Annotated in this window: 38 protein-coding genes, 1 tRNA gene and 5 pseudogenes; 20 read left to right on the top strand and 24 right to left on the bottom strand. The window is 66.8% G+C overall.

What is annotated here, in order from left to right:
- Together GRX66_RS02915 and GRX66_RS02910 are read right to left on the bottom strand one after the other, a co-directional pair.
- A pseudogene (locus GRX66_RS02915) lies at positions 1 to 1,065 on the bottom strand (alanine--tRNA ligase-related protein); the annotation flags it as partial.
- 40 nt (positions 1,066 to 1,105) lie between these two features.
- Complete coding sequence (locus GRX66_RS02910) at positions 1,106 to 1,600, bottom strand: helix-turn-helix domain-containing protein (RefSeq protein WP_159525189.1); 495 nt, start codon at positions 1,598 to 1,600, stop codon at positions 1,106 to 1,108.
- A 297-nt stretch (positions 1,601 to 1,897) separates the two neighbouring features.
- On the opposite strand from GRX66_RS02910, the gene GRX66_RS19405 reads away from it, so the two are divergent.
- From GRX66_RS19405 to GRX66_RS02890, 5 genes are all read left to right on the top strand, one after another.
- Positions 1,898 to 2,062, top strand: a complete 165-nt coding sequence (locus tag GRX66_RS19405; protein WP_201292895.1) for a DUF7560 family zinc ribbon protein — start codon at positions 1,898 to 1,900, stop codon at positions 2,060 to 2,062.
- A 127-nt stretch (positions 2,063 to 2,189) separates the two neighbouring features.
- Positions 2,190 to 2,648: a pyridoxamine 5'-phosphate oxidase family protein gene (locus tag GRX66_RS02905; RefSeq protein ID WP_159525188.1), complete on the top strand. Its 459-nt coding sequence runs from the start codon at positions 2,190 to 2,192 to the stop codon at positions 2,646 to 2,648.
- Positions 2,649 to 2,849: 201 nt separating this feature from the next.
- Positions 2,850 to 3,497 (top strand): helix-turn-helix domain-containing protein, encoded by a 648-nt coding sequence (locus GRX66_RS02900; RefSeq protein ID WP_159525187.1) that lies wholly within the window; start codon positions 2,850 to 2,852, stop codon positions 3,495 to 3,497.
- 257 nt (positions 3,498 to 3,754) lie between these two features.
- Positions 3,755 to 4,180: a winged helix-turn-helix domain-containing protein gene (locus GRX66_RS02895; protein WP_159525186.1), complete on the top strand. Its 426-nt coding sequence runs from the start codon at positions 3,755 to 3,757 to the stop codon at positions 4,178 to 4,180.
- Positions 4,164 to 4,361 (top strand): hypothetical protein, encoded by a 198-nt coding sequence (locus GRX66_RS02890; protein WP_159525185.1) that lies wholly within the window; start codon positions 4,164 to 4,166, stop codon positions 4,359 to 4,361. The genes GRX66_RS02895 and GRX66_RS02890 overlap by 17 nt, the downstream gene beginning before the upstream one ends.
- A gap of 215 nt (positions 4,362 to 4,576) precedes the next feature.
- Here the strand turns inward: GRX66_RS02890 and GRX66_RS02885 are convergent.
- Positions 4,577 to 4,661 (bottom strand) — tRNA-Leu (locus tag GRX66_RS02885).
- A 199-nt stretch (positions 4,662 to 4,860) separates the two neighbouring features.
- Here GRX66_RS02885 and GRX66_RS02880 point away from each other — a divergent pair.
- Positions 4,861 to 5,544, top strand: coding sequence for a hypothetical protein (locus GRX66_RS02880; RefSeq protein WP_159525184.1), 684 nt, complete (start codon positions 4,861 to 4,863; stop codon positions 5,542 to 5,544).
- 93 nt (positions 5,545 to 5,637) lie between these two features.
- Positions 5,638 to 6,201: a DUF420 domain-containing protein gene (locus tag GRX66_RS02875; protein ID WP_159525183.1), complete on the top strand. Its 564-nt coding sequence runs from the start codon at positions 5,638 to 5,640 to the stop codon at positions 6,199 to 6,201.
- A gap of 48 nt (positions 6,202 to 6,249) precedes the next feature.
- On the opposite strand, the gene GRX66_RS02870 is transcribed toward GRX66_RS02875, so the two are convergent.
- From GRX66_RS02870 to GRX66_RS02860, 3 genes are all read right to left on the bottom strand, one after another.
- Positions 6,250 to 7,017 carry a hypothetical protein gene (locus GRX66_RS02870; protein WP_159525182.1) on the bottom strand — a complete coding sequence of 256 codons (768 nt, stop codon included), beginning with the start codon at positions 7,015 to 7,017 and terminating at the stop codon, positions 6,250 to 6,252.
- Positions 7,018 to 7,148: 131 nt separating this feature from the next.
- A complete protein-coding gene (locus GRX66_RS02865; RefSeq protein ID WP_159525181.1) occupies positions 7,149 to 9,077 on the bottom strand; it encodes a DsbA family protein in 1,929 nt (642 codons plus the stop codon).
- 208 nt (positions 9,078 to 9,285) lie between these two features.
- Positions 9,286 to 11,181 carry a glycosyltransferase family 39 protein gene (locus tag GRX66_RS02860; protein WP_159525180.1) on the bottom strand — a complete coding sequence of 632 codons (1,896 nt, stop codon included), beginning with the start codon at positions 11,179 to 11,181 and terminating at the stop codon, positions 9,286 to 9,288.
- A gap of 349 nt (positions 11,182 to 11,530) precedes the next feature.
- Between GRX66_RS02860 and GRX66_RS02855 the strand changes: the two genes are divergently transcribed.
- A complete protein-coding gene (locus GRX66_RS02855; RefSeq protein ID WP_159525179.1) occupies positions 11,531 to 13,459 on the top strand; it encodes a thioredoxin domain-containing protein in 1,929 nt (642 codons plus the stop codon).
- A 140-nt stretch (positions 13,460 to 13,599) separates the two neighbouring features.
- On the opposite strand, the gene GRX66_RS02850 is transcribed toward GRX66_RS02855, so the two are convergent.
- The 9 genes from GRX66_RS02850 to GRX66_RS02810 form a co-directional block, all read right to left on the bottom strand.
- A complete protein-coding gene (locus GRX66_RS02850; RefSeq protein ID WP_159525178.1) occupies positions 13,600 to 14,523 on the bottom strand; it encodes a glycosyltransferase in 924 nt (307 codons plus the stop codon).
- A gap of 1 nt (position 14,524) precedes the next feature.
- Positions 14,525 to 15,550 (bottom strand): DUF354 domain-containing protein, encoded by a 1,026-nt coding sequence (locus GRX66_RS02845; protein WP_201292894.1) that lies wholly within the window; start codon positions 15,548 to 15,550, stop codon positions 14,525 to 14,527.
- A 58-nt stretch (positions 15,551 to 15,608) separates the two neighbouring features.
- Positions 15,609 to 16,907, bottom strand: a complete 1,299-nt coding sequence (locus tag GRX66_RS02840; protein WP_159525177.1) for a nucleotide sugar dehydrogenase — start codon at positions 16,905 to 16,907, stop codon at positions 15,609 to 15,611.
- Positions 16,900 to 18,291 (bottom strand): nucleotide sugar dehydrogenase, encoded by a 1,392-nt coding sequence (locus GRX66_RS02835; RefSeq protein WP_159525176.1) that lies wholly within the window; start codon positions 18,289 to 18,291, stop codon positions 16,900 to 16,902. Before GRX66_RS02835 ends, GRX66_RS02840 begins: the two co-directional genes overlap by 8 nt.
- Entirely contained in the window at positions 18,288 to 18,869 is a 582-nt protein-coding gene (locus GRX66_RS02830) for an N-acetyltransferase (RefSeq protein WP_159525175.1), read from the bottom strand. Before GRX66_RS02830 ends, GRX66_RS02835 begins: the two co-directional genes overlap by 4 nt.
- Positions 18,870 to 19,070: 201 nt before the next feature.
- Positions 19,071 to 20,060, bottom strand: a complete 990-nt coding sequence (locus GRX66_RS02825) for a Gfo/Idh/MocA family protein (RefSeq protein WP_159525174.1) — start codon at positions 20,058 to 20,060, stop codon at positions 19,071 to 19,073.
- Positions 20,053 to 21,174: a DegT/DnrJ/EryC1/StrS family aminotransferase gene (locus tag GRX66_RS02820; RefSeq protein ID WP_159525173.1), complete on the bottom strand. Its 1,122-nt coding sequence runs from the start codon at positions 21,172 to 21,174 to the stop codon at positions 20,053 to 20,055. The genes GRX66_RS02825 and GRX66_RS02820 overlap by 8 nt, the downstream gene beginning before the upstream one ends.
- A 244-nt stretch (positions 21,175 to 21,418) precedes the next feature.
- A complete protein-coding gene (locus GRX66_RS02815) occupies positions 21,419 to 21,940 on the bottom strand; it encodes a DUF7344 domain-containing protein (protein WP_159525172.1) in 522 nt (173 codons plus the stop codon).
- A 102-nt stretch (positions 21,941 to 22,042) separates the two neighbouring features.
- Positions 22,043 to 22,951 (bottom strand): glycosyltransferase family 2 protein, encoded by a 909-nt coding sequence (locus GRX66_RS02810; RefSeq protein WP_233745258.1) that lies wholly within the window; start codon positions 22,949 to 22,951, stop codon positions 22,043 to 22,045.
- A gap of 235 nt (positions 22,952 to 23,186) precedes the next feature.
- Between GRX66_RS02810 and GRX66_RS02805 the strand changes: the two genes are divergently transcribed.
- The gene (locus GRX66_RS02805) at positions 23,187 to 24,092 is read left to right on the top strand and encodes a hypothetical protein (protein WP_159525170.1); all 906 of its coding nucleotides are present in this window, start codon (positions 23,187 to 23,189) and stop codon (positions 24,090 to 24,092) included.
- A 190-nt stretch (positions 24,093 to 24,282) separates the two neighbouring features.
- Here the strand turns inward: GRX66_RS02805 and GRX66_RS02800 are convergent, their stop codons facing one another.
- The 3 genes from GRX66_RS02800 to GRX66_RS02790 are packed head-to-tail and all read right to left on the bottom strand — an operon-like array spanning position 24,283 to position 26,328.
- Positions 24,283 to 24,624 (bottom strand): hypothetical protein, encoded by a 342-nt coding sequence (locus tag GRX66_RS02800; protein ID WP_159525169.1) that lies wholly within the window; start codon positions 24,622 to 24,624, stop codon positions 24,283 to 24,285.
- Complete coding sequence (locus GRX66_RS02795; RefSeq protein WP_159525168.1) at positions 24,522 to 26,012, bottom strand: asparagine synthase-related protein; 1,491 nt, start codon at positions 26,010 to 26,012, stop codon at positions 24,522 to 24,524. The genes GRX66_RS02800 and GRX66_RS02795 overlap by 103 nt, the downstream gene beginning before the upstream one ends.
- 22 nt (positions 26,013 to 26,034) lie before the next feature.
- Positions 26,035 to 26,328, bottom strand: coding sequence for a helix-turn-helix transcriptional regulator (locus tag GRX66_RS02790; RefSeq protein WP_159525167.1), 294 nt, complete (start codon positions 26,326 to 26,328; stop codon positions 26,035 to 26,037).
- 387 nt (positions 26,329 to 26,715) lie between these two features.
- Here GRX66_RS02790 and glmU point away from each other — a divergent pair, with 387 nt between their 5' ends.
- Together glmU and GRX66_RS20475 are read left to right on the top strand one after the other, a co-directional pair.
- On the top strand, positions 26,716 to 27,897 hold the full coding sequence (gene glmU / locus GRX66_RS02785; RefSeq protein WP_159525166.1) for a bifunctional sugar-1-phosphate nucleotidylyltransferase/acetyltransferase: 1,182 nt from the start codon (positions 26,716 to 26,718) through the stop codon (positions 27,895 to 27,897).
- Between the two features lie 69 nt (positions 27,898 to 27,966).
- The gene (locus tag GRX66_RS20475) at positions 27,967 to 30,072 is read left to right on the top strand and encodes a lipopolysaccharide biosynthesis protein (protein WP_159525165.1); all 2,106 of its coding nucleotides are present in this window, start codon (positions 27,967 to 27,969) and stop codon (positions 30,070 to 30,072) included.
- A 253-nt stretch (positions 30,073 to 30,325) separates the two neighbouring features.
- On the opposite strand, the gene GRX66_RS20470 is transcribed toward GRX66_RS20475, so the two are convergent.
- Positions 30,326 to 32,017, bottom strand: coding sequence for an asparagine synthase-related protein (locus GRX66_RS20470; protein WP_159525164.1), 1,692 nt, complete (start codon positions 32,015 to 32,017; stop codon positions 30,326 to 30,328).
- A gap of 16 nt (positions 32,018 to 32,033) precedes the next feature.
- Entirely contained in the window at positions 32,034 to 33,851 is a 1,818-nt protein-coding gene (gene glmS / locus GRX66_RS02770; protein WP_159525163.1) for a glutamine--fructose-6-phosphate transaminase (isomerizing), read from the bottom strand.
- 330 nt (positions 33,852 to 34,181) lie between these two features.
- On the opposite strand from glmS, the gene GRX66_RS02765 reads away from it, so the two are divergent.
- Positions 34,182 to 35,003, top strand: coding sequence for a DsbA family protein (locus GRX66_RS02765; protein ID WP_159525162.1), 822 nt, complete (start codon positions 34,182 to 34,184; stop codon positions 35,001 to 35,003).
- A gap of 169 nt (positions 35,004 to 35,172) precedes the next feature.
- On the opposite strand, the gene GRX66_RS20465 is transcribed toward GRX66_RS02765, so the two are convergent.
- The 3 genes from GRX66_RS20465 to GRX66_RS19755 form a co-directional block, all read right to left on the bottom strand.
- Positions 35,173 to 36,384 carry a helix-turn-helix transcriptional regulator gene (locus GRX66_RS20465; protein ID WP_159525161.1) on the bottom strand — a complete coding sequence of 404 codons (1,212 nt, stop codon included), beginning with the start codon at positions 36,382 to 36,384 and terminating at the stop codon, positions 35,173 to 35,175.
- A 532-nt stretch (positions 36,385 to 36,916) separates the two neighbouring features.
- Positions 36,917 to 37,102 (bottom strand): hypothetical protein, encoded by a 186-nt coding sequence (locus GRX66_RS02755; RefSeq protein WP_159525160.1) that lies wholly within the window; start codon positions 37,100 to 37,102, stop codon positions 36,917 to 36,919.
- Between the two features lie 37 nt (positions 37,103 to 37,139).
- Positions 37,140 to 37,766, bottom strand: coding sequence for a DUF7344 domain-containing protein (locus tag GRX66_RS19755; RefSeq protein ID WP_233745257.1), 627 nt, complete (start codon positions 37,764 to 37,766; stop codon positions 37,140 to 37,142).
- 275 nt (positions 37,767 to 38,041) lie between these two features.
- Here GRX66_RS19755 and GRX66_RS02745 point away from each other — a divergent pair, with 275 nt between their 5' ends.
- From GRX66_RS02745 to GRX66_RS02715, 8 genes and pseudogenes are all read left to right on the top strand, one after another.
- Positions 38,042 to 39,085 (top strand): DUF1616 domain-containing protein, encoded by a 1,044-nt coding sequence (locus GRX66_RS02745; RefSeq protein ID WP_159525159.1) that lies wholly within the window; start codon positions 38,042 to 38,044, stop codon positions 39,083 to 39,085.
- Positions 39,086 to 39,087: 2 nt separating this feature from the next.
- Positions 39,088 to 39,681 carry a metal-dependent hydrolase gene (locus GRX66_RS02740; protein ID WP_159525158.1) on the top strand — a complete coding sequence of 198 codons (594 nt, stop codon included), beginning with the start codon at positions 39,088 to 39,090 and terminating at the stop codon, positions 39,679 to 39,681.
- Between the two features lie 605 nt (positions 39,682 to 40,286).
- Positions 40,287 to 40,424: pseudogene (locus tag GRX66_RS20715) on the top strand (IS1595 family transposase); the annotation flags it as partial.
- Between the two features lie 8 nt (positions 40,425 to 40,432).
- Positions 40,433 to 40,601, top strand: a pseudogene (locus GRX66_RS20710) (IS1595 family transposase); the annotation flags it as partial.
- 246 nt (positions 40,602 to 40,847) lie between these two features.
- Positions 40,848 to 41,363: a winged helix-turn-helix domain-containing protein gene (locus GRX66_RS02730; protein ID WP_159525157.1), complete on the top strand. Its 516-nt coding sequence runs from the start codon at positions 40,848 to 40,850 to the stop codon at positions 41,361 to 41,363.
- A gap of 42 nt (positions 41,364 to 41,405) precedes the next feature.
- A pseudogene (locus tag GRX66_RS02725) lies at positions 41,406 to 41,777 on the top strand (MBL fold metallo-hydrolase RNA specificity domain-containing protein); the annotation flags it as partial.
- Between the two features lie 114 nt (positions 41,778 to 41,891).
- Positions 41,892 to 42,128 carry a DUF7521 family protein gene (locus GRX66_RS02720; RefSeq protein ID WP_159525155.1) on the top strand — a complete coding sequence of 79 codons (237 nt, stop codon included), beginning with the start codon at positions 41,892 to 41,894 and terminating at the stop codon, positions 42,126 to 42,128.
- Positions 42,125 to 42,400 (top strand): DUF7521 family protein, encoded by a 276-nt coding sequence (locus GRX66_RS02715; protein ID WP_325063923.1) that lies wholly within the window; start codon positions 42,125 to 42,127, stop codon positions 42,398 to 42,400. Before GRX66_RS02720 ends, GRX66_RS02715 begins: the two co-directional genes overlap by 4 nt.
- 2 nt (positions 42,401 to 42,402) lie before the next feature.
- Here the strand turns inward: GRX66_RS02715 and GRX66_RS02710 are convergent.
- A pseudogene (locus tag GRX66_RS02710) lies at positions 42,403 to 42,888 on the bottom strand (hypothetical protein); the annotation flags it as partial.

The following is a 42,888-nucleotide window of genomic DNA, read 5'->3' as shown; positions in this document are numbered from 1 at the left end:
GGGGCGCGTCGTCGCCGGCAGCGACCACCACGTACGTGCCACCGTCGCCGCCCGCGACAGCGACCACATCCCCGTCCGTCTCGACGGCGTCCTTCGCGGCCTCGCCGACGGCGTTCGCGTCGAAGCCGTCGACCGTTCCCACCCGCCAGGTCGCGCGTCCTTCTGGACGGCGTCGAGGCCGGCGACGCGCGAGTCTAGCACCTCGCTTTTGAGGTCCTCGAGTTCGGCTTCGAGGTCCGCGGCGTCGGCCTGCAGGCGCTGGACGGCCGCCCCGAGTTCGTCCTCCGGAACGCCGAGCGCAGCCGCGGCGTCCAGCGTCGCGCGCCGGACGTCGGCCCGGTGTTCGACCGCCGACGGCCCGACCGTGAACTCCACGCGCGTCAACCCCTCGCCGGGGTTCGACCGCGAGAGCACCGAGACGGGACCGATTTCCCTGGTGTTCCCGACGTGGGTGCCGCCGCAGGCCGCGACGTCCCAGTCCTCGACAGTGACGATGCGAACGGTATCCGCGTCCGCCATCACGCCCTCCTCGGTCTTCGTGTTGAACGCCACGTCCTCGCGTTCGCGCGCGTCCTCCGCTGGAATCTCCGTCCACGAGACGTCGTGGGAGTCCCAGACCGCGCGGTTCGTCAACCGCTCCAGTTCCACGAGCACGTCGTCGTCGATGTCGGTGCTCGTCTCGAAGTCCACGCGCACCTTCTCCTCGGAGATGTCGAACCCGCCGTACCCGAGGTCCTCGAGGACGCGCCGGCCCGCACCGTACAGCACGTGACTCGCGGTGTGTGCGCGCCGGCAGTACCGCCGGAACTGCGGGTCCACCTCCGCCCGCACCTCGTCGCCAGCCTCGACGTCCGGGGCCTCGGCGAGATGGTGGACGACGTCGCCGCCAGTGGATTCGACGTGCTCGACTGACGCGCCGCCCAGCGTGCCCCGGTCGGCCGGCTGGCCGCCGCCCTTCGGGTAGAAGTACGTCTCGTCGAGCGTCACCGCATCGCCGTCGACGCCCGTCACCGTCGCGACGAACGACGTCGTGTACGGGTCACTGGGTGCCAGTGTGTCTGCCATACGCGTCGGGAGTCGCTCCCGGTAGAAAAGCGAATCGCCGCTACTCGTCGCTGAGTTGCACGTCGAGGAAGTCCTCGAGCGCCGCGACCACCGATCCGCCGACGCTCGCCTGCGTGGCGCGGCCCTGCTCGACGGCGAGCAGGTCGGACTCGTCGACGTCGAGTTCCGTTGCGAGCTCCTCGCGCTGGAGGCCGGCGTCCTGGCGGGCGCGGACGACGCGCTCCCCGTAGTCCGAGACCAGGTACGGGAGCTGGTCGCGCTCGTAGTCCGTCCCGTTCTCCTCCCAGTGACTGGAGTCACCGGTCGCCTTGTCGAGTGCGCGGGCCGTGTTCTGCGCGGCCTGCTTCTTGCGTTCCTGGTCCGTCTCCCGCTCGGTGTCCGGGGTCTCGTCGTGGCTGCTCGCGCAGTCCGGGCAGACTGTGAGTTCCGCGCCCGCGACGTTCGCCGACTGCAGCGAGTCCGACGCCGACCCGCAGAGCTCGCAGGTCTGGCCGCCGCCGCCACTGCCGGCGCCACCGGTCGAATACTTCGGCATACGCTGCTGTATGGAGGCGCCGACATTTTAATACCCCGCTTGTCGGCCGGATACGCCAGGTCGACCCCGACTCGCGACGCACGAACCCGGGAAGCCACCGACCGCGTGCCGTTCGCTGGTCCTGCACCGGGTGGTTCGCGGTCGCCTGGTCGCTGTCCGGCCGCTGCGAGTCTCGGGTCTCCGCGCTCACGGGCGAACTCGGGTGGTCACTCCCGTCGACCCGGCAGGCTGTGAGGACTTCCCAGAGATTTGGAAACAGGGGGGTTCATTTACGGGGAGCGAGCATACGCTCAGTTGATGACCGCCAGTGAGGAGTTCACCTTCGTCTGCCCGGACTGCGGTGAGTCCATGGAGGTCAATCCCGCGATGAAAGACGCGCTCCTGGAGAACGGATGCGTCGTCTGCGGGGCTGAACTCACACCCGCCGCATTTTCGACGTCCAGCCAGTCACTCGACCAGTAACGACGACACCGAGAACGCAAACGCCCTCACTGGCGCCTGTGTCTCCACTTCTCGGCCTCTCAGGGAGTCCGACGAACGCGGATGGGCAAGTATAAAGATATTCCCGAACAAGGACGGGATATCCACTATGGCCCTGGAGAAGCAGACCGAGATGTCGCAGTCCGAGACGGACGCGCTCCTCGGCCGCCACGAGACTGGCGTTCTCTCGCTCGCTCGCGACGACGACCCGTACGCGATCCCCATCTCCTACGGGTACGACGCCGACGAGCGAACGTTCTACCTTCGACTCGTCTCCACGCCCGACAGCGAGAAACGCAAGTTCCTCTCCTCGAACCCCGACGCGCGACTCGTCGTCTACGAGGAGGCCGAACCGACGTACCGAAGCGTCGTAGTCACGGGCGAACTGGTCGAGGTACCCCGGGACGCGATGACAGTCGAGCACATCGAACAGTACGGGGACGCCAAGCGCCCGCTGTTCGAGATCTGGGGCGATTCGAAACCCGAACTGGACATCAAACTGTACGAACTCCGGACGGACTCCATCAGCGGCCGACACATCGAACTCAGCGAGCCGCGCCACGATTGAACGCGATCGGATGCCGGCTTCGAGGCCGCTGACGCCGCGCTCCACAGACGACGCACCGACGGGCAACGGCGTCCTCGTCGTCCGCATTCGGCTGCTTCTCCGCGTCGTCCTGCCGACTCGGCGCTGCCGTCTGCCGGCACACACGCCAGGGGTTTGCTTGGACCCGCACGCTCAAGTGCGGACGCGGCCAACGCCGACACGATGACTGGCGGGATTCGCGTGACGGTTGCGTTCCCGGCGCCACCGGTCTGTCCGGTCGCGTCGCTCTCCGAGCGCGCGAACACCGTCATCAGCGACGTTTCCACGAGCGTCGCGGCCGCGTCGGACGCCACCTGCGTCACGGAGTTCCTCGTCGACGCCGAGGCCGTTCCCGAGGACTACGAGGACCCGGTCTTCGAGTACGCGGACCGCCACCTCCACCGCGTCGTCCACGACGCGGACGCGGACTGCCCGTGCGTCTGCCTCGGGGAGTACGACACGCCCATCGACCGGTTCTTCGCGCGCTCGGGCGACCTCGAAGTGGTCTTCCACGCGCGGGACTTCGAGCAACTCCAGGCCATCGTCGCGGAGTTCCGCGAGCGCTTCCACGAGGTCGACATCCAGCGGATGGTGCGCGCCCCGACCGGCGGCACGTCCCGAGACACGGTGTTCGTGAACCGCGGGAAGCTCACCGCCCGCCAGTACGAGGTCCTCCAGACTGCCTACGACATGGGGTACTTCGAACAGCCGCGGGGCGCGAACGCCGGCGAGGTCGCAGACGAACTCGGAATCACGGCGTCCACGCTCACCGAACACCTCACGGCGGCCCAGCGCAAACTGCTCGGCGACGTTCTCGAGGAAGACGGCTGACGCCTGCGGTGGCCGCAGCCGCGCCAGCCCGTCCCGCTCCGACAGCCCACACAGCCGCGACGGTCCGCGCCGCTGCGGCAGCGCGCGCCTGCGACAGTCCCTCCGGTCTCGGTAGTCAGTGCGCTTCTCGGCGGCACGTACGTGCCCACCGAACCCCGCTGGCGCGGCTCCAGAAACCGGGAACCGTCCGTTCGTACTTAAACCCCCCGCGATACAGGGGTCGTACACTCCTCCCCCCGGAGGGCATTCCTCGTAGTATGAGCCAGAGTCACCGGCCGGCCGCGTTCCGCTCGAAGCCCGCAGACGAACCCACGAAATTCACCGACAGCGACGCCATCCAGGGCGTGCTCGACGCGGTCGACGACGCCGACTGTCGCGACATCCTCGAAGCTACGTGCGAGGGCTCGCTGACCGTCAACGAGATCGCCGACGCCTGCGACCTCGCGCAGTCCACTGCCTACCGCAAGGTCGACATTCTCTCGGACGCCGACCTGCTCGACGAGTCGCTGCGCATCCACCAGTCGGGCAAGCACGTCAGCGAGTACGCCTGCGGCCTCGACGACCTCACACTCTCCATCGACACCGAAGACGGCATCTCCCTCTCGGTCTCGCCCGCGGACGCAGACGCAACCGCCTCCTTCGGCACCTCGTTCGCCACCCAGGGCAATGTCGCAGACGACTGAGAACAATTACGCGTCCCTGTTCGTGGACCTCACCGGACGCGACACGATCACCGAACGCCGGACTGACGGCCCCGACCGGCGCCTCCAGAACGACGACGACCGCGACGTAACCACGTACGTCGCCGACAACGCCCGCGAGCACGGCCTCGACGACGCAATCGAAGCCCCCGACACCGAGTAATCGGCTGTTTCTCCTTGTCCGCGGACGGCTCGCCGGCGACGCGTATCCTTCGACGGCAGCGCGACTAGGCAGTGTCGAGTCTCCAGTCGGGGTCCCGGTTGCACACAGCCAGCACTACTGCTACGGAGTGTGGTTCTCGGAAGGATTGTGCGTGGGTGATGTCCCGGGAGGGGAATCACCGTGCATCGCGTCTGGGGAATTACACCCCGGTGCGATGCGTGGGACCGGATTTGAACCGGCGAACCTCTACAGGACAGCGCCCTCAACGCTGCGCCTTTGGCCTAGCTTGGCTACCCACGCTCGCTACGTGCGTTCGCAATCAACCGTACCCACCGACCAATTAAAACCCCTACGATTTGGGCGCCTGCCTGCGAGTGTGGGTCACGACGCCACAAGGGGTCCTGGCGTTCACCCCGTCGAGGCTGCGTCCCCGCGCTCGGCATGACACTGCGACGAACATTTGGAAAACGTCTTGAGGCCGGGCGCTGGCGGGTGTGGTATGATAGCGGACTCGCCGCTGGTCGACACACTCTCCACCATCGAGTTCACGGACACGACCTACGACGACGTCGCACTCGCGCTACAGAACGCCGAATACGCGGACGGCGACGCGGCTGGGTTCGCCACGGACACCTTCCAGCAGGACGCCATCTCCGCGAACCTCGTCGTCTCGTCGCCGACGACGGTCGAGGCGTACGACGCGGGCACCGGCGACGTCTCCGAGCAGGAAGTCGACCGCACCGAACTCGTGCCGTTCCGCATCGACTTCGCGAACGACCTCCTGGAGGTGTTCGCGAGTCGCGCAGACGCTCGCTCGGTCCAACAGCACCTCGGAGCCCTCGACGAAATCGACGCGACGTTCGGCGACTACACTATCGACGTCCCGTCGCTGCACGGTGCTCTGCAGGCCAGCGACCTCGACGCCACGCCGACGTCCGTGCGCATCCGTAACTTCTCCCCGATGGCGCACACGGACGGCGACTGCTTCCTCCGCCTGGACGGCGACGCGGACGTCGACGGCCTGCTCGACGAGTACGGCTCGAACGTCTACTTCCTCGGGACGAAGCTGGTACACGACGGCCGGGACCTCACCCTCGGGTTCTACCAGAGCGGCGCGGTCCAGCTGTACAGCAAGACCGACGCCACCGAGGACCTGCTGGACCGCCTGAAGGACGCAATCTAGGCGTCGGCAGTGCTGCCCGTGGCGCATCCCCGTGGAGTCAGTCAACGGACCGGGTGAACAAGTCTCAAGTAGCTCTTCGCCCCAGCCACGGGTATGCCAGACGGGTTCGCTCGCCGCAACGTCACGTCGCTGACGGCCGTCCTCTCGGCCGTCTCGCTCGCGCTCGTGGTCGCCGCCGTCCGCGGGGTCGTTCCCGCGTCGCTCCTGCCGCGAGCGCCAGACGCCGTCCTCGCCGCGATTCCGACCGTCAACGCCGTCCTGAGCGCCGTCGCCATCGTCACAATTCTCGCGGGCGTGCGCGCGATCCGAAACGGGAACGTGTCCAGACACCGGGCGGCGATGGGCACGTCAGCCGTGCTGTTCGCGACGTTCCTCGCGCTGTACCTCTACCGCATCGTCGTGGAGGGGACCACGCACTTCGCCGGTCCGGACGTCGTGTACTCGTTCGTCTACCTCCCGGTGCTGGTCGTCCACATGGGGCTGGCAATCGTCTGCATCCCGCTCGTGTACTACGCGCTCTTGCTCGCGGGGACGCGGGATGTCTGCGAGATCCCCGCGACGAACCACGCTCGAGTCGGCCGCGTCGCGGCTGCGCTGTGGCTCGTGTCGTTCGCGCTCGGCATCGTCGTCTACCTGCTGTTGTACGTCGTGTACTGACCGACCGGACGGACGACGCGTGGGCCTCGAACGCACCGAGTCCTGCATTCACGGCGCCCACGACGGGGGGTCGACGTCCGTCGCGTTCGACCACGTGACGTCCATCTGTCGCCTGTACGCCGCCGTGTTCGCGTCGTCGTTCCGCGTCACCGACAGCGAGCGAATGCGGCCGCTGGACGCCACTTCCACGGTGGCGTCGAACACGCGCTTGCCGTCCTCGGTGAACTCCGTCTCCTGGGCGACGAGTGTCGTCACCGTCCGTCCGTCGCGGCGGTCCGTGTCCACGACCTGGAAGTCGTGCCCAGTCAGGGTCTGTCTGAGAACGTCGATGCGAGTCACCTGCTTGGCGACGAACTCGCTGCGGTGCTCGGCGGGGTCGGTAGTCACCGTGACGTTCTCCCCGCTGCCCGCTCGGGTCACGATGGCCGACTCGTTGGCGTACGTCGCGTGGTATCTGGTGACCACCGAGCCGTCGTCGCCGAACACCTCGTACTGCTGCTGGCGGTGGACCCTGGTCAACCCAGGCGTGCTGCGGACGGTGGACAGGGATTGGAGTGTCACGGTGCCGTTGGTATCTGGCAGCGTCACCGACTGGGTCACCTCGACGACGGCGCCCGCCTGCCGCGTCCGGTCCTGGTGGGCGGCCAGGAGTGTGTTCGTCGACACGACGGCAGACTCGTTGACGCCTGGCGGATACGGCGACGCTTCGACGGAGTCAGTCGTTTCGTCGGGGCCATCTGGGATCGGGTCGGCGCCGCTACAGCCGGCGAGGACGAGCAGGGCGGCGACAGTGACGGCGGGGAGGGCAGACCGCATACGCCTCCCTGTTCGTGGCGCGTACACAAAACGTGGCTGCCTCGACACCGAACCCGGTTCTGGCGGTCGCCGCCGCCGCAGGCTGTTCGGGGTCGCCGGCTCCTGAGAGACGACGACCGCTGCCGGTTGTACTACAGCCGCTCGCGAATCCAGGCATCGAGGTCGTCGCGCTCGTGGGGGTCGTCGCGGTCGACCCACGTCATGTCGCCGTCGAGGAGGATACACGGGATCCCCTCCGGGATGCCGTGCTCGGCGGCGACGTCTGCGGTGTCGGCCCGGGTGTCGGCGTAGTAGTTCTCGAGGGCCCGCACGGTGATTTTGCCGTAGTTACGGATGCCGAACGCCGTGAGGAAGTCACTGCCGCTCTCGTAGGAGTCGAGGTCGTAGGCGTGGTGGTTCTCGTACGCCCAGCTGAAGAAGTCCCAGAACTCGGACCACTCGTGGTCCCAGACGCCCTGGAGCAGGCCCGCGAGGAACTCGCCGCGCTCGCTCTCGAGACCGTAGGGGCGGAAGCGAACGTTCAGTTCGCCGGCCTCGACGAACTCCTGGAGGAGGTGGGGCATCGCCAACAGCGCCGCCTCTTCGTCCTCGCTGTCCTCGAACCCCATGAACACGTCAGCGGTCACCGTGTCGTCGTGTCCCATCGTCGCGTACGTCAGCCTGCTGGAGCCGCTGGGCCACGGGGCATCGGCGAGCGAGTTCGTGTCGGTGGACGTGGTCTCCATCCCGGTGACACCGCTCGGGAACGCACAGGCGTCGTCGAGTGTGAGTCCGGAGACAGAGATGTCGCCGTCGTCGTCGACGATCTCGGTGCCGGGCACGTTGATGTTCACGTTCTCTGCGCGGTTGCTCGATGCGTCCCGTTCGGCGACGACGCCGTCCCGGTAGTCGCCGGTCTGGTGGATACAGACGTCCTTGATGACGTTGTTGTCCCGGCGCAGACAGATTGCGGAGCGATACTTCGCTTCGCCCGTGATGGCGACGTTCTGGATTGTATTCGTTCCCGGGTCCGTTATCTCGGTGGGTTCGTCGACGAGGATGGCGCCGGCGCCCCGGGTCCCGTTGGAACCGACGCTGGTGTACTGTTCGCTGACGTAGATGCGGGAGTTGCTGAGGTTGAAGTTCCCGCCGGACATCGCACCGACGACGCCGCCGCCGCCCTGGCCGCTCTCCATGACGATCTCGCAGCCCTCGATGTCGACGGGGCCGTGACCGTCGGCCACCCGGATGCCGCGGGAGTTGTCGTGGTCCATGTGGTCGTCGTCCACGACGACCTTCGCGTTCTTCACGTAACTGCCGGGGCTGCCGAGGCGGATCTGTGCGATGTCGTTGTTCTTGTACACGCCCCCCTCGACCTGGACCGGGCCGTCAGAGGACGAAGCGTAGAGGCCGTTGTTGCCGAAGCCCTCGACGTGGCAGTCGCGGAACGTCACCGTGCCGGTCGTGTTGACGTAGATGCCGACTGGGTCCTGGGGGATGCTGCCGTCGGCCATCCGGAGGTTCTCGACGAGGATGTGACCGTTCTCGTCCCAGGCCGAGAACCCGAATGCCGTCGTCTCACCGTCGTGGTAGCCGCGTTTGGTGATGTCGCGGACGACGACGTTGTCGAAACCGCCGAAGGCGACCTGCGGGTCCGTGTTCTCCGCTGAGTGGTCGAGGACGAATCCCTCGAAACGGAGGTCTCTGACGAACCCGCCGCCGATCCAGAGGTCGCGGTCGTAATCGGGCCCCGGGACGAGCGTGGCGTCGCCCGTCCCGACCATCGCGAAGTTACGACGTTTGTAAAGCCCGAGTTTATTGAGTTTGTAACGCCCGTCTGGGAACTCGATGCGGGTGTCGTCCACGTTGTACTCGGCGAGCACGTCGTCGATGGGTTCCTCGCCGGTGGGGTCGGCACCCGCGTCCACGATATCGACGACCGTGTCGTACTGGGACGTCTCGGCCGAAACAGTGCCCGCGAACGTGAGTCCCGCGAGCGCCGCACCGGTAGTTTTCAGATAGCTTCTACGACTGTGAGAGTGTCCGCTAGGGGTGGTGGCGTCGAACACGCTAACCACCATTAGATGTGTCTTAATAGTTTTTTCCCTAATTACTAAGGTTGTAAAATAGTCAGCCGGTGGAGGTATGTCCGGGGGAGGATAGCGCCGTCTACCGATTGTCAGGAATCCCCACGATTTTACAAGTTATAAAGTTATATCGAAAACTTGTTCTCCGAGAAGCGACAGAACCGAATTCGGGCCGTTACGCCGACCGCTCAGAGGGGCCTCGTCACGACTCCAGTCTACAAAGCGACACGTCTCCCGTGGTGTAGAGGTGACTCCGGGTGGACGGACACACCTGTTCGCGGGAGACCTGCTCCAGTCGCGACGTCCTGTTCTCGTCTGCGACCAGCGGCGCGCCCTCCGACTGGTAAGTCCGGTACAGGACCAGCTCGTTCACCGCGCGGCCACCTCTCGGCACCTGCATCGTCGCAGTCGTGTGGGTGTCCGTCCGCTGGAAGATGGCCGTGTACGGCGCGTCCGTGTAGATGGGCGGTGTCTCGGCTGTCGTCACGTCGCCGACGGTTCCCACGGCGTCGACCTCCGACTCGGTGAACGCGTACCGCGGCTGCTTCGAATCGAAGACGGGGTTGTCGATGGTGGCAGCACCCGAGACGAGCATCGTCCCCGGGAGCACCAGCACGAACACCACGAGACCGACCGCGACGAGCCGCGGATTCAGGTGGTAGACGAGATACCGAAGCCCGAGCGCGCCGACGATCGCCATCGGCACGTACATGAACGCGTACCAGCGCCCGGGCAGGAACAGACTCACGCCGAGTATCGGGAGCGCGAGGACGACGACGGACATGACGCCGATGGTGGCGACCTGGAACAGGCGGTCGTGGGTCCGGTTGTGGGACTGGAGGACGTAGTACGCCCCAAGGCCAGCAACGAACAGGAACGCGAGGAAGCCGAAGATGTCGATGTACGCGACGACTTTCGTCAGCAGGGTCGCGCTCTCGGCGCCCGCGGTCGAGGAGACGTTCTTCGAACTCGAGACGTCCAGCATCTCGGTCGATCGGAACAGCGTGTTCCGCAGGCGGAGCAACATCACACTCGTGAACGACTCGCCGGAGTACGGCGTGATGCTCCAGTCCAGCGTGACGAAGCCGGCCGAGAACGCGAGCAAGCCGGTCACATTCACCGGTTCCCCCTCGGGTGCAATCCAGTCGCTCTGGACGAGCACTTGTGTGAGAAACGCCAGCGTCACCACCACCAGCGTGACGAACGCCGACAACTGGTGCGTGAGAGTGACCGCGACGATGGCGCCGACCAGGAGGCCGACGTCGCGCGTCCGGTACTCCTGGAGGACGCGCGCGAGGTACGTCATGAAGACGACGAAGAACGCCAGCCCGAGGCTGGTGGGGATGACGTGCAGGCCCCAGCGGATCACTTGCGCGCTGATCGCGAACAGCGCCGTGGCGAACAGCGCCCACCGGGGTTCGGTGAACCGGCGCGCGCCGTAGTAGACCAGTCCGGACGCGAGGGTCACCACGACGCCGACCGACAGGTACAGCGCCTCGCGATTCGGGAGGTCGGTGAAGTCTGCCGTCACGGCCACGAGCAGGTGGTAGAACGGGGAGGCGACGTACTTCGTGTTCATCGCGCGGAGGGAGTCCTGGACTCTGATGCCCTCCACGTAGGCGATGTGCGACCAGACGTCGATGCCGATGTAGCTCGTGTACGAGTAGAGGCCGACGAAGCGGACGGCGAACGCGAGCGCGAGCACTTCCGCGAGGACGACCCCCGGGCGCAGGTCGGTGTCCCTGACGAACAGGATCTGGAGAAACAGGAGCGAACCGACGAGGGCCGCGCCGTCGTAGAACAGAATCGTGCGCTGTCCGACGATGCCGCCGTACGCGAACAGGGCGGCGACGCCGCCGAACGCGAGTGCTTCGAGCGCCCGTGCGGTGGTCGTGGAGACAGTGGGTAGCGGGTAGTCGAGCGCGGAGTCGGTCCTGGTCGCGAGCAGGTACAGGATGGACGCGAGTCCGAGGACGAGTGGCAGCGTCGTCGCGTAGACGTGCGAGACGACGAACCGGAGCGGGAAGATGCCGAGAGCGGCGAGCAATCCGAGTACCGCTACGACGCGGTCGAGGCGTCTGCGCGCAAACCAACCCATCGCATTCGGATTCTGGCGGGGGCCGGTTTATTATATGTCGTGTAAGAGCCGGCTGTACAGTGTCTAATCCCGGTTTGCACTGGGTCCGGGGCTGGTGTAGCGGTCCGTCGTGGCGGCGGTCTGACGTGCGTCCACCGGCGCGCGTTTCGGGTCTCGAACGCACCCGCTGTTCTACGGCCGCGCCGGTACGTAATAAATTGAATATGTTCTCTTTGCATGGGGTCTTGGACTGGCTTTAACGCCGGGAACAACCAACTAGCACCAACATGTGGAACAACTGACCCATGAAAAGAATGTATCATGTAGTATTTCCGTCAGTTATATCTCTGCGTCTTCCCACGTCTCCCCTGTGCCAGACCCAATCACGCTGTCACGGCGCTCACTCCTGAAGAGCACTGGCGTCGCGGTCGGATCGCTGTCGCTCGTCGGAACGGGTGCGGCGACGCTCGCGTCGGACTACGACACAGTCGTGGACGTCGTCGAGGAGGGTGCCGACCCCACCGGCGAGGACCCCGTCGACGACGTCGTCGAAGAACACGTCGACGACGACACGCTCATCCGGTTCCCGGAGGGTCGCTACGTCGCCAACAACCTCGATTTCACGGGCGCGACGAACGTCGCCGTGGTGGGCGACAACGCGACACTCGTCCCCGGCCCCGACTACGACGTCGACGTCTGGATCGGCGGTGCGAGTCTGCGCGACTTCCGCTTCGAGGGGTTCGTCCTCGACAACACGGCCGACGAACACCACCCGACAGTCGGGTTCTCCGCCTACGACGACCTGGTCGTCCGGGACGTCCGCAAGAAGGGGTCCCACGAGGGCGAAAACACCGCCTTCGGCGTCTCCATCTGGGACGAAGACGGCGACGGCTACGTGGAGAACCTCCGGATGCCCGACGGCAGTGAACCCCAGACGGCCGTCGGCGTCTACGTCGACTCCAAGGGCACGGTGACGTTCCGCGACTGCCACGTCGAGGGCTTCGGCAACAACGGCCTCTACGCCTCGCACTCCGAAGGGCCGGTGCACGTCGAGGGGGGCGTGTACAAGAACAACGACATCGCCCAGATCCGCCTCGGCAGCCCCGGCAGCTCGGTCACCAACGCGACCGTCGCGGTCGACGAACCCCACCCCGAGCACGACAACTCCCGCGGCATCCGGGTGGCCGACGGCCCGGGCCCCGTGGAGGTTTCGGGCTGCGAGATCGTCATGGAGAGCGGCCAGGGCGGCGGCGGCGTCGTCAACGCGTACTCCGGTGGTCGCCTCCGCCTGCGGAACTCCCGCATCTACATCGGCGAAGCGTACGCGATTGTCGGCTCCGGCGGCGACTCCACGAGCTTCGCAGTGTTCGTCGACGAACCGACCGGTATCGACGACCCGGGGACGACCACCATCGAGAACGTCGCCATCACGGGCGGGGGCGCCTACCGGGGTGCGGCCTCGATCCGGCGCGACGACGTCGTGGTCGAGGACGTCTGCGTCCACCAGACTGGGACCGACCGCGACGGCCTCGTGTTCACCGACACAGCGCAGAACTGCGCCGTCGACAACGCGACCATCGACGTCCCCGGACAGGTCGTCGCCGGCGGCGGTGACGTCGACGTCAGCGGCATCGACTCCACGGGGACCTGTGCGATGCCGGACGCGATCAGCGGGGGCGACGACGAAGCCGCGGACGACGACGCGGGCGAACCGAGAACCGGGCCGCCGCTCCCCCAGGGCGTCGACGAGTACACGTACGGCGTGACGGGGACTGACCCCGGGAATCCGACTGCGACAGTCTACGGGAACTTCAAGTGCCCGTACACGCAGGAGTTCGTCCAGGGGAACTTCGAAGCCATCGGCACCGAGTTCGTGGCGACCGGCGACCTGAACGTCCGGTACCGCGACGTCGCCCACCAGCCCGACGACCCGAGTGAATCGTACGTCCTCGAGGACCCGTCGAACGACCTCGTCTCCAAGGTCGCACTCGGCGTCTGGGACGTCGAGCCCGAGAGCTACTGGGCGTTCTTCGAGTACGTGTTCGACAACCAGTCGGCGCTCGACTGGACGTCGCTGGACGCCCTGACTGACGCAATGGAAGCGGCGGGCGTCAGGAACCACGGAAAGGTCAGCGCGCGCGTCGACGACGACAGCTACGAACGTCCGGTCCGGCAGACGACCGCGGCCGCCGCAGACCTCGGCCTCTCGTTCGTGCCGCAACTCGAACTCGACGGCGACACGACCCCGCCGCACCACGAGACCGACGCGATTCTCGACTGGATCGAGGCGCGCCTGTAACCCACCGGCGTCTCGCCCACCGGTCAGCGACGATCGGTGTCTGTCTCCGCTCCGGTGGCGGACGGTTCATCCGCGGCCCTCCGCCCGAGCGGTCGTCGGTAGTATCCGCGGAGAGAACGCTTCGGAACGTCCAACGCGGGTTACGCTTCGACGACGCTCCGGTAGACGTCGTGGAGGCGTTCGCCCGTGCGTTCGCTGTCCGGAAGTTCCAGCGTCGACGTGCCGTTCGACCGCTCGCCCGCCGCCAGAACGTCGGTGAGGGCGTCCACGAAGCCCTCGTCCGCGCTGCAGACGTGGGAGTGTTCGACGCCGTCCAGCACGGCGGACGCGAATCCGACGTCCGTGGAGACGACGGGCACGTTGCAGGCGGCGGCCTCCTTGACGACCATCGGGCCGCTCTCGTGGTCGGAGGTCACGAGGACCGCGTCGCTGGCGTTCATGTACAGCGGCACTTCGTCGTGGGGGACGCCCCAGATCCAGCGCAGTTCGACCGGGTCCTCGATGCGGTCGTCGACCGCCGCGACGATACGTTCCGCACGCGGGTAGTTCTTCACCCCCCTATCGGGGTGGTACGGGAACAGGACGATCCGGGGGTCCGGCTCCCAGTCGACCTGCTGGCGGGCCGCAGCCCGCGGAATCGGCCGGAACGTCTCAGTGTCCACGGGGAACGGAATCACGCGGTGAGGGACGTCGAACGCTCGCGAAATCGGTTCCGACGGGAGCACGACGGCGTCACTGGCTCGCGCGGCCGCAGTGCTCACCGCCGTCAGTCGTCTCGACTCCCCGAGCACCTCCGAGCCCCACAGCGAGAGCACGACGGGGCGCGTCGGCTGTGCGAGCGCGAACGGTCCGACGAGCCCGTAGTTCGCGTGCACGAGGTCGTACGAACCGATTCCCTCCCGGAGCACGCGCTGGTAGAACTGCCGGTAGGCGTCGAGGGTGGCTGGCGTCCCGTCGGCGTCGGGAACCTCGACGGTGGTACAGTCGACGCCGCGGGCTTCCAGCGCCTCCACCTGCTGTTCGAAGAACGGCGACGCGGTCGTGACGATCTGGAGTACGTGCATCTCAGGCCGTGCCACAGATCTCGTTCACTGCCGCCTCGAGGGGGTCGTCGACGTCCGCGAGGAGGTCGACGCGGCGGCGCTCCCAGTCGTATTCCGCTTCGTGCTCCAGCAGTTCGACGGTGCGCTCGACGGCGCGCTCCTGGCGGCTGTCGCCGTGACAGCGGAAGAGCAGGCCGTACTCTTCGGCGAGTGCGTCCGTGAGCCCGGTCTCGAGCGTATTCACGTACACCGCAGGCGTACCCAGGACGCCGCTCTCGACGGCCATCGTCGCGCCCTCTCCGACGAACGCGTCGGCGTAGTACAACAGGTCGTGCATCTGGTGCGGACGGATGTCCACGCAGCGGTCGGCGAAGCCCAGCGGGACGTCGCCCTCCGCAGTGAGGAGGACGCGCGCGCCGGTGCTCTCGATGCGCTCGATGACCTCCGCGACGTCGTCGAACCCGCCGTTGTTGGCGTCGTGGGCGGCGGTCCACGCCACCGACCGCAACACGACGTACCGTTCGTCCGCGTCGACCGCCGCTTCGTCGAGTATCGAGGGGTTGGGTGTGAACCGGTCGGGGTGGAGGTAGACGAGTTCGTGACACCCGTCGTAGCGGTGGTGTTTCGCACCGTGGTCGTCCCGGTAGTACCGCGGCGTACAGATGCGGTCGGCCAGCGGGAACGCGAGCGCGTTCGTGAGCGTCGCGTGCTCGGTGTCGGTGAACACGACGCACCTCGCGCCGACGAGCTTTGACACGTGGGCGACGGAAACGCCGCCGACTGCGGTCATGACGTCCGGTGACAGCGGCGCGACGCGTCGGAGCAGCCGCCACTCGTAGGCGAGTTGGCCGACTGCCCGCGGCCCCGGCGAACGGCCGGGGCCCGCCAGTGCCTCGTACTCCAGGCCGTACGTGTCCAGTAACGCCCGGATGATGGGTTCGTCGCGGGCGAACACGTGGACTCGGTGGCCTCGCGACTGGAGTTCGCGAGCGACGTACCGGTAGAGGTGGACGTGTCCGGGGTGCTGGATGCTGATTACGACGTCCACGACAGGACCACCTCGTCGAGGGCCCGCGTGCGGTCTGTCCGTGTGACTGGTCTGGCGGTCATAGCTTGTCGTAGACGAATCCGTTTGCTTCGGCTCGGTGCTGGTCGACGATTCCGGGAACGTCGACGAATACCGGGTCGTCGTCGAGGTCCGCGGCCATCGCCGCGAGGTCCGGGTCCCGGAACTCGTCGTGGGCAGTCGTCAGGACGACGCCGTCGTACCCCCTGAAGTCCGCCGAGTCGTGGACGTCGACGTCGAAGGTCCGTCGAATACTCGCGTCGTCTGCGTGCGGGTCGTAGCCGCCGACCGTCACGTCGTAGGACTGCAGCGTGCTGACGACGCCGCCGACCGCGGAGTTCTCCACGTCCGCGACGTTGGGTTTGTACGCGAGTCCGAGGAGGAGCAGGCTGCTCTCTGCGAGCACGCGCCCAGTGTCGTTGAGCGCCCGCAACGCGAGCCGCGCGGCGTGCGTGGGGACGTGTTCGTTGATCTCGCGGGCCTGCAGGATTAGTTTCGGCGAGAAACCGTCGCTCTCCGAGCGGTAGACGAGGTACAGGGGGTCGATGGGGATGCAGTGCCCGCCGACGAGCCCCGGGCTGTAGGTGTCGTCGAAGTTCCACTTGGTCCCCGCCGCTTCGAGCACGTCGTGGGTGTCGAGGTCCATGTGGTCGCAGGCCATCGCGAGTTCGTTGATGAGCGCGAGGTTGATGTCCCGCTGGACGTTCTCGATGGCTTTCGCGGCCTCCGCGGTCTCGATGTCCGGCGCCGGGTGTATCTCGGCGTCGACGATTCGGCCGTACAGCGACACGAGGTCCTCGCGGACCGTCTCGCGACCGGCCCCGACGATTTTGCTCACGTCCTCGACCCCGCGTCCGTCGACGCCCGGTGAGACGCGTTCGGGGGAGTACCCGATAGCGAACTCCTGGTCGACCGCGTACCCGGAGGTGGCTTCGATGGCGGGCACCAGGACTTTCCTCGTCGCCCCAGGGTACACTGTCGACTCGAGGACGACAGTCGTCCCCGGTGTGATGTACTCGCCGATGGTGCGGCCGGACGCCTCGACGTACTCCAGATTCGGGTTCTGCATGTCGTCGACCGGCGTCGGAACGGTGACGATCACGTAGTCCGCGCGACCGATTGCCGCCGGATCGTGCGTGAACGAGGCGTTCGAGGCCGTGATCCTGCTGTCCCCGACTTCGCCGGTCGGGTCCGTGCCGTCAGTGAGTGCGGCCGTCTTCGCCTCGTCGACGTCGTACCCGACAACGTCGAGGCCGGACTCGTCGAACGCGAGCGCGAGCGGGAGCCCCACGTACCCGAGACCGACCACGCAGACCACGTCCTCGGACGTCTCAGTCATGCAACCCCACTCCGCGGTAGTCGACGTCCACCGCGTCACGCAGGTGCGTGAACTCCTGGCGGCCGTCCACTACGAGTAACTGCCCGCCGGGCCGCCGCAGCGACCTGACGTCCACGGACGCGAACGCGTCCTGGGGGGTCACCAGGACGACGGCGTCGAACGTGTGGTCTTCGAGCCGGGTCACTGACTCGACGGTCGCGCCGACGTCCTCGAACGCCGTGTAGTCGTCGAGGACGGGGTCCACGGCGGTGACGTCCGCGCCCACGTCGTTGAGGTGTTCGACGATCGGGAGCGCGGGCGTCGAACGGATTTCGGCGATTCCTGGTCGGTACGTCAACCCGAGTACCGCCACGTCAGCCTCACTCGGCGGGACGCCCGCTTCGCGGAGGCCGTTGAGCGCGAGCTCTGTCGTGTACAGCGGCATCATCTCGTTCGTCTCCCGTGCGGTTTCCATGAGGTGGCTGGGCGTCTCGAATCGCTGGATGAGGAAGTGCGGGTAGTACGGGATGCAGTGCCCGCCGACGCCCGCGCCGGGCGTGTGGATTTCGCAGAACGGCTGCGTGTTCGCGGCCTCGATGGCGTCGACGACGTCGATACCGAGTTCGTCGGCGTGCCGTCCGAGTTCGTTCGCGAGCGCGATGTTGACGTCGCGGTAGACGCCCTCGAAGACCTTCACGGCCTCCGCCGTGGTGGCGTCCGCGACGGGAATCACGTCGTTGTTCGTGAGTTCCCCGTAGATCAGTTCTGCGACGCGCGTGCTCTCGCCGTCGATGCCGCCGACGACCTTCGGGTAGGCGCCGCGGACGTCTCGGAGCGCGCGGCCGCTGGACGTCCGCTCCGGGCAGAACGCCAGGCCGAACTCCGAGCGGTCGAGCCCGCTGCGGTCCTCTAGCAGCGGGAGCAGTTCGTCCCGGCACGACCGCGGCGGGAGCGTCGACTCGAAGACGACCATATCGCCACGCTCGAGTCCGGCCGCGATGTCCGCCGCGACGCTCTTGACGACCGACAGGTCCGGCTTGTCGTCGTCGTCGACGAGCGTCGGGACGATGACGACGTGGATGCTGACGTCCTCGGCGACGCTCTCGCCGTCAGTGAATGCTTCGAGCGCCCCCTCGACGACGTTCTCCCGGACGAGGCTATCCAGACCGGGCTCCCCCTGTATTGGATTCTCGCCGCGGTTCACGGACCGCACCACCTCGGGGTCGACGTCCACGCCCGCGACGTTGCCAGTGGTTTCCGCGTACACCGCCGCGAGCGGGAGCCCCATCTTCCCGAGTCCGTACACGCCGACGGGCACCTGTCCCGAGACGAACACGGAGCGCTGGCGGTCCGCCGCGAGATCCGATTCGTAGAGCTTCACGCGTTCGTCGAGCGCGCTGGTCATCGGCCGTTCCCTCCGTCGAGGACCTCGGGTAGTTCGCGGTACTCGGCGGGCGCGCCGACTGCGAGCGTGTTCGGGGGAACGTCCCGGGTCACGACTGCGCCGGCCGCGACGAATGCGTCCGCTCCCACGGTGACGTCCGGGAGCAGCGTCGCGTTCGCGCCGACCGATGCCCCGGGTTCGATGGTGGGGCCGACGTTCTCGACCTCCTCCCGGAGCGGGTACGGGTCGTTCGTCAGGACCGCGTACGGCCCGAGGAACACGTCGTCGCCGACGACCGTGTTCCGGGGGACGTATACGCCCGATTGCATGCTCACGTTCGACCCGATAGTCGTCCGCCCGTCGACGACCACGTTCGTACCGACGAGGACGTCGTCCCCGATTGTCGTGTCCTCCCGAACGACCGCGTTGTGGCCGGTCCGGAACCGGTCGCCGACCTCGACGTCGGCGTAAATTATCGTGCCGGAGCGGACCCGCGCGTCGTCTCCGAGCTGCGCGGCTTCGGACGCGCCGTCGTACTCGTAGCCGACAGTGGCGTCGGGATCTATCGCACAGTCGGCGCCGGTCGTTGGCACCGTCATGTGTCTCGCTGCGTCTGCCGTCGTCCCTCGACGGACGCGTCCGTGGCGACAGGCCATCTCTGACGCGATTGGTGTTCGAACGTCGTACTGCCAGTCATGACGTGTCGGGGACAGGCACGTAGACGCCTTCACTATAAATCCGATAAGCGCCGCGTTACAGTACCGTTAAGCGAAACTCCGTGACTGAGCGGGGATTGACCCTCAGCTCGGCATGACTTCGGACCGATCCGACCGACGCTCGCCGTGGACGCGGTCGCTCTCGACCGCGTGGGCAATCTCCAGCACGCGGAGGCCGTCCTCGCCGGTCACGCGCGGCTCCGCACCGGCGCGGGCGGCCTCCACGAACGCTCGGAGCTCTCGCTCGAGTGGTTCCGCGTCCTGGACGGCGATCTGCTCGACGACGTCCTCGCCGCGGCAGTCGACGTCCCCGATGTCGTCGGCGAACTCGGCCGCCGAATCACGGTGAATCTCGACCGTCTGCTCGAGCAGGTCCGCTTTCACGCGGCACGTCTTCGCGGAGACGGTGAGCTGGCGGACTTCCTCCTGGGTCACCCGGCTCGCGGTCAGGTTCGACACCACGCCGGAGTCGAACTGCAGGGTGCCGACGGCGTAGCGGCCGTTCGCGGCGCCGAACGCGCCACAGGATTCGACGGATCCGTCGACGAGCGTCCGCACCAGGTCGATGTCGTGGATCATGAGGTCCATCGTCGCCGTGTCGTCGATGTCCCGGTCCGGCGGCGGACTCAGGCGCTGCGCGTGCGTCGCAATGACGTCGAGGTTCGAGACGATGCGTTCGAGGGCCTCCACGACCGGATTGAACCGCTCGACGTGACCGACCTGGATTATCGCATCGTTCCGTTCGGCGCACTCGATGAGCTCCCGGCCCTCCGCTGGCTCGGCGACGAACGGCTTCTCGACGAGCACGTCGACCCCGGCCTCCAGTGCGCGCCGCGTGATGTCGTAGTGGTACTGCGTCGGCACCGAGATGGAGACGACGTCAGTCTGCTCGAACAGCACGTCGTCTTCGACCGCGGTCGTTCCGCAGGCTGCCGCGACGGCGGCCGCCTGCGACTCGTCCGCGTCCGCGACGCCGACGAGCGAGACGCCGGACAGCGAATCGTAGACGCGTGCGTGGTTCTGCCCCATGCTGCCGACGCCGACGACGCCCGCGCGGACGGGATGTTCAGACATGGGCGACTGTCACCTCTTCGGAGAGCACCCGACTGACCCGCTCGAGGTCGCGGTCCGAGAGGCCGGGGTGGACGGGCAGGGAGAGCACCTGGTCGGCGACCGTCTCCGCGACCGGCGCGTCGCAGTCGACGTGATCGAACGCCGGCTGTTCGTGGATCGGGATCGGATAGTAGACGCCGGTGTCGATCGCGTTGGCTTCGAGGGCGGACGACACCTCGTCCCGGTTCCCACACCGTACGGTGTACTGGTGGTAGACGTGCCTGCGGCCGTTCGGCTCGGTCGGCGTCACCAGGTTCGTGTCGGCCAGCAGCTCGTCGAGCATCGCCGCGTTCCGCCGGCGCGCTTCGTTGTACTCGGGGAGCTTCTCGAGTTGCGTCCGGCCGATTGCGGCGGCGATGTCCGTCAACCGGAAGTTGTGTCCGACGTCGACGTGCTCGTAGCCGGCGCGGTCGCGGCCGTGATTGACGAAGCGCGCGGCGTTCCTCGCGATGTCCTGGTCGTCGGTCGTGATCATCCCGCCCTCGCCAGTGGTCATGTTCTTCGTCGGGTAGAACGAGAAGCACGCGACGTCCCCGTGCGTACCCACGGGATTGCCGTCGTACCGTGCCCCGTGGGCTTGCGCGGCGTCGACGACGAGCGGTACGTCGTGGTCGTCGGCGACCGCCTCGAGTGCGTCGACGTCAGCGGGGAGTCCGTAGAGGTGGACGGCCAGAATCGCGTCGACGCCGCCGGCTTCGGCGCGGATGCGTTCCACTACCTCGTCGGGGTCGAGCGTGTACGTCTCCGGATCGACGTCCGCGAACGTGGGTTCGGCGCCCGCGAGCCGGATCGCGTTCGCGCTCGCGACGAACGAGAACGGCGTCGTCACGACCGTGTCGCCGTCGCCGACGCCGACGGCTTCCAGCGCGGCGTGGAGGGCCGTCGTTCCGTTCGACGTGGCGACGGCGTGGGTAGCGCCCGATTGGTCGGCGAACTCCGACTGGAACGCTTCCACCTCGCTGCCTTCCGCGAGCTGCCCGGACTCGAGGACGTCGACGACGCGTTCGGTCTCTTCGGTGCCGATGTCGGGGGCCGCAATCGAGATGTGGTCGGGGGACTGCCTGGACTGAGTCATGCCGCGACCACCCCGGCGTCGGTGCAACCACACCAGTGCTCGGCGATGCTACGACGAGGACGGCAGTCGGCGCCGCTTCGACCACGGCAGCACTCGCTTCGGTGCCGAGTTGTGCCCGACTGCGGTCCATCGCACTGGCGTACGGGGGCCGTTCGCTTGCTTAGTACTGGCACTATGCGCTCGTCCGCGCCAGACTGGCTTTATTATGAGTTTGTTAGAATACCGGACGGCGCCCCGCGCCGTGTCACGACCCGCCCGCGTCGGGACGCCGGGCCAGCCGATAGACGGCCGCACCGACCGAGGCGACCCCGACCAGCACACCGACCAGGACGGCCGCAACCGTTTCCCCGAGAACGAGGGCAGCGAGGACGGTCGCCGAGAGCGTCACGCCCAGCGTGGCGAGCAACGGTCGCCACCGCCGTCGGTCACCCGGCTGCTCCGAGTCGGTGGGTGTCGACGCCTCGGTGCTGACCGGTGAGTCGGATTCCGCGTCGTGGTGGCCGACCAGTCCCTCCCGGCTGTTGAACTCGATGACGCCCCTGTCGTCGAGGGCCGGCAGGTCGACGTCGTGGAGTTCCGTCCTGACCTGGCGTCGGTCCGGCGACTGCGCAGTCGAGCGCTCGGCCTCCCACTCGACGACGTAGTCGGTGAGCTGGTCGATCGTCATCGGCGTCTTCTCGCGCTCCAGGACGGCGACCACGTGCTCGCGACGCCGGCGAGTCGTTCCCGGGCCGGAGTCGTCAGACCTCGAGCGGTCGACTGTCAAGCTACTCGGACAAAAGCGGCCGAACGCACTTAAATTAGGTTGACCGGGAGGATGTTGCGCGAACAGTGGCCGAATACGCTGAGAACGGTCGCCGACCGCCGGTCACGGACTGGACGGCGTAACGCCGGAGACGACAGCCTGGAGCAGTCCGGGAAACTGGCGGACGCCCGGAACCGACGCTCGTCGCGTGTGTCGGAGTGCCTCGCGGAACTGCCCGTCCTGGAAGTAGAACTTCGCGAGGAAGCGGTGGTGGACGCCTCGAACGTCGTGGCCGTCGTGCTCGAGGGCGTCGACAGTGTCCGAGAACTTCGCGAGGTACTTTCGGTCCGAGCGCTCGATGATCGATGCTGGGGGTCGCCCCGTGTCGTACCGGTGCACGAGCGTCTCGTCGACGTACGCGAGTTTCCCCTGGCGGAGCACGCGAATCAGGAACTCGGGGTCCTGGAACCGCTGGAAGGAATCGTCGAACCCGTCGATTGCGTCGACGACGTTCGCCTTCACGAGGAGCGTCGAGCCGGCGCTCGTGTGGAGTCGGTCGAGGAGCACGTCCTTCACGAGCTCGGCGCCGCCCTCCGCGCCCTCCGTTTCCGCCAGCCGGCACAGGCCGGCCGCTCTGGCGAACTCCGTGAGGACGCCGGCGTCGTCGGCGATCTCCACGCCACAGTAGACCGCGACCCACTCCGGCGGCCGGCGTTCCAGCGTTGCGACCTGGCGTTCCAGCTTCCGGGGCAGCCACTCGTCGTCGGAGTCGAGGAACGCGATGTACTCGCCGGAGGCGTGCTCGATTCCGGTGTTCCGGGCGGCACTCGCGCCCCGGTTCGTCTCGTGCCGGATGTAGGTGAGTCTGTCGTCGTCGTAGCTGTTCGTCACGTTCCTCGTGTGGTCCGTCGACCCGTCGTCGACCACGATCAACTCGAAGTCCTCGAAGGTCTGTGCGAGCACGCTCTCGACGCTCCGGTGGAGCATGCGCGCCCGGTTGTACGTCGGGACCACGACGCTGACAGTCGGCATTTGAACGGGGGAAGGTACACACCCCTCCCGTTTTACTATACGAGGGGTAAGCCGCGTTCGGCGGGGGGAGGTGTGGCGGCCACCGGTCGCTGCGTCGACGAACTGGTTTACACTGCTCGTAAGCCGGCTGCCTAACAGGCAGATAATAAACACGCTACGGGCCGGCGAACACAGCATGGCTGATAGCCAGCCGACTGTGAGACGCTACGGAATTGTCATCGGAGTGGCCGTTCTGATGGTCACTGCGGGCTGTGCCGGGTTCGGCACGTCCGGGGAACAGCCCACGCAGACAGAAACGAACGCTTCGACTACGCAACCGACCGAAGAACAGACGACCCAGTCCGACACGGGCCAGACGACGACCCAGTCCGACACGGACAACGGCACGAGCGACGGTGAGACCCGTTCGGCGGCAGCGAGCGGGCGGATGGCGGTCGTCGTCGACGACGAACGCCTCGACGTGTCTGCGGCCTCGGAGGCCAACGATACCTCGTCGTTCTGGATCGAAGACGCGGGCGCAACCGCGGAGTGGCAGCGAACAGACGAGGACGTCACGCTCGCCGAGGGGCTGTCGAAACTCGGCGTGAACGTCACAGAGAACGGTATCGAGTACGAGGGGACGACGTACCAGGACACCGAGAACGACACCAACGTCGCGGTGCGCGTGAACGGTGAATCCGTCGACGCCGACGAGTACGTCCTCCAGCAGGGCGACGAGGTCTGGGTCGTCGCGATCACGCACCCGCTCGATCAGTCCGTCCCCGGCGACCACATCGACCACGACGAACTGCACGTCCACGGCCACGTGAACATGACTGTCGACGGCGAGAACGTGAACTTCAGCAAGCCCAAATACGAGACGCCCGGCCACAACCAGCACTTCCACTTCGAGGGCGACTCTGCGCCGCTGTGGCACGCGCATTCGTGGAGCGTGACCATCGAGTACGGCATGAGCACCCTCGCTGGCATCAACGTCACCGAGGACAGCATCACGTACGACAACACGACCTACGAGCGCAGCGACCCCGGCACGTCGTTCACCATCGAAGTGAACGGTGAATCGGTCGACCCGAGCACGTACGTCCTGAAGGACGGCGACCAGGTCACGATAGACGTCGAAACCGAGAACGGGACGAGCTAGGCCGCCCTCGACGTTCGGAGAACCGCCGAATTTTTCGCGTCCGTTCATCGAACCGACCCAAGCGCTGGGTCTGCGGTCGAGTCCTGCTTCCGGGTCAGCTTCTGACACTCGCACCTACAGCGTCCGATCCTCGAACCCGCGGGGCGTCGACTCCCGCACCTGCGCACCGAACTGGAGCGCCTCTCGCGGTTCAGGTCGGTGGTGGCGCCGGCTCCATCGGCAACCGCAGGTAGCGTCGCTCGGTTCCCGGGACGAGTCCGAGGTCGGGTTCGCGGAGGACTCGGTCGCGCCAGACGCTGTACGTCAGTAACTCCCACGTCAGCGACCCGTCGGACTGGACGTGGCGCTCGTAGCTCGCGGGCGCGAGGAACGCGGGCGGGTCGTAGCGCTCGACGGCCGACTGCAGCGGGCCGTCGGTCAGGTACCGCGCTACGGGGACCGAACTGTCGCCGGTTTCCCGTGGACCGCTGAACTCCGGGAGGCGCCGCGACAGCAGCGTCTTCGGGATGTACTTCGACGAGAGCGCGCCCACGGCACGGAGCCCCTGCACGTATCGCCGCTCGGGCGGGACCGCGATTGCGGTTCGCGCGACCCGTCGCGTGCGGAACGGCGCGACGACGTCCTGCCCCCGCCCGAATCCGAGCTGCCGCCGCCGATTCGCCGCGTCGTGGGAGAGAAACTCCACGAGGTGCCCGGTCGCTGCCTGTCTCGCGAACGTCGACTCCGCGTCCAGCGCGCGCGTTCGGCGGCGTACTCGACGCGCCGGCGGGCACGGTCTCTGACGACCTGCGGGTCGAATATCTCCGCGACTGCGTCGGGGTCGACGTCGGCTGCGAGGGTCTGCGCGAACGACTTCGGGTTCGCGACCGGCCGGGCAAGCTGTCGCCGCCGAGTAGCGAGTGCATCGTAGACGTCGGTTACGTCGCCCGGAGCGGCGTCGGCGGCGCGCGAGACCACACTTGACTCGAGCAGGGGCGCAGTCCAGTCGGCGATTCGCGCGGCCTTCACGCCCGGCAGCCCGAACAGCGGGTCCGACCCCTGGCCGTCGACGTACTGGCCGGGGTCAAGCGACTGCAATCCCGCCGAGACGAGCACGGTCTGTTTGTACCGGGGCGGCAGTCCGAGCGCGTCCACGGTCGACTCGAGGTAGTCCAGGAACGCGCTCCCCGACAGCGAGACGACGTCGCGGGACGCGTCGAGCAGGTCGGCAGCCTCGCGACCGGCGTCGACTCCGGGCTGGTACTCCGGCGCGTCGACAGTCACCTGCACGGGGCGGGGCGAGTCGCGCCGATACGACGCGAGGAGGGTGGAGTCGACTCCGCCCGAGAGCATCGATCGGGCGTCGGGGCGGACGCCGACGCGGACGACGTTCGCGAGCGCGTCGTCGAGTTCGCCGACTGCCTCGCGTTGACTGTACCGCTCGACGGTGTCCAGTCTGTCGACGAGCGTCCGCGTCCACTCGCGGTCGACGCCGTTCCAGTGCATGCATTCGCCGCGGCCGAGCCGCCCGATCTCGACGACGAACGTGGACGGCTCCACCGGCGACCCGAACAGGAGGTGGTCCACGACCGCGTTCCGGTCGACGGTCCGGTCGGCGGGGTCGAGCTGGCTCACCGCGTTCCGGTAGTGGTCGGTGAGCACGATTGTCCCGTCCGAGGCCTCCAGGTAGAAGACGTCCCGGCTGCTGGTCACGCTCCGGAACGCCGCGAGGCGGCCGCCCTCGTCCGTCGCGGACACGAACACGACGATTGCGTCCTCGACCTGTGCCGCGAGTTCGTCGCGGACAGCGCGTAGGCCGTCGGCGTTCACGACCAGGTCCCGAATCCGGTTGGTGGCGACGCCGGACACCAGCCAGGTGCCGTACGCGCCCTCGAAGGCGACCGTCTTGGGGTCCGTAAACAGCGTGCGAACCTCGGTCATCGTTCCGGCGGCCGACGTCGCGTCATACACCCTCGACGCGCTTGAGGGAGACGTAGGCGTCCTCCCACTGGAGTCGGTCCCGCAGCCACCTGTCGCCGCGGTCGGTGAGCGAGTACTCGTTCGACCGGCCGTCCCGCGCCCGCTTCGTTATCAGCCCCTTGTCGACGAGCTGTCCGAGTGTGATGTAGATGTGCCCGGAGAGCACGTTCCGGCCCTGGGTCTCGGCGAGTTCGCGTCGAATCTCCTGGCCGTTCGGCGAGTCCAGTCCTGCAACTGCGAACAAGATGTCGCGCTGTAAGGCTGTCAGGTCGGGCATTGGCTGGCAATCCGTTGTGCGCCCCCGTTCAAGTACACCCCCGACCGTTCAGGAATTTAGCACGCGTGTAAGCAGTTCGGCCGGGAGACGGCCGCCGAAGCGACGGGCGATCCCACGACTCCGAGCGGGTTTACCAACTGTATAGTAAGAATGGTGGCCGTCGTCGTCTCTCGTGGGACGGTCTGGGGACGCTTGGTGGCGTCGAACACCGGACCGCCCGCCCTTCCGAACCGCCTCCCCTTTTCGGAACTATTTTCTCCGGGTCGAATCGGTCCGCGTCCCGCCGCTCGGAAACGCCCAGCGAGGCCGAACAACCGGGAAACGCCGGCAGATCACCTTATATTGCTTATAATGAAACCCGCCCGCCCGGTAGTGAATCGTACAACGATGCAGGCCGTAATTCTGGCTGCAGGACGTGGTACTCGTATACGACCGCTCTCAGACAGCCATCCGAAACCGATGCTCCCAGTCGCCGACAGACCACTCCTCGCACACGTCGCCGACGCGGCCGTCGAAGCCGGCGCCGAGGAACTCGTGTTCGTCGTCGGGTACGAGTCGGACACCGTTCGCGAGTTCTTCGGCGACAGCTATCGCACCGTCCCCGTGCTGTACGTCGAACAGGGGGCCACCGACGGCACGGCCGACGCCGTCGACACCGCGCGTCGCACGATCGACGGTGACTTCCTCGTACTCAACGGCGACAACCTCTACGCGGCGCGGGACGTCAAGCGGCTCGTCGAGCGGTCGCCGAGCGTCGCCGCCTACGAAGTCGAGCGCCCATCGAACTACGGCGTTCTCACCACCGACGGCGGCGTGGTCACGGAAGTCGTCGAGAAGCCGGCGAACCCCGACAGCAGGATGGCGAACGCGGGCGCGTACGTCTTCCCCGAGCGAGCACTCCGGTGGCTGGAGGTCGAGGAGAGCGAACGCGGGGAACGCGAACTGACTGACGTCCTCGCGAGCGTCGCCGACTCGTTCGACGTGACCCCCGTCGAGTTCGACCGCTGGCTGGACGTCGGGCGGCCGTGGGAACTCCTGGAGGCGAACGAGCGCCGCCTCGGCCGGCTCGCCCAGCGACTCGACGGCGACGTGCACGAGGACGCTACGGTTCGCGGCGCCGTCGCCGTGGAGCCGGGCGCCACCGTCGATTCGGGCGCCGTCCTCGAAGGCCCCGTACTCGTCCGCGAGGGAGCGTCGGTCGGACCGAACGCGTACGTCCGCGGCGCCACGCTCCTCGGACGCGGCGTCGAGGTCGGGCACGCGGTGGAAATCAAGAACAGCGTCGTGATGGCCGACACGAGCGTCAGCCACCTCTCGTACGTCGGGGACAGCGTTCTCGGCAGGGACGTGAACTTCGGGGCGGGCACGAACGTCGCGAACCTCCGGCACGACGACCAGTCCGTCCGCGTGCACGTGAAAGGCGACGCGGTCGACACGGGTCGCCGGAAGTTCGGGGTCGTCGTCGGCGACGGGGCGAAAACCGGCATCAACACCAGTCTGAACGCGGGCGTAAAACTCTCATCCGGGGCGACGACGCGGCCCGGGGAATCGGTGACTCGAGACCGATGAACGGCGCGAACAACCGGCCGCTGAACGTGGACTGGGCGCCACCAGAACGTCCGGGGGTGGCGTAGACGTGTGTCACGGAGCGTCACAACTGGCTTCAGCTTCGTCGTGGCCGCCAAGGTGTTCGTGCTCGTGGTCGGCATCGTCGGGTCGCCGCTGCTGGTCCGCTACCTCGGAGCGGAGCCGTACGGGAGCTACGTGTTCCTGTTCTCGCTGTTCAGCCTCTACATGACACTCGTCAGCACGGGCGTCACGGACGGCGTGCGGAAGTTCCTCTCGGAGAACCGGGACCGCCGGAACTGGGAGGAACGCGTCCTCGGGTTCTACCTGCGGTACGCGACGGCGGCCGCGCTCGTGGGCGCCGTTGGACTCTGGCTGGTCGCGTCCACGAACCTCATCGGGCGGTTCGTCGACGCGGACAACCTGGGGCTGTACCTGCGGCTGCTCGCCGTGCTCGTCGTCACCGCCCAGTTCCGCGCGTACGTCCGCCGCGCGCTCATGGGCTTCAAACTCGAGCAGTACTCGGAGTCGTTGCGCGTGCTCTACAAGTCCGGATTTCTCGTCGGTGCGGTCGCACTCGTCGCACTCGGGTACGGCGTCGAGGGCGTGCTCGCGAGCCACATCCTGACCAGCGTCCTCGTCGGGTTCGTCGGCCTCGGTTTCCTCTCGCGGCGCGTGTCGCTGTGGAAGGTCGTCTCGTCGTCGACGAGCGGCCTCCCGCGTCGCGAGATGCTGAGTTTCAACAGCCTCAGCGTCGTGCTCATCCTGCTGTTGACGTCGCTGTACCACGTCGACGTCATCCTGCTCCGCGTGTTCGAGAGCGAGACGGCGGCCGCCTACTACAAGGTCGCGTTGCTGTTCGCCGAGTTCCTCTGGTTCGTCCCCGTGGCCCTCCAGACGGTGTTGCTCCAGTCCACGAGCGAACTGTTCGAGCGCGACGACTACGCGCGCATCAAGGCGATGTCCGCCCGGATCACGCGGTACACCACCCTGCTCACGCTGCTGATGGGGCTGGGGATCGCCGTACTCGCACCCATCGTCGTCCCAGTGCTGTACTCCCAGGAGTTCCTCGCCGGCATCGTGCCGCTGTACATCCTCCTGCCGGGTGCGTTCGGGTTCGCCGTCGCGCGCCCGATCCTCAGCATCGGGCAGGGGAGCGGGGACCTCCGCTCGCTCGTCATCGGCACCGCAACGGCGGCCACGCTGAACGTCGCGTTGAACGCCCTGCTCATCCCCCGGTTCGGGATGACCGGCGCGGCGGTCGCGACCACGACGGCCTACGGGTCGATGCTGTGGTTCCACGTCTGGAGCGCGCGCAGTATCGGGTTCGACCCGTTCGCGGACATCCGTCTCGCCCGCACGCTGGCGACCGTCGCGGTCACGGCGCCCGTGCTGTTCGTGGTCGCCCGGGCAATTCCGAGCGACGTGCTCGCGATAGTGGTCGTCCCGCCGGTCGGACTCGTCGTGTTCACGCTCGCCGCGTTCGTCACCGGTGCGCTGGACCCCATCGAAGTGACGCACTTCCTCGGGTCGCTTCCCGGGCCATTCGGCAACGTTGCGGAACGGGTGCGGCGACGTCTCGCGGGGCCAGTCCGGGACCGTGACCCGTCACGGGCCCAGTTCCAGCGGTGGTTGTTCGCGGCAGGCGCGGTGTTCTTCGTCGTCGGCATCGTCCTCTCTGTCGCCGGCGCGGGCGCGCTCCCGGTTCTCGGCGGTGGCGACGACGCCGACCAGGGAACGACGTCTGCACCGACGACGACGTCGCCGAACACGACGGACCAGCCGTCGACCGGAACGGACCAATCCACGACGAGCGGACCGACCGACACCACTGACCAACCCCCGACGAATACGACGGCGGGACCGACGACGACGGAGAATATGCCCACAACGACGAACGACACGACCACCACGACGGACAACACGACGAGTACGACCACGAACAACACGACCACCACGACGAACGACACGACGACTTCCACCACGACGAACGACACCACGTCGACAACCACCACGACCACCACGAACACCACGACCACCACGACCACCACGAACACCACGACCACCACGAACACCACGAACAACACCACCACCACGACGGGCAACACCACGACTACGACGACGAACAACACTTCGACGACTGCGAACAACACGACGACGGACGACGGGTTCCTCTGACCACCACTCAGCCTCGAGGGGGAGACACGCTCTTGTCGCTCCCCGATCGGGCGCGCTTCGCTCGGCAGAATCTACGGTTCGGGACGTGTGGTGTCAGTCGAGACCCGAAGCGATAGCTGGGGCAGGGTCGCCCAAACTGACCGAGTATCTCCGGGTCAAGGAATCCGTCGGGGTTCGAGAGCAAGCCGCCGCCCCGCCGCGGGAGGCCGACGGCGACTGACGAGCGCGGGGTGGTGCGTCGAACCCAGCGCCGCTACCGCGTCTCGAGGGGCGAGGAGAAGACGTCGACCGGGTCGACGTGCGTCCCGTCGGCGATCGAATCGAACCAACAGACCGCGTCGTGCAGGCGGAGTTTCAGGCGCGGCGGGAACTCGCGGAGGTCGCTCCCCTCGTCGAACAGGCGGTCGTCGAGGTCGCTGCGGTCGTACTGTTCGGCGCGGTCCGGCCACGGCGACTCGAAGGCCGTGACTCCGGGGAGCACTCGGCGGAGGAACTGCTCTATTTGATTCAGCTGGTAGCTATCGTGGGGGCGGTCCGGCGGCCGCGGCGACAGCAGGGACGCGTCGACCTGTTCGAGTGCGCGCCGGTAGGTTCGCTTGTTCCGGTGTTCGGGCGGCGTGTTGAGGTGCCAGTCGACTAGTTCCGCGTCGGCCGCGAGGAACGTCGCAAACGAGTTGTCGGCGAGGTGCGTGTGGAACGGCACAGCCGGCTGGTTCTGGATGCCGATGGCCGCGATGGCGTCGTACGGCGAGTCGAACCGGTCGGCGAGCCGGTCGTACTGGGTCTCGATCGCGTCCCGGCAGAACTCGACGCTGTCCTCGGGGGGCGAGACGGTCCCCGACGGGACGAGGTCGCTGATCGTCCAGAACCCGAAGTTGTCGAACAGGAGCGTCTCCGCGACGTCCGGGTCCGATTCGAGCCCCCGGAGCGGGAACGTGTAGTCCAGGACGTCGATGGTCCGCCGCGGGAGGAAGTGGCCGGACAGGAGCGTGTCGAACAACAATCCGTGGTGGAGGGAGTCGACGTCGATGTGGGCGCCGTCGACGGCCTGGTGCACCTGCAGGGATTCCTTGATGCTCTGTCCGTACTGGATCGTCTCCGGGCGCGTGTTCAGGTACCCGTCGGCCGGGTCGAGGACGTGGTGGTCCGCGCCGTGTTGGTGGGCGAGCTGCCGTGAGACCGACACCTCGTCGCTGTCCGGACGGCCGACTGTGTAACAGCGGTCCACGTCGTCGAGTTCCGCGAGCAGTACCCGGGAATCGTAGCCCGCACTGAGCATGACGCCGGTCCGTCCGGGCTGGCCGCTCCGCCGGTCGATTGCGCGCTGCAGGCGGCGGGCCAGCGAATCGGCGTAGTTGAACTCCCGCGCGTCGTAGACGAACCTGTCCAGCGCCCCGGAGTCGTCGGGTTCGAGGTAGCCGTCGAACGGCACGCGCGCCACGTCCTCGAAGAGCGTGCGGTCCCCGAGCACGACGCCCAGGTGCACGAACTCCACGAGCGATCGCCGGCACGGACTCGGGTCCTCAAGCAGGTTCACCACTGTCGTCGGGTCCGTCCCGAAGACCCGATTCTCCTCCAGGTCCGTGAAGAAGCACTCCCGCGTCCGCAGCGGGTCGCCCGCGACGACCGGCCGGAAGCCGTCGTCCACGACAGCGAGAAAGGAACCGTTCAGCGCGGACAGCGCTTTCGCGCCCAGACTCGGGTACTGGTCGAGCAGCCAGGTCGCCGGGTCGGAGTCCGAATCCGGCACGTACGCCTCTCCCCAGACCACGCAGCAGCCGTCGTCCCGGGACTCGACCTGCGTCCATCCGGGAACGTCCAGCCCGTCGTCCCGAACGCCGACCGTGACTGCGGGGCCCTCGACGACGCGGTCGAACGCTGCGGGCGACCGGACGCGCTCGAATGCTGTCCGACCGCCGAACACGCCGAACAGCTCTTTGTTCACCGTCTCCTCCGGGGCGTCATTCCACGGTGACGCTCTTTGCGAGGTTCCGGGGTTTGTCTATCGAGCGGCCGAGCTGGTCGGCCGCGTGGTACGCCAGCAGTTGCAACTGAACGTTCGCCAGGAGTCCCTCAAGCAGCGGGTGCGTGGAGGGGACCTCGAGCCCGACGTCTGCGAGGTCCGAGTGCGCGTCGGGGTCGTCCGTGACGAGCACGATCGGCGCCCCCCGGCTCTTTGCTTCCTTGGCGTTCGTCAGCGTCTTCTCGTTGTGCCGGCCCGTGACGATGGCGAACAGCGGCGTCGACGGCGTCACCAGCGCGAGCGGGCCGTGCTTGAGGCGGCCGGACGTGAACCCTTCGGCGTGCTGGTAGGTGATCTCCTTGAACTTGAGCGCGCCCTCCTTCGCGACCGGGAATCCGAGGTCCCGCCCGATGAAGAAGAACGCGTCGTCGTTGACGTAGCGGTTCGCGATGGTGCGGGCGTTCGACTGGTCGAGGACCGTCTCCACGTCGCTCGGAAGTCGTGCGAGCGCTTCTGCGAGTTCGTCGAAGTCCGCACGCGGCGATGCGTCCGGGAAGTCCATCGCGAACTGCCGGGACAGCAACGCAAGCGAGACGACCTGCGAGGAGAACGTTTTGGTCGCGGCCACCCCGATCTCGGGGCCGGCACGGATGAACATCGAGTGGTCCGCCTCGCGTGCAGCGGTCGACCCGACGACGTTGGTGACGGCGAGCGTCGTCGCGCCGTCAGCTTCGGCGTACCGCATCGCCTTGAGCGTGTCAGCGGTCTCTCCGCTCTGGGTGACGGCGACCACGAGGGTGTCGGGGCACGCCGGCCCGGTGTTCGTGTCGTACTCGTTCGCGCGGTAGGCCGTCGAGTCGACGCCGACGTCGTCGAGGAGCTTCGACCCGTACAGCGCGGCGTGGTAGGAGGTCCCGCACGCGACGAACTGCACTCGGTCGAACTCCGAGAAGGTTCCCCTGTCGAAGTCCTCGATGTCGACCGTCGCGTCCTCGACGTCGAGGCGCCCCTCGATGGTCTGCTTGAGGGCCGTCGGCTGGGTGTTGATCTCCTTGAGCATGTAGTGGTCGTAGGCGCCCTTCCCCGTCTCCTGGGGGTCCCAGTCGACGCGGTCCACGGCGCGGTTGACCGAGTCGCCGCTCACGTTCTTCGTGGCGATGTCGTCCGGGCGAACGACCGCGACGTCGCCGTCTTCCAGGAACACGACGTCCTGCGTGTACTCGAGGAACGCCGGCACGTCGCTCGCGAGGAAGTACCTGTCGTCGTCGACGCCGACGACGAGTGGCGTCCCGTTCCGCGCGGCGTACACCGCGTCCTCGCCGTCGACGACTGCGGCGATGGCGTAACTGCCCTCGATGGTCTCGATGGTGCGCCGGAACGCCGTCTCGGTGTCCGCGTAGTCCTCGAGGTGCTCGGCGAACAGGTGCGGCACGACTTCCGTGTCCGTGTCGCTGGTGAATTCGACGCCGCGGTCCTCGAGCTCCGAGCGGAGGGTCTGGTAGTTGTCGATGACGCCGTTGTGGACGACGGCGACGTCACCGGCACCGTCAGTGTGGGGGTGGGCGTTGGCGTCAGTCGGTGGTCCGTGGGTGCTCCACCGCGTGTGACCGATGCCGACGTCGCCGTCCGGCGCGGCCCGCGAGATATCGTCTTTGATGTCCGAGACGGAGCCGGCGCGCTTGTACACGGACACGCCCGCGCCGTTCTGGACTGCGACGCCCGCGGAGTCGTAGCCCCGGTACTCGAGGTTGTCGAGCCCGTCGAGCAGCGTCGGGACCGTCCGGCCGCTACCGACGCAGGCGATAATTCCACACATCACGTCCACCCCACAACGGGGGGCTGATCGTTAGTGGTCCAACTCGAGCGGCCGTATTCGATCCGCGTACTGACGGGAATCGAACTGTCTGTGTCGTGCATGGTCGTGTGCCCTTACCGCACCGCGGCCCTGACAGGGTTCGATGCGGACTCGATTCTGGCAACACCCGGCCGGTCCATTACTATATTCAGTCTAATCACTGGATATACAGGTGTTAGAGGCCGAAATTCGGGGCGTACGCGTGGCTGGGGGAACGGACGAGGTGGTCGGCTGTGGCGGTGGACGTTTACAAACTGAGTAATAAACCAGCGGGGAGTTCTGGTGTGGGACGTGCACGAGACGACACGCCGCTACGCGCTGGCCCTCGCGGCGACCGGGCTCACCGGGTCGCTGTCCGGCTGTGCGAGTCTCACAGGCGCGTTCGACGACTCGGAGTCCTCGGCCGAGGAGCCAGCACAGACGACGCGAAACGATACGCAAACAAGCGACACAACGCCCGAAAACGGCACGACTTCGAACGGTCCGGAAGCGACGGACGTCGACATCACGGAGCCGGACGTGTTCGCAGCCGAGACGCCGATTCCCGACGCGCCCGCGGACTACGAGTACGCCACGATGAGCGCGCGGTCGGACGCGCCGGTCGCGACAGTCTACGGGAGCTGGAAGTGTCCGTACACGCGGGAATTCGTTCGGACGGGCCTCCCCGAACTCGTCGCCGAGTTCGTCGCGTCCGGGGACGTCGCGCTCGAGTTCCGGTCTGTTGCGTACGACGGCGACGAACCGTTCCTCGGCGAGGACGCCCCGCGCGCGTCCCGCGCCGGACTCGCCGCGTGGCACGTCGACCCGGACGCCTACTGGGAGTACTTCGAGTACGTGTTCGCGAATCAGCCGCCGGAGCGGGAGGCGTGGGCGCAACCAGACGCGCTCGCTCGGTTCGCGTCCGAGGCTGGCGTGGAGCCCACTGACCAGTTCGAAGCCGAGTTCACGGGCTCCGGGCACAGCGACGCGGTTCGGGCGGCTTCGACGCGGTTCCAGGAACTGGACGCCGACGCCGTCCCCCGGGTCGTCACGTCTGATTCAGTCACTGCGCCGAACCTGGATGTCGACGCCACCCGCGAACAGTTCCGGACGCTAGCAGCGCGCGACGACTGAGGCCGGCGGTCAGTTGGCAGCCGAATCCGGGGAGTGTTGGCTGTCCGTCGGTAAGCGAAGTCCCCGCGCGTCTGCTGACCTCGTCGAACTCGAAGCCGGATACCCGGTGCCGACTTGCACGGCCGGGTGGGAGTTCTGTTGGGTCCGTCCCGCGCGCTGGCTGCGTCGGTCAGGTCTCGTCGAAGTCCGCCCCGTGGTCCTCGTCGTCTAGCATCACGATGTTCTCGCGACCGATGGTCACTTTGCTGATCAGGCCGTCGTCTTCCATCTTCGAGAGTCGGCGACTCACCTTCGACGCCGACCAGTCGGTCTCGTCGACGACCTGCCGCTGACGAATCCGGCCGCCGCTCTCCTGGAGGATTCGCAGTACCCTCTCGCGGTCCGGGTCGATGGCCCGATTGGCGGCGACGCCCGGAGTCTCTGCCTGCTGTGTCTCTGTCGCTGGCTCCTCGTCGGCGTCCTGCTGCTCCTGAGACGGTGACTCGCTGTGCCCGGACCGCGCCGGGAACGAGAGTATACTCCGGTCGTTGGCCCGCCACTGGAACAGGCCCCCATCGAATCGACGCGTTGCGAAGATGATGCCGGCCACTCCCGTGACGACGACGCCGACCGCGACCGTGAACGGCGACTTCGAACTCGTCGGGTTCGTGCCGTACGTGACCTCCGTGTCGTCGCTCAACCCGTCGCCGTCGGTGTCTTTTTCGGTGGGGTCGGTGCCGAGTTCGGCTTCGCGGCCGTCGGTGAGGCCGTCGCCGTCGGTGTCTTTTTCGGTGGGGTCGGTGCCGAGTTCCAGTTCGCGTGCGTCTCTCAGGCCGTCGTCGTCGGAGTCTGGATCAGTAGGGTCGGTGGCGAGTTCGATCTCCCGGCCGTCTCTCAGGCCATCGTTGTCGGTGTCGGCCGAGAGTACGCTCGAGTTCATTCCGAGTTCCTCCGTGTTCTGGAGGCTGTCGCCGTCGTAACTGCCGTTTTGGGCCAATACGACGACGTCCGTGGTCGAACTGTCGAGCGTCTCACCGTCGAATCGCAACTCGGTGCTGAGGGCCACCTTCCCGTTTTCGTCGGTCGGCCACTCCGACAGTTCGAACGTCACGGACGTGCGGTTCGCGGGGTCGCCGAGATTGACCGTCTTGCAGCTCTGAACCTCGGACGTATCCGCCCAGAGACAGACCTCGTAGCCGGACTTGTCCGGCGGATCATATTCGACAGTCGTCTCGAAGGACTGGCCCTGCCAGATGACGGGGTGACCCTCGTTCGTCGTGTTTGCCGCCGATTCGGAGAACGTGACGTTCTCGACGGTCGCGTTGGTCGCCGCGGTCGAATCGTTCGAGGCGTATGAAAGGTCCGCTGCCCCTGCCGAGGCAACACCGCTCGTCGAAGCCACTAAGACTGCGACGGATAGCACGAGGAATGCCAGCAGAGCGTGGAAATTCGTACCCCCCATTTTGACTTCGCGGTTAACGTATCTCTGGAATCCGTGAGCGTATACTTTTTGGCCGACCGTTGCATCGAAACCCACCGCTTTCATCTCTGTCGAACTACATAACAGATTGTCTTCATAGTGGCGTACAATCGGGGGACTGCGAGGCCCCAAACTGCGTGAAACTGTTTGCAAACGTTGAATTATCTCTCAAGTACGTAGTTTGTCTTCCGCCTGTCGTGCGGGCGTCGTCCCTCCCTGGTGACTCGCCGCGTCGGACGACTGCAGCGACGGAACTGACCACCGCCTCGCGACGTACGGTGGGCCGTTTCCCCGAAGCGACCGGCCGTGTCGGTCCACGCGTTCCTATTGGCGCCACCTCCACGCGGGTACACTCGAGGGGTTCTCGGACGGACCGTCCGTGCTTTCTAATCGTACTCCCACACGGAACCGCCTCGAATCCGCGGACGGGTGAATCGACGACCAGGCTGGGACGCTATTCGACGTACTCGAGTTCCGGGTCGTTCTCGATCGGAATCGCCGTGACCTGTTTCAGGTAAGTGACGCGGACGAACCCCCGGCGGTCCACTCCTTCGACAACTGGCTGGACGCCGTTCGGAACGTCGAAGTGGTCGCCGGGTCGAACGAGCTCCGAGACCAGACGGTACGTTTCAGCAGACATTTGGTACCAATCGGGTCGGTCGTTGGTGCGCTCCGCGTCAGCCGGGGAAGAAGTTCGTCGGGGAGAGCGACGCATACGAATCAGCGGTCGCGTGGAGGAACGTCACGGTTGCGAACGTGACCAGCATCAGGGACGCGAGCAGCAGGTCAGACACTGCCGGGACGTTGAACACCGCGCCCAGGAAGAACACGCCCGAGAGCGCGGTCGCGCCGATGTACCCCTCCGTCCAGTCGCCCGTCGAGACCGCATGGTTGGGCTGGCTGGGGGCGACGCTCGCGGACGCTTCGAGGTCATCCGTGAGGTACTGTTCGAGCTGGTCGGCGACGGACGTTCGCTCGACTGTCCCGCGGCTCTGGTTGTACTCGATGACGCCTTCCTCGTCGAGCTTCGGCAGGTGGTTCTGGTACAGCGGGATGTACACGCGCTGGCGCTCGTCCGAGTCGAGCGCGGCGACTGACGTGTCGTGCTCCCACGCGGCGACCTGCTCGGCGATGTCGCGCATGCTGACCGTGCCCTCCTCGTCCCGAAGGTACCGGATGACGGCCCGGCGACGCTCGTTCTGCAGCAGGTGGAAGATCTTGTCGTCCGACAGCCGCTGGTGGTTCATGACGTCCGTGCCGGCGCTATTCGGTCGAACTGTCGTCGCTGCGTCGTTGGCTGGCATCGTGATTCACCCCAAAAGCGGCGATAAGATAAAGGGGAACAGTCATTGCAGACCGTTTCGGACCGTTGCAACACTTTACAACCGATGTAAAGCATTTCAGCGCCGCTCTGCCCGCTCATCGGCCAGAACAATAATCTGCAACGATCCTGGCTGTACTCCAAGGCTCGCGCTCTGCGGGTACTGGCGGCCGTCTTCGCCAATCGGGCGTGATCGCGCGCGCCGCTGCCCGCCTATGATGTTTGTAGTTTTTTGTCCGACCCCCGAACCACGTGACGATGGCAACAGACTCAGTCCGGTGGCGACTGGACCTCCTCGTCGGCACCGCCTACGCGATTCTCGTCCCCGTCGCGGTGCTCTCAGTCGGCGTGACCGGCGGTGTTCGCGCCGCGCTGGCGCTCCCGTTCGCGCTGCTCGTCCCGGGATACGCGTTCCTGGCGGCGATGTACCCGCAACGACACGCGGACGCGGACTCGACGACGACGTCGTCGCACGGCTTCGTCCGCGACGCTGTCTACGCGGGCATTGCACCCGGGGAGCGCCTTCTCCTCGCAGTCGTTTCCAGTGCGGCACTGACCGCGCTCGTCGCACTCGTCGTGAACTTCTCGCCGTTCGGTATCCGGCCAGCACCGATGTTCGTCGCGGTCGCGTCGCTGACAGTCGCGCTCTTCGTCGTGGCGTTCGTCAGACGCGCCGGCCTCCAGTCGGAGCGCCGGAGCGGACTCCCGCTGCGTTCGACGCTGAGTTCGTTCGGCGGGCAGTTCACCGTCCACTCGGCAGCGTTGCTGGAGGCCGACGACAGCCGACCGACCTCCCGTCGCGAAGTCGCGCTCAACGTTCTCGTGGTCGTCGCGGTGCTCGCGATGCTCGCCAGCGCGGCGTTCGCGTACACCGCCCCGACCGACGACCAGCAGTTCACGGAGTTCTACGTGGTCGGCGAGAACGGCGACGGCGAGTACACTGTCGACGCCGTCCCGTCCACGCTCGCCGCCGGCGACCAGCAGACGCTCCACCCGACGATAACGAACCAAAACGGCACCGACCACGAGTACTCGGTCGTCGTCGAACTCCAGCGCGTGGAGCGGACCGACTCGGGCGTCGAGGTCCTCGGCAGAGACACGCGTACGACGCTCGATGCCGAGGTCGCGTCCGGTGAGACCGAGCGGCTCAGCCACCAGGTCGGCCCCCTCGAGTCCGGCTCCGAGTACCGAGTCGTCTACCTGCTGTACGAGGGCGACCCGCCCTCGGATCCGTCCCGCGAGAACGCCCACCGGTCCCTCAGCGTCTTCCTCGACGTCACTGGGGACGGGGGCAGTTCCTGACGATGTGGCCGTGGGGCCATCTCGCCTTCGGCTACTTGCTGTACTCGCTGTCGTCGCGGGCGTCGTTCGGCGAAGCGCCGGTCGGCGGGCCGACGCTCGTGCTCGCCGTCGCCACCCAGCTCCCGGACCTCGTGGACAAACCGCTGTCGTGGTCGCTGCGGACGTTCGAGACTGGATTCGGGGCGGGTCACTCCGTGTTCGTCGCGGTGCCGGCCGTCGCCGCAGTGGCGGTACTCGCCCACCACGTCGACCGCCGGCAGTACGGGCTGGCGTTCGCCGTCGGATACGGCTCGCACCTGCTCGCCGACGTCGCGCTCGCGGCGGTGCTTTCGAAGTCTGTCGTGTTCGGGCGCGTCCTCTGGCCCGTCGTGGATCTGGCCGGGTACGAGACCCGGAGGGGGTTCGTCGAGCGGTTCACGTCGTACTTCCTCGCGTTCGGGTCTGACGTCCTCTCCGGCGAGGCGTCGTTCTACGTCGGCCTCTACGTCGTGCTGTTCGGCGCGGTGGCCGCGCTCTGGAGCTACGACGGCTGGCCGGTCCTGCGGGAGGCCAAGCAGTGGGTCGTCGACCACGCGGAACCCCACCGGCGACGGTGACGAACGCCGACCGCCCCTTACAAGACGTATAAGTAAGCGGTCCCCGCGTGGAGTCGAAACCGAGCGTGATTGGTACACTGAGCCAAGCCACGGAACGGAATCGACGCGACGTCGAACGGGGACGATGACGGTGGCCGCCAGTGCGGTCGCGTCGTTCCTCGACGCGCCGTTCACGGGACCGGACACCACCGTGAACGGGGTCGACGCGCTGGACGCTGCGGGGTCCGACGACCTGGCCTTCTGCGTGCCGAAGACTGCATCCGCCTCGTCGACGAGATACTCTAACTGCTCGAACTCGAAGTTGTCACCTTCCCCTGTCAGCACAGGGTTGACCGAGGCCGGGGACCAGTCACGCGCTTCGATCCGGTCCTGCGCGTCATCATCGTACTCCCATTGCAGATACATGGGACAGCTCTGGAGACGGAAGAACTGGCCAATCGCACTTGCGCTCAAGAGAGGGCGGTCGTCACGTGCTCCCATACCCCTATCATTGAAACAACGAACTGCATAATAGTACGCTCTTGGGAAGCAGATTGTTGGTTGAGTAGATCTGGCGCTGTCGATGCGTATCGGGCAAGGGTGACGCGACCGCGTCATCCGATGCAATTTTCCCAGTCGAATTACTGAACTCAGAGGCGAGCGCCGCGACCCGGCTGGAGCTGGTTCACTGGCGTGATGGCCTCTACTGCCCGCGCTGCCGGTCTGAGTCAGTGATCAAACACGGCAGTTCTCGAAAATATCAGCAGGAAGTACGAGTGTTCGCCAGCTAGACGCTGAAAAATCGACGTCTCCTACCGGTCGCTCCGGCGGCGCGTCAAGCGGTTCGCCAGAAAGCCCGACGTCCCGCAATCAACCTCGTCGGCCCTGTCGAAATCGACGAAGTGTACGTCACCGCGTGGCTGAAAGGCCGCGAGCGCGACTAGGAGTCGCGCTAGCGACGCGTGGCTCTCCCCGCACCGAGGTGTCTCAAAAGCTGACGCTGTATCTCAGAGCCTTCCAGCTTCGCCGACGAATCTCCCCCAAACCAGGTTGAGAGGCTCTCAAAGAAATCGTCCGAACCGTTCTCTAACTCGCCAACAACGTGCTTCGAATGAGCGTTGTAACAACGTCTGTGGGTTTCAATAGACCTGAGTATCTTTATTGAGGCTTCTATCGTTAGTGAACCCATGGGAGGAAACGCCTCGGACGTTGGGGCGTGGCAAGCAAAGACGAGCGCGTTTGACCGGGTTCGGTCAGTCGCAGAAGCCGCCTCAAAGCCGCTGTCGGTGGCCCATATTGCAGAAGAAGCACAGGTCTCAGAAGATACGGCTCGAGAACATCTCGAACGTCTCGAAGAGCTGAGCGTGCTCTTGAAGAGTGAGCACGGAGAAACGACTAGGTACGCTTCCGATCCACTCTACTCACGGTTGCAGACACTGCGAGACCTGATCGACAACAATGACCGCGATGAGCTCGTGGCATTGAAAGACGATTTACAAGATGAGATTAGGGAGTGGCGAAACGAGTACGGGGTGGATTCCCCTGAGGGACTACGCAAGCTCGCCGCCGACACGAGTACCGCCGCGGGGACACGGGACATACAGCACACCGCACGCAACTGGGAGCTCGTCAGTTACCGACTCAGCATCGTCGAGGAGGCCCTCGACTACTACGCGAGATACTGTTGCGACGCCCAAGCGTAACCGGCGAATTGGGAAACAGGGAAGGGTTACGATCACTGGCGAACTACTTGCACATCTTCGTTTGCGATGCTCTCGGGCGGCCCCGCGATGACGTACGTGCCGGCAGTGGCGGGCAACCCCCAGCACCTCGTCGCGCTCACCGGGTACCAGGTCGCGGGGACGCCGGGCCGCGACCTGCTGGACACCGGGAGCGCGGAGATCGACGGGCGCCACCTCCGAGTGGCCGCGCGCGTCGAGAGCTTCGACTTCTCCGCGCACGCCGACCGCGAAGGGGCTGCTCGCGTTCCTCGACGCTACCGGGACGCCGACGTGCTCGTGAACCACGGGGACCGCTGCGAGGCGTTCGCCGAGGAGTTGCGAGCCGACGGCGTCGACGCGACCGCGCCCGAGGTCGGGTCCGTGCACTCGGTCTGAGGACGCGGCGCCGCGGCTCACGAGCGAGTGCGCCGGGACGACCACCCGCCCCGGATTGGATGACAGGGAGAACTAGACAGACACTGACGTAACCCGCTCCGCGAACTCCGGTCAGTGGCCGTGCCCGAGCGCCGAGTTGCACATCTCGTTGAGTTCAGTGATCTTCTCGCGGACGGCGTCGGGTTTGTCCGCCGGCGGGTCCTCGCGGGCGTGCTGTTCGAGGTGTTCGAGCTGTCGATATACGTCGCCGGAGCCATCCAGACGACGCCTGTCGCTGCCGGGATGCTGGTCGTGCTGTACTCGCTGTACGGACGCATGCCGAAGTCTCCCGAAGGGGGCGGGGGTTCGTGACCGACGGCTGGCAGCTCGCGCTGATCGGTGCGCGCGTCCTCCTGCTGGGCCTGGGCGTCGGAACGACTGCCATCAGCCACCGCGCGTACCGCCGGAATCCGAGCGCGTACCTTCGCAATGCGTCGCTCGGGTTCGCGTTCATCACGCTCGGCGTGCTCGTCGAGGGAGTCCTCTTCGAGGTGACGGCGCTGACGCTCACCCAGGTCCACATCGTCGAGTCCCCCGCGCTCGCCTGCGGGTTAGGTGTCCTGCTGCTCTCGTTCCTCCGGTAACGCTACTGCGGTCGTTCCGCCGGGCGACGCCGTTTTCGCCGACGCTGTCGACCGGCGTCACCGCCGCGCGGCGCGAGCACGGAGCGCGCTCGCGACGCGTACGCGAACGCGAGCGCACCGGTGAATCCGACCCCGAGTCCGGCAGTGGCGACGCCGTCGTTCCCGGCGAGGCGACCCGCTGCCTCCACCCACAGGCCCGCGGCGAGCGCGACGATGGAGGCGAGCGCGGTCCGGTCGCCGCTGTGGGGGAGCACGCCGACGGCCGGCGGGTAGAACTGGGAGACGACGCCGACGATGGACAGGCCGAGCAGGCCGAGCACGTTCAGCCGGAAGTGCGCGATGACGTGGTCGGCGGTCGGCGCGACGTGCCCGAGCGCGAACCCGAGGCCGACCGTGACTCCGGCGAGGCCGCTGACGACGGCCGCGAGCACGCCGTGGAAGCCGACGCGGTCGCGGTCCGTGCGAACGTACAGTGAGACGAACGCAGC

It is taken from the genome of Halobacterium bonnevillei (genome assembly GCF_009831555.1).
Classification (GTDB): Archaea; Halobacteriota; Halobacteria; order Halobacteriales; family Halobacteriaceae; genus Halobacterium; species Halobacterium bonnevillei.
This window is presented reverse-complemented; position numbering and strand designations above follow the sequence as displayed.

Bases quoted from the DNA above. Each gene is read 5' to 3' on its own strand.
- glmU (WP_159525166.1), top strand. From the start codon at position 26,716: ATGCAGGCCGTAATTCTGGCTGCAGGACGTGGTACTCGTATACGACCG.
- GRX66_RS02740 (WP_159525158.1), top strand. From the start codon at position 39,088: ATGTGGCCGTGGGGCCATCTCGCCTTCGGCTACTTGCTGTACTCGCTG.
- GRX66_RS02730 (WP_159525157.1), top strand. From the start codon at position 40,848: ATGGGAGGAAACGCCTCGGACGTTGGGGCGTGGCAAGCAAAGACGAGC.
- GRX66_RS02910 (WP_159525189.1), bottom strand. From the start codon at position 1,600: ATGCCGAAGTATTCGACCGGTGGCGCCGGCAGTGGCGGCGGCGGCCAG.
- GRX66_RS02880 (WP_159525184.1), top strand. From the start codon at position 4,861: ATGATAGCGGACTCGCCGCTGGTCGACACACTCTCCACCATCGAGTTC.
- glmS (WP_159525163.1), bottom strand. From the start codon at position 33,851: ATGTGTGGAATTATCGCCTGCGTCGGTAGCGGCCGGACGGTCCCGACG.
- GRX66_RS02905 (WP_159525188.1), top strand. From the start codon at position 2,190: ATGGCCCTGGAGAAGCAGACCGAGATGTCGCAGTCCGAGACGGACGCG.
- GRX66_RS02900 (WP_159525187.1), top strand. From the start codon at position 2,850: ATGACTGGCGGGATTCGCGTGACGGTTGCGTTCCCGGCGCCACCGGTC.
- GRX66_RS02890 (WP_159525185.1), top strand. From the start codon at position 4,164: ATGTCGCAGACGACTGAGAACAATTACGCGTCCCTGTTCGTGGACCTC.
- GRX66_RS02745 (WP_159525159.1), top strand. From the start codon at position 38,042: ATGGCAACAGACTCAGTCCGGTGGCGACTGGACCTCCTCGTCGGCACC.
- GRX66_RS02860 (WP_159525180.1), bottom strand. From the start codon at position 11,181: ATGGGTTGGTTTGCGCGCAGACGCCTCGACCGCGTCGTAGCGGTACTC.
- GRX66_RS02820 (WP_159525173.1), bottom strand. From the start codon at position 21,174: ATGACTCAGTCCAGGCAGTCCCCCGACCACATCTCGATTGCGGCCCCC.
- GRX66_RS02810 (WP_233745258.1), bottom strand. From the start codon at position 22,951: ATGCCGACTGTCAGCGTCGTGGTCCCGACGTACAACCGGGCGCGCATG.
- GRX66_RS02840 (WP_159525177.1), bottom strand. From the start codon at position 16,907: ATGACTGAGACGTCCGAGGACGTGGTCTGCGTGGTCGGTCTCGGGTAC.
- GRX66_RS02795 (WP_159525168.1), bottom strand. From the start codon at position 26,012: ATGACCGAGGTTCGCACGCTGTTTACGGACCCCAAGACGGTCGCCTTC.
- GRX66_RS02755 (WP_159525160.1), bottom strand. From the start codon at position 37,102: ATGTCTGCTGAAACGTACCGTCTGGTCTCGGAGCTCGTTCGACCCGGC.
- GRX66_RS02875 (WP_159525183.1), top strand. From the start codon at position 5,638: ATGCCAGACGGGTTCGCTCGCCGCAACGTCACGTCGCTGACGGCCGTC.
- GRX66_RS19405 (WP_201292895.1), top strand. From the start codon at position 1,898: ATGACCGCCAGTGAGGAGTTCACCTTCGTCTGCCCGGACTGCGGTGAG.
- GRX66_RS02850 (WP_159525178.1), bottom strand. From the start codon at position 14,523: ATGCACGTACTCCAGATCGTCACGACCGCGTCGCCGTTCTTCGAACAG.
- GRX66_RS02825 (WP_159525174.1), bottom strand. From the start codon at position 20,060: ATGTCTGAACATCCCGTCCGCGCGGGCGTCGTCGGCGTCGGCAGCATG.
- GRX66_RS02865 (WP_159525181.1), bottom strand. From the start codon at position 9,077: ATGGTGGTTAGCGTGTTCGACGCCACCACCCCTAGCGGACACTCTCAC.
- GRX66_RS02870 (WP_159525182.1), bottom strand. From the start codon at position 7,017: ATGCGGTCTGCCCTCCCCGCCGTCACTGTCGCCGCCCTGCTCGTCCTC.
- GRX66_RS02895 (WP_159525186.1), top strand. From the start codon at position 3,755: ATGAGCCAGAGTCACCGGCCGGCCGCGTTCCGCTCGAAGCCCGCAGAC.
- GRX66_RS02790 (WP_159525167.1), bottom strand. From the start codon at position 26,328: ATGCCCGACCTGACAGCCTTACAGCGCGACATCTTGTTCGCAGTTGCA.
- GRX66_RS19755 (WP_233745257.1), bottom strand. From the start codon at position 37,766: ATGCCAGCCAACGACGCAGCGACGACAGTTCGACCGAATAGCGCCGGC.
- GRX66_RS02830 (WP_159525175.1), bottom strand. From the start codon at position 18,869: ATGACGGTGCCAACGACCGGCGCCGACTGTGCGATAGATCCCGACGCC.
- GRX66_RS02805 (WP_159525170.1), top strand. From the start codon at position 23,187: ATGGTCACTGCGGGCTGTGCCGGGTTCGGCACGTCCGGGGAACAGCCC.
- GRX66_RS02835 (WP_159525176.1), bottom strand. From the start codon at position 18,291: ATGACCAGCGCGCTCGACGAACGCGTGAAGCTCTACGAATCGGATCTC.